This is a genomic window from Paenibacillus rhizosphaerae (genome assembly GCF_014192015.1).
Taxonomy (GTDB): Bacteria; Bacillota; Bacilli; order Paenibacillales; family Paenibacillaceae; genus Paenibacillus_AQ; species Paenibacillus_AQ rhizosphaerae.
This window is the reverse complement of the sequence record NZ_JACHXJ010000005.1, coordinates 461371-519041: the sequence shown is the minus strand read 5'-3', so window position 1 is coordinate 519041 and position 57671 is coordinate 461371. Positions and strand designations below refer to the sequence as shown.

Annotated in this window: 51 protein-coding genes (2 of these 51 only partly in view); 5 read left to right on the top strand and 46 right to left on the bottom strand. The window is 50.5% G+C overall.

Translation table 11 applies throughout. The features are described 5' to 3' along the window. From FHS19_RS27730 to uvrB, 6 genes are all read right to left on the bottom strand, one after another. Positions 1 to 1094: the start of a U32 family peptidase gene (locus FHS19_RS27730; RefSeq protein WP_183585182.1), read on the bottom strand. It extends 1420 nt beyond the left edge of the window; 1094 of the gene's 2514 nt are visible here — the first part of the coding sequence; its start codon is at positions 1092 to 1094; its stop codon lies beyond the left edge, outside the window. 513 nt (positions 1095 to 1607) lie between these two features. Further along, positions 1608 to 3566, bottom strand: a complete 1959-nt coding sequence (locus tag FHS19_RS27725; RefSeq protein WP_246426845.1) for a copper amine oxidase N-terminal domain-containing protein — start codon at positions 3564 to 3566, stop codon at positions 1608 to 1610. After that, positions 3566 to 4720 carry a S1C family serine protease gene (locus FHS19_RS27720; protein ID WP_183585180.1) on the bottom strand — a complete coding sequence of 385 codons (1155 nt, stop codon included), beginning with the start codon at positions 4718 to 4720 and terminating at the stop codon, positions 3566 to 3568. The genes FHS19_RS27725 and FHS19_RS27720 overlap by 1 nt, the downstream gene beginning before the upstream one ends. Positions 4721 to 4958: 238 nt before the next feature. Continuing rightward, positions 4959 to 5168 (bottom strand): hypothetical protein, encoded by a 210-nt coding sequence (locus tag FHS19_RS27715; RefSeq protein WP_076174517.1) that lies wholly within the window; start codon positions 5166 to 5168, stop codon positions 4959 to 4961. A gap of 532 nt (positions 5169 to 5700) precedes the next feature. Continuing rightward, positions 5701 to 8562 carry an excinuclease ABC subunit UvrA gene (gene uvrA, locus FHS19_RS27710; protein WP_183585177.1) on the bottom strand — a complete coding sequence of 954 codons (2862 nt, stop codon included), beginning with the start codon at positions 8560 to 8562 and terminating at the stop codon, positions 5701 to 5703. Positions 8563 to 8662: 100 nt separating this feature from the next. Continuing rightward, positions 8663 to 10654 (bottom strand): excinuclease ABC subunit UvrB, encoded by a 1992-nt coding sequence (uvrB, locus tag FHS19_RS27705; RefSeq protein WP_183585175.1) that lies wholly within the window; start codon positions 10652 to 10654, stop codon positions 8663 to 8665. A gap of 173 nt (positions 10655 to 10827) precedes the next feature. On the opposite strand from uvrB, the gene FHS19_RS27700 reads away from it, so the two are divergent. Both FHS19_RS27700 and FHS19_RS27695 read left to right on the top strand, forming a co-directional pair. After that, the gene (locus FHS19_RS27700) at positions 10828 to 11625 is read left to right on the top strand and encodes a flagellar motor protein (RefSeq protein WP_183585173.1); all 798 of its coding nucleotides are present in this window, start codon (positions 10828 to 10830) and stop codon (positions 11623 to 11625) included. Beyond that, positions 11609 to 12406, top strand: coding sequence for an OmpA/MotB family protein (locus tag FHS19_RS27695; RefSeq protein ID WP_183585171.1), 798 nt, complete (start codon positions 11609 to 11611; stop codon positions 12404 to 12406). Before FHS19_RS27700 ends, FHS19_RS27695 begins: the two co-directional genes overlap by 17 nt. A gap of 104 nt (positions 12407 to 12510) precedes the next feature. Here the strand turns inward: FHS19_RS27695 and FHS19_RS27690 are convergent, their stop codons facing one another. The 5 genes from FHS19_RS27690 to ftsE form a co-directional block, all read right to left on the bottom strand. After that, positions 12511 to 13809: a serine protease gene (locus FHS19_RS27690; protein WP_183585169.1), complete on the bottom strand. Its 1299-nt coding sequence runs from the start codon at positions 13807 to 13809 to the stop codon at positions 12511 to 12513. Positions 13810 to 13899: 90 nt separating this feature from the next. Next, complete coding sequence (locus FHS19_RS27685; RefSeq protein ID WP_183585301.1) at positions 13900 to 15324, bottom strand: S41 family peptidase; 1425 nt, start codon at positions 15322 to 15324, stop codon at positions 13900 to 13902. A 136-nt stretch (positions 15325 to 15460) separates the two neighbouring features. Next, a complete protein-coding gene (locus tag FHS19_RS27680; RefSeq protein ID WP_183585299.1) occupies positions 15461 to 16753 on the bottom strand; it encodes a murein hydrolase activator EnvC family protein in 1293 nt (430 codons plus the stop codon). Between the two features lie 77 nt (positions 16754 to 16830). Further along, positions 16831 to 17742 (bottom strand): permease-like cell division protein FtsX, encoded by a 912-nt coding sequence (ftsX, locus tag FHS19_RS27675; RefSeq protein ID WP_183585167.1) that lies wholly within the window; start codon positions 17740 to 17742, stop codon positions 16831 to 16833. Continuing rightward, positions 17732 to 18418 carry a cell division ATP-binding protein FtsE gene (gene ftsE, locus FHS19_RS27670; protein ID WP_183585297.1) on the bottom strand — a complete coding sequence of 229 codons (687 nt, stop codon included), beginning with the start codon at positions 18416 to 18418 and terminating at the stop codon, positions 17732 to 17734. The genes ftsX and ftsE overlap by 11 nt, the downstream gene beginning before the upstream one ends. Before the next feature lie 213 nt (positions 18419 to 18631). Here ftsE and FHS19_RS27665 point away from each other — a divergent pair, with 213 nt between their 5' ends. Beyond that, positions 18632 to 20071: a VanW family protein gene (locus tag FHS19_RS27665; RefSeq protein WP_183585165.1), complete on the top strand. Its 1440-nt coding sequence runs from the start codon at positions 18632 to 18634 to the stop codon at positions 20069 to 20071. Positions 20072 to 20164: 93 nt separating this feature from the next. Here the strand turns inward: FHS19_RS27665 and FHS19_RS27660 are convergent, their stop codons facing one another. Continuing rightward, positions 20165 to 20320, bottom strand: coding sequence for a hypothetical protein (locus FHS19_RS27660; protein WP_163882621.1), 156 nt, complete (start codon positions 20318 to 20320; stop codon positions 20165 to 20167). Between the two features lie 171 nt (positions 20321 to 20491). Here FHS19_RS27660 and FHS19_RS27655 point away from each other — a divergent pair, with 171 nt between their 5' ends. Next, positions 20492 to 20737, top strand: coding sequence for a hypothetical protein (locus FHS19_RS27655; RefSeq protein ID WP_246426844.1), 246 nt, complete (start codon positions 20492 to 20494; stop codon positions 20735 to 20737). An 18-nt stretch (positions 20738 to 20755) separates the two neighbouring features. Further along, the gene (dnaN, locus tag FHS19_RS27650; RefSeq protein ID WP_183585161.1) at positions 20756 to 21874 is read left to right on the top strand and encodes a DNA polymerase III subunit beta; all 1119 of its coding nucleotides are present in this window, start codon (positions 20756 to 20758) and stop codon (positions 21872 to 21874) included. 89 nt (positions 21875 to 21963) lie between these two features. Here dnaN and FHS19_RS27645 read toward each other — a convergent pair whose 3' ends face one another. The 34 genes from FHS19_RS27645 to FHS19_RS27480 form a co-directional block, all read right to left on the bottom strand. Next, positions 21964 to 23496, bottom strand: coding sequence for an MDR family MFS transporter (locus FHS19_RS27645; RefSeq protein ID WP_183585159.1), 1533 nt, complete (start codon positions 23494 to 23496; stop codon positions 21964 to 21966). A gap of 36 nt (positions 23497 to 23532) precedes the next feature. Next, complete coding sequence (locus FHS19_RS27640; protein WP_183585157.1) at positions 23533 to 24270, bottom strand: cytoplasmic protein; 738 nt, start codon at positions 24268 to 24270, stop codon at positions 23533 to 23535. Positions 24271 to 24405: 135 nt separating this feature from the next. Then, complete coding sequence (locus FHS19_RS27635) at positions 24406 to 25131, bottom strand: polymer-forming cytoskeletal protein (RefSeq protein WP_183585155.1); 726 nt, start codon at positions 25129 to 25131, stop codon at positions 24406 to 24408. 4 nt (positions 25132 to 25135) lie between these two features. Further along, a complete protein-coding gene (locus tag FHS19_RS27630; RefSeq protein WP_183585153.1) occupies positions 25136 to 25771 on the bottom strand; it encodes a YhbD family protein in 636 nt (211 codons plus the stop codon). A gap of 252 nt (positions 25772 to 26023) precedes the next feature. Next, positions 26024 to 27427, bottom strand: a complete 1404-nt coding sequence (argH, locus tag FHS19_RS27625) for an argininosuccinate lyase (protein WP_089549762.1) — start codon at positions 27425 to 27427, stop codon at positions 26024 to 26026. Positions 27428 to 27536: 109 nt separating this feature from the next. Then, positions 27537 to 28769: an argininosuccinate synthase gene (locus FHS19_RS27620; RefSeq protein WP_076174549.1), complete on the bottom strand. Its 1233-nt coding sequence runs from the start codon at positions 28767 to 28769 to the stop codon at positions 27537 to 27539. Between the two features lie 34 nt (positions 28770 to 28803). Then, a complete protein-coding gene (gene argF / locus FHS19_RS27615) occupies positions 28804 to 29760 on the bottom strand; it encodes an ornithine carbamoyltransferase (RefSeq protein ID WP_089550484.1) in 957 nt (318 codons plus the stop codon). A gap of 46 nt (positions 29761 to 29806) precedes the next feature. Then, positions 29807 to 31003: an acetylornithine transaminase gene (gene argD, locus FHS19_RS27610; RefSeq protein ID WP_183585151.1), complete on the bottom strand. Its 1197-nt coding sequence runs from the start codon at positions 31001 to 31003 to the stop codon at positions 29807 to 29809. Between the two features lie 71 nt (positions 31004 to 31074). Further along, complete coding sequence (gene argB / locus FHS19_RS27605) at positions 31075 to 31908, bottom strand: acetylglutamate kinase (protein WP_183585149.1); 834 nt, start codon at positions 31906 to 31908, stop codon at positions 31075 to 31077. Between the two features lie 33 nt (positions 31909 to 31941). After that, positions 31942 to 33171, bottom strand: a complete 1230-nt coding sequence (gene argJ / locus FHS19_RS27600; protein ID WP_183585147.1) for a bifunctional glutamate N-acetyltransferase/amino-acid acetyltransferase ArgJ — start codon at positions 33169 to 33171, stop codon at positions 31942 to 31944. 17 nt (positions 33172 to 33188) lie between these two features. Continuing rightward, the gene (gene argC / locus FHS19_RS27595) at positions 33189 to 34253 is read right to left on the bottom strand and encodes an N-acetyl-gamma-glutamyl-phosphate reductase (RefSeq protein ID WP_183585145.1); all 1065 of its coding nucleotides are present in this window, start codon (positions 34251 to 34253) and stop codon (positions 33189 to 33191) included. A 429-nt stretch (positions 34254 to 34682) separates the two neighbouring features. Beyond that, the gene (locus tag FHS19_RS27590; RefSeq protein WP_183585143.1) at positions 34683 to 35570 is read right to left on the bottom strand and encodes a YitT family protein; all 888 of its coding nucleotides are present in this window, start codon (positions 35568 to 35570) and stop codon (positions 34683 to 34685) included. Between the two features lie 125 nt (positions 35571 to 35695). Continuing rightward, positions 35696 to 36809, bottom strand: a protein-coding gene (gene prfB / locus FHS19_RS27585) for a peptide chain release factor 2 (protein WP_183585141.1) whose coding sequence is annotated in 2 segments (ribosomal slippage) — positions 35696 to 36736 and positions 36738 to 36809 — 1113 coding nt in all. Because the reading frame shifts where the segments join, the coding sequence is not laid out codon by codon here. A gap of 185 nt (positions 36810 to 36994) precedes the next feature. Continuing rightward, complete coding sequence (gene secA, locus FHS19_RS27580) at positions 36995 to 39502, bottom strand: preprotein translocase subunit SecA (protein ID WP_183585139.1); 2508 nt, start codon at positions 39500 to 39502, stop codon at positions 36995 to 36997. A gap of 446 nt (positions 39503 to 39948) precedes the next feature. Continuing rightward, positions 39949 to 40527: a ribosome hibernation-promoting factor, HPF/YfiA family gene (gene hpf, locus FHS19_RS27575; protein ID WP_105444830.1), complete on the bottom strand. Its 579-nt coding sequence runs from the start codon at positions 40525 to 40527 to the stop codon at positions 39949 to 39951. Positions 40528 to 40811: 284 nt separating this feature from the next. Further along, positions 40812 to 41009: a cold shock domain-containing protein gene (locus FHS19_RS27570; RefSeq protein ID WP_105444831.1), complete on the bottom strand. Its 198-nt coding sequence runs from the start codon at positions 41007 to 41009 to the stop codon at positions 40812 to 40814. Positions 41010 to 41231: 222 nt separating this feature from the next. Further along, the gene (locus tag FHS19_RS27565) at positions 41232 to 41429 is read right to left on the bottom strand and encodes a cold shock domain-containing protein (RefSeq protein ID WP_105444832.1); all 198 of its coding nucleotides are present in this window, start codon (positions 41427 to 41429) and stop codon (positions 41232 to 41234) included. Between the two features lie 523 nt (positions 41430 to 41952). Then, positions 41953 to 42225, bottom strand: a complete 273-nt coding sequence (locus tag FHS19_RS27560) for a hypothetical protein (RefSeq protein WP_246426843.1) — start codon at positions 42223 to 42225, stop codon at positions 41953 to 41955. Between the two features lie 55 nt (positions 42226 to 42280). Beyond that, positions 42281 to 42676: a flagellar export chaperone FliS gene (gene fliS, locus FHS19_RS27555; RefSeq protein ID WP_183585129.1), complete on the bottom strand. Its 396-nt coding sequence runs from the start codon at positions 42674 to 42676 to the stop codon at positions 42281 to 42283. A 21-nt stretch (positions 42677 to 42697) separates the two neighbouring features. Further along, positions 42698 to 44194 (bottom strand): flagellar filament capping protein FliD, encoded by a 1497-nt coding sequence (gene fliD, locus FHS19_RS27550; RefSeq protein ID WP_183585127.1) that lies wholly within the window; start codon positions 44192 to 44194, stop codon positions 42698 to 42700. An 18-nt stretch (positions 44195 to 44212) separates the two neighbouring features. After that, positions 44213 to 44599, bottom strand: coding sequence for a flagellar protein FlaG (locus tag FHS19_RS27545; RefSeq protein WP_183585125.1), 387 nt, complete (start codon positions 44597 to 44599; stop codon positions 44213 to 44215). A gap of 130 nt (positions 44600 to 44729) precedes the next feature. Further along, positions 44730 to 45113 carry a glycerol-3-phosphate cytidylyltransferase gene (gene tagD / locus FHS19_RS27540; RefSeq protein WP_183585123.1) on the bottom strand — a complete coding sequence of 128 codons (384 nt, stop codon included), beginning with the start codon at positions 45111 to 45113 and terminating at the stop codon, positions 44730 to 44732. Positions 45114 to 45150: 37 nt separating this feature from the next. After that, positions 45151 to 49044 carry a CDP-glycerol glycerophosphotransferase family protein gene (locus FHS19_RS35555; RefSeq protein WP_183585121.1) on the bottom strand — a complete coding sequence of 1298 codons (3894 nt, stop codon included), beginning with the start codon at positions 49042 to 49044 and terminating at the stop codon, positions 45151 to 45153. A gap of 72 nt (positions 49045 to 49116) precedes the next feature. Beyond that, on the bottom strand, positions 49117 to 50997 hold the full coding sequence (locus FHS19_RS27530; RefSeq protein WP_183585119.1) for a glycosyltransferase: 1881 nt from the start codon (positions 50995 to 50997) through the stop codon (positions 49117 to 49119). 137 nt (positions 50998 to 51134) lie between these two features. Continuing rightward, positions 51135 to 51950 carry a flagellin Hag gene (hag, locus tag FHS19_RS27525; RefSeq protein WP_183585117.1) on the bottom strand — a complete coding sequence of 272 codons (816 nt, stop codon included), beginning with the start codon at positions 51948 to 51950 and terminating at the stop codon, positions 51135 to 51137. A gap of 131 nt (positions 51951 to 52081) precedes the next feature. Beyond that, positions 52082 to 52321 carry a carbon storage regulator CsrA gene (gene csrA, locus FHS19_RS27520; RefSeq protein WP_183585107.1) on the bottom strand — a complete coding sequence of 80 codons (240 nt, stop codon included), beginning with the start codon at positions 52319 to 52321 and terminating at the stop codon, positions 52082 to 52084. A 1-nt stretch (position 52322) separates the two neighbouring features. Further along, positions 52323 to 52772, bottom strand: coding sequence for a flagellar assembly protein FliW (locus FHS19_RS27515; RefSeq protein WP_183585105.1), 450 nt, complete (start codon positions 52770 to 52772; stop codon positions 52323 to 52325). A 77-nt stretch (positions 52773 to 52849) separates the two neighbouring features. Further along, positions 52850 to 53410, bottom strand: a complete 561-nt coding sequence (locus tag FHS19_RS27510; protein ID WP_183585103.1) for a DUF6470 family protein — start codon at positions 53408 to 53410, stop codon at positions 52850 to 52852. A gap of 18 nt (positions 53411 to 53428) precedes the next feature. After that, on the bottom strand, positions 53429 to 54352 hold the full coding sequence (flgL, locus tag FHS19_RS27505) for a flagellar hook-associated protein FlgL (protein ID WP_183585101.1): 924 nt from the start codon (positions 54350 to 54352) through the stop codon (positions 53429 to 53431). Positions 54353 to 54373: 21 nt separating this feature from the next. After that, positions 54374 to 55933, bottom strand: coding sequence for a flagellar hook-associated protein FlgK (gene flgK, locus FHS19_RS27500; RefSeq protein WP_183585099.1), 1560 nt, complete (start codon positions 55931 to 55933; stop codon positions 54374 to 54376). A gap of 160 nt (positions 55934 to 56093) precedes the next feature. Further along, positions 56094 to 56594: a flagellar protein FlgN gene (locus tag FHS19_RS27495; RefSeq protein WP_183585097.1), complete on the bottom strand. Its 501-nt coding sequence runs from the start codon at positions 56592 to 56594 to the stop codon at positions 56094 to 56096. A gap of 10 nt (positions 56595 to 56604) precedes the next feature. Beyond that, on the bottom strand, positions 56605 to 56889 hold the full coding sequence (gene flgM / locus FHS19_RS27490) for a flagellar biosynthesis anti-sigma factor FlgM (RefSeq protein WP_076174595.1): 285 nt from the start codon (positions 56887 to 56889) through the stop codon (positions 56605 to 56607). A gap of 178 nt (positions 56890 to 57067) precedes the next feature. After that, positions 57068 to 57478 (bottom strand): TIGR03826 family flagellar region protein, encoded by a 411-nt coding sequence (locus FHS19_RS27485; protein WP_183585095.1) that lies wholly within the window; start codon positions 57476 to 57478, stop codon positions 57068 to 57070. A gap of 128 nt (positions 57479 to 57606) precedes the next feature. Next, positions 57607 to 57671: the 3' end of a ComF family protein gene (locus tag FHS19_RS27480; RefSeq protein ID WP_183585093.1), read on the bottom strand. The gene runs 832 nt beyond the window's last position; the window shows 65 of its 897 coding nt (coding positions 833-897); its start codon lies beyond the right edge, outside the window; it ends in the stop codon at positions 57607 to 57609.

The following is a 57671-nucleotide window of genomic DNA, read 5'->3' as shown; positions in this document are numbered from 1 at the left end:
TAAATCCGTCCGCCCTCTTCCTGCTTCGTCGGGTCGCCGGCGTCGAACACGATGCCGTCACCGCGCTTCAGCGGCGCTTCGATCTTGCAGACGACGCCGTCGCGCAGGATCTTTTCGACCCGTCCGACGTACACGCCGCGGCTTTTCGGGAACGTGCCGTCCACCAGCTTTTTGTTGTTCGTGCCTTCGAGGAATCCGTGCGTAAAGCCGCGCGAAAAGCTCTGCTGCAGCTCGCGCATTTCCTCTTCGCTCGGCGGCGTGTTGTCGCCGTCAAAGTAACGGTCGATCGCCTTGCGGTACTTGCTGACCACGTTGGCCACATACTCGGGGCTCTTCAGGCGCCCTTCGATTTTAAAGGACGTGACGCCCGCCTCGATCAGCTCCGGCATCAAATCGATGGCCGCCAAATCTTTTGGCGACAGCAGATAAGTCACATCGCCCATCGGCTTCTGCTCCCCGTCCACGATCAGGTCATACGGCAGGCGGCAGGCCTGCGCGCATTCGCCGCGGTTGGCCGAGCGGCCGCCCCACATTTCCGACGTCAGGCACTGACCGGAATAGGAGACGCACAGGGCGCCATGAACGAACACTTCCATCGGAAGCTTCGCCTGTTCCCCGATTTTTTGAATCTGCTTCAGGTTGTTTTCGCGCCCCAGCACGACACGCTCCATGCCCCACGGCTTGGTGAATTCCACCGCTTCCGGCGAGGTGATCGTCATCTGGGTCGAGCCGTGAATCGGGAAGTTCGGGGAAATTTCCCGGATCAGCTTCACCAGCCCCAAATCCTGCACGATCACCGCGTCAACCCCTGCGTCGATGCAGGCGTCGATCAGTTCCTTGGCATCCTCCAGCTCGTTTTCAAACACTAAAATGTTAAACGTCAAAAAGCCCTTCACGCCATAGCTGTGAAGAAACGACATGATCTCCGGCAGCTCCGCCATCCGGAAGTTGTTCGCCCGGGCCCGGGCGTTAAACTTTTCCACGCCGAAAAAGATCGCATCCGCTCCGTTGGCCACCGCCGCACGCATGCAGTCCCAGTCGCCGGCCGGCGCCAGAAGCTCCACGTCTTCCCTTCTTAATGCCAGTTTGTTCATCTATATCCTCCCAAACCGGTCCTGCCGGTTCTCATTCTAGAATTCTCGTACCTTTGCAGACCTAACGAAAAGAATCAGCAGCATAACTGCTGCTTTAACTTATCTAGTGTACCAGACATCTTCCGATCCTTCTACCATCCCCACGAATTATCTCGATTCCCATAGGAAGGCAGTAATTTTCGCATTTGCTTTACTATCAGGTTATCCGCGTTTGGTAGGGTGCAAACCAGGTTAACGGACCAGCGAGCATTATATAGTGTGAAAAACTCAATATGCAGCAAAACCGAGCAGCTCCAAGACGTCATAGCCGCCGGTTACAGCAATAATCAACATCCTCTAGCGCATCCCAAATCCCGCCCAGAACAGCACAAGACATCAAGCCTTTATTACTCCCCGGATCCGCCGGCACAACAAAAACCGGAACAGCCTTCGGCTATCCCGGTTCCTGGTCAAAATTATTATTTTCTGCTGCACTGATTCGACAGCACCTATCTGACGTCCACCCGTTCAGCTTTATTCGGCAGCCGCAGTGGTCTTGACTTCATTTTTTTTCGTAAACGTAAAAGAATTCAGCGTCTCATCCAGCGTCTTCTTCTGAATATCCGTTGCGTTGGCGTCGTTCAGGGATGCGGACAGCGTAAACACCGTTCCGTTATGCTGAACGACGATTTGGCGCGCGCTGTACGGAATGCCGTCCTTCACCTGATGGATGGAAAAGACGACAGCCGGCTCGCCGGCAAAGGTCGTGTTCTCTACCTTTTCCAGCTTCAAATCCTTCTGATCCTTCACGGCTTCATTGTAGAACGCCTTCAGCTGGCTTACGGCTTCTTCAAAGGAACTATCCTTCTCGGCCGTGATCATCATGTGTCCGCCCACGAATTGGTATTCCACCGGCGACAGCTCAAACTGGTCACGGTTCGCACTCCAGTACTGCGGAATACGAATTTGGTACTGATAGGTTTTGGACGTCTTGGTCGTTCTCTTGGATTTATCGATCAGGAACGTATTCTCTTCCATACTGCCAAAGGATTCCGGCACGACGGTAAAATCAATGTTGATCCCGTTCATCAAATCCTTGAACTTGGCCACATCCGCCGGCTGGTCTTCCGGTGCTGCATATTCCACATAATAGCGGTAACCGTCCTTCAAAATCATCACTTCATATTCGCGGATCCAGCCGTCGCCGTAGTTATACCTGGCTTCGTTCACCAGCGCCTGTTCCCCGGATACCTCCAGCGGGTAGGTATTGACGACCTCGTATGAAGTTTTGACAAAGGACTCTTCCAGCCATTTCTTCATCTGTCCGCCCCACTGGTCGAGTGAGTCGCCTTTAGGGCCAGTGGACACGTTCAGCTTCAAATAGCTGCCGTCCTTGCTTTCATAATACATGTCCGCATTGTCCATACTCCAGTCGGCCGGGATGTCTAAAGCAATGCCGTAATCCTCGTTATACACGCCGCGCATGCCATTCTTGACGGTGGACAGATCCTTTACGGTTTTATCCGCCGGATTAAAGCTCGTATCAAAAGAGTTCAGCAGCCCGGCATATTTATTCAAGTCCTTGAAATTGGACGCCTGCAGGTCAGCAAAATACAGCTCGTACAGGCGATGATGGCTCGAATACATCCGGCACTCCCAGAAGGTTCCGTCCCCGTCCTTGGTCACAATACGGGCATACGGCACCTTTGCTTTGGGGAAGGTCCCCCGGTCCACTACCATCTCGCCGCCTTGTTTGGCGTCCTCCACCAGCCGATCCAGCAAATCATCGGTGCTTAGATCCGCATCCTCATCGGAAGCGTGGACTTCAATGTAGTACTTTTCCTCTGCATCGTTAAAAGACACAATACTCTCGGTCTCATCGCCGCTGCCGACGATCAGGCCGCTCGGATAATTCATCGTCCAGCCGTAGTAGCTGTTGCCGATCTTCGTCTTGCCTACATCCGAATCGATCCCCGGATCTTGCGGACTGGCATCATCCTCCGAAGGTTTCAGGCTGATCACCCATTCCCCCGCCGATCCTGTGTTCATTTTCGCTCCGATGCCTTGCGCCACCGCACGAAGCGGAACCATCAGGGTGCCGTTCACCATGGACGGGGCAGCCTCCAGCTTTACTTTGTGTCCGTCCACCCAGGCCAGCTGGCTGTCGATCGTTAGGCTGATCTGATGAGGGCCGTATCCGATTTTAACCACATTATTTTTTTCCAGCTTCACTTCGCTGCCGAACGCTTTGTTGAACACGCCCAGCGGTACCATCACGGTTCCATTTTTCTTGAACGGCTTCAATATTTGTACCGTCTGTCCGTTAATCACCGCCGCGGTGCTTCCCGTCTTGAGCTGCAATGTCAGCTTGTCCGATCTGCTGTCCGCCCACGCGGGCAGTGCGGCTGCCAGCATGATGACGCCGGCCAGTGCCGCCGATCCGATCTTACGCAACGCGCTTCCCTTCATCCGTGACTGTCCCTTCTTCCCCATTAAAATTCCTCTCCCGGTCCGCTCTCGTCTTCGTAGGCGTCACCCTCAGTGCCCGCCTGCGACAGAACCAGCTTCCGCTCCACGATATCCCCGCCGCTCTGCATAAGCAGCTTAACCGTTTGCCCCGGCAAAAAGGACTTAAACATTTCGTTGATGTCCACGACCGAGGTCACCCGCTTGCCGTTAATGCTGTAGAGTACGTCGTCCTCCTGAATGCCGGCCTTTTTAGCCTGATCCGAGAAGACCTTCGTTACGGTTAACGGATCGTCCGTCGGCAGTCCGACTATGGCAGACCAACTCTCTTCCATGTTGAATCCAAGGCTTGGGCGCTTCACTTCCCCATACTTGAACAGCTGTCCCATCACATACTGCACCGTATCCGAAGGAATGGAAAAGCCCATATTTTCCACGCCTATGGCTGCGAACTTCAAGCTGTTGATCCCGATCACCTCGCCCCGCATATTAACGAGCGGCCCCCCGCTGTTGCCCGGGTTAATCGCTGTATCGCTTTGGATCAGCCGGTAAAAAGCGTTCACGCCCCGGTTCAGGCCGCTGACGACGCCCACCGTCGCCGAATTCCGCAGGGAAAAAGAGATCGGCGTGCCGATCGCAATGACCTTCTCCCCTACCTGTGCGGTTTGTGCGGACTTGGCAAAGACCGCAGGCACTAAAGATTTGGCATTGATTTTGATCAAGGCAATATCACTTGTTTCGTCTATGTATGAATCCACAATGCTATAAGATTTACCGTCGGATGTGACGACCAGCGTACCTTCCAGTCCGTTCACCACATGCGCGTTAGTCACGATCCATCCGTTGGACCTCACGATGACCCCTGTACCGTGCGCCAAATTGTAGCGGTTGGTCGCGCCTCCCGTCAGCGTCGTATCCGTCGAGCGACCGATGATCCCTACAACCGAAGGCGATATGTCTTTCACGATTTGCGGTACCGGATCCGCCGCCACCTGGACGTTGGCTGTCTTTGCTGTAGATGCGCCGGATGCCGCTGTTTTAGCCTTCTGCGCAGCTTGTCCCGCCTTGGATGCCGCTGTGGCCGTCTTGCCTGTGCTCTGTGCCTCGGCCGCCGCGCTTCCGCTGACGAGCACAATCGTGCTGAGCAGCGTAATGACCCACTTTTTCCCCGTCGGTTTCATTCCCTCACCTGACCTTATCTTTATCTTGATCTGCAGATCACCGGAGCCTATCCTTTCCCCTGAATCATAGCCTCAATGTATCACACAAACCGGGCGTGTACAATTGCTGGAAGCCCTATATTTAATAGGAAAATGACACAGCATACATCCCAAATGGCTAAAACAAAAAAAGACCCCTTGTCCGCCGGTTAGCGAAAGGTGTCTTCATTCGTCGCAACTTCGTTTAAGTTGTATCCGATTAGCTCATCCAGTTCTGGATCATGGCAAAGTCGGACGCTAAAAAGACCAGCAAGCAAATCACGCTGAATCCGATTGCAAATTTGTTCTTAACCGGTTGCTTCACCAGACGGATAATCCCGATCAGGATCAAAATCGTAAACAGGATCATGAATACGTCAAAGGTATTGAATTTGGATGCAGCCGATGCAGCAGCTTCTGCAAGCAACATGGTTGGACCTCCTCTTGTGGCTTCGCTCATTTTACATATCTCTTTACATGTTATCGTTCTGGGCGATGAGATGCAAGACTTCGGATGTAAAAAATTGAAATTGTCATAAAATCGCCTTTTTCTGGTAATTGAGGCTGGTCGCCTCCGATGGATAACCCGTGTATAGAAACCATATCCTTTATATTATTACCCGGGTTGCCTTCATTTTATGAAAAATGGCGCTTATTTCCGGACGGCTGGCCACCCATTCTTTGGTTCAACTTACACAGAATCTCCGGAGCTTATGCTTTCTTCATATAAGAAAAACGTCTATCGACGTACCTTCAAAGAAGACAGACCGCGTCTAGCGGAAGTTTTTATTGCGAGATCAGGAAGCGGAGGCTCCGAAACGTATACTTTCTGATCTCTTCAAAAAAAATCATGCCTCCCCCGCCATTCGCGGATTTGGAGACATGATCTGGTCTATATCCTTATTTCGCGTAATCGTTCCACATCGGGCACTGGTTACGGCATTGGAGCTAACTGGTCACCATTAGCTTGTTACCTTCAAAGCTTCGCTGCGCGCCGTGTCGCGCTCCAGGACCGGCTTCAGGTACTTGCCTGTGTACGACTGCTCGACCTTCACGATTTGCTCAGGCGTGCCGGAGGCAATAATCGTTCCGCCGCCGCTGCCGCCTTCAGGCCCCAGGTCGATAATGTGGTCGGCCGTCTTGATGACGTCCAGATTGTGCTCAATGACGAGCACGGATTCCCCGGAATCGACCAGACGGTGAAGCACGGTCAGCAGACGGTCGATATCGTCGACATGCAGACCCGTCGTCGGCTCATCCAGAATATAGAGCGTCTTGCCGGTGCTGCGCCGGTACAGCTCGGAGGCCAGCTTCACGCGCTGCGCCTCGCCGCCAGACAGCGTCGTGGCCGGTTGTCCCAAAGTGACATAGCCCAAGCCCACGTCGAGCAGCGTTTGCAGCTTCCGGTGGATTTTCGGAATGTTTTTGAAAAATTCTGTTGCGTCTTCCACCGTCATTTCAAGCACGTCGGCGATGCTCTTTTCCTTATACTTAACCTCCAGCGTTTCCCGGTTATAGCGTTTGCCTTTGCAGATTTCGCACGGCACGTAGACGTCCGGTAGGAAGTGCATCTCGATCTTGATGATACCATCCCCGCGGCAGGCTTCGCATCGTCCGCCCTTCACGTTAAAGCTGAAGCGTCCTTTTTTATATCCACGGATTTTGGCCTCGTTCGTCTGTGCATAAATGTCACGGATATCATCAAACACGCCAGTGTAGGTTGCCGGATTGGAACGCGGCGTACGGCCGATCGGCGACTGGTCGATGTCGATGACCTTCTCCAGATGCTCGAGCCCGCGGATTTCCTTGTGCTGGCCGGGTCTGACCTTGACCGCCTTGTTGAGCTCCCTGGCAAGCGTTTTGTACAGGATCTCATTGACGAGCGTCGATTTGCCCGAACCGGATACCCCCGTTACTGCCGTGAAGACACCCACCGGAATTTTGGCGTTGATATTCTTCAGGTTGTTCTCTCTCGCTCCGCGGATCTCCAGCCAGCGGCTATCCGGCTTGCGGCGTTCCGTATTGACCGGAATGAACTTGCGTCCGCTCAGGTATTGGCCGGTCAGGGAGTTCGGGTCCTTCATAATTTCCTGCGGCGTCCCTTGCGCGATGACGCGGCCGCCGTGAATACCGGCACCCGGGCCGATATCAATAATATAGTCGGCGGCCATCATCGTATCCTCGTCATGCTCCACGACGATGAGCGTATTGCCGATGTCCCGCATATGCTCCAGCGTGGAGATCAATCGGTCGTTGTCCCGCTGGTGCAGACCGATGCTCGGCTCGTCAAGAATATAGAGCACGCCCATCAAGCTGGAGCCGATTTGCGTGGCCAGGCGAATCCGCTGGGCCTCTCCTCCGGAGAGCGTCCCCGCGGCCCGGCTCAGCGTCAGGTAATCGAGTCCGACATTCACGAGGAACCCGAGGCGCGCGTTGATTTCCTTCAGGATCAAATTCGCAATCGAGCGTTCCTTCTCGGACAGCTCGAGCTGGTCAAACAGCTTCATCGCTTCGCCGATGGACAAGCTCGTCACATGCGCCATATTGTAGTCGTTGACAGTTACCGCAAGCACTTCTTTCTTCAAACGGTGACCTTTGCAGACTTCGCACGGCTTTGCGCTCATGAAGTTTTCAATAAATTCGCGGATGCCTTCGGAAGCCGTTTCACGGTAGCGGCGTTCCAGGTTCGGAATGACGCCCTCAAACACCACAAACGCTTCTTTCCGCTGTCCGAAGTCATTTTCGTAACGGAAGCGGATCTTCTGGTTCCCTGTTCCGTACAACAGCTTGTTCATGTCTTCTTCCTTCAGCTGGCTGACCGGAACATTCTGGGGAATGTTGTAATGCTCACATACCGACTTCAGAAATTGCGGATAATAGTTGGACGTACTGCCTGTCCACGCCAGAAAAGCTCCGTCCTCGATCGATTTCTCCCGATCCGGAATCAGCAGCTCAGGGTCGACGATCATCTTCACGCCAAGACCGTCGCATTCCGGGCAGGCCCCGAACGGGCTGTTAAACGAGAACATCCGCGGGGACAGCTCCTCGATGCTGAATCCGCAGATCGGGCAGGCGAAATTGGAGCTGAAACGCAGCTCTTCCTGGCCCATAATATCGACCAGCAGCTGGCCTCCGGACAGCTTCAGCGCTGTCTCGATGGAGTCCGCCAGACGCGCCTCCACACCTTCCTTAACGACGATCCGGTCGACAACGACCTCGATCGAATGCTTCTTGTTTTTCTCCAGTTCGATATTTTCGGAGAGATCACGCAGCTCGCCGTCTACCCGAACACGCACGAAGCCCTGCTTGGCCACGTCGGTAAACAAAGACTTGTGCTCACCCTTCCGGCCGGAAATCATCGGTGCCAGCAGCTGCAGGCGCGTCTTCTCCGGGTACTGCATAATCCGGTCGACCATCTGCTCGACGGTCTGGGACGTGATTTCAATGCCGTGCTCCGGACAGTGGGGATGGCCCACGCGGGCAAACAGAAGCCGCAGGTAATCGTAAATCTCGGTAACCGTTCCGACGGTAGAGCGCGGATTGCGGCTCGTCGTCTTCTGGTCAATCGAAATGGCCGGAGACAGTCCGTCGATCGAGTCGACGTCCGGCTTCTCCATCTGCCCCAAAAACTGGCGCGCGTATGCGGACAGCGATTCCACATACCGGCGCTGCCCTTCGGCATAAATGGTGTCAAACGCCAGGGAAGACTTGCCCGAACCGCTCAGTCCGGTTAAAACAACAAATTTATCACGGGGAATCGTGATATCTATATTCTTCAGATTGTGGGCCCTGGCACCCTTAATGACGATATTTTCGCTGGCCAATGGTCGCTCAACTCCTTTGAAAGGATCTATATATGGGATTTATCCACAAAGAGAACGACCAGTCCAAACGGCCGTTCCCTTATCCTATCCATGTTCTTGTTTATTCCGCCTGAAGTTCCAGCAGGGCGTCACGCAGCTCGGCGGCGCGCTCGAACTGCAGGTTCTTCGCAGCTTCCTTCATTTCCGCCTCCAGACGCTGGATTACCGACTGGCGCTCCTTCTTCGACATCTTGCCGCCGGTTCCGGTCAGATACTCCGCCTTCGACTCGGCCACTTTTGTCGCCTCAATGACGTCCCGCACCTTCTTGCGGATCGTCTGCGGCGTGATTCCGTGCTGCTCATTGTAATCGATCTGCAAGGTGCGGCGGCGCTGGGTTTCCTTGATCGCTTTGTCCATCGACTCCGTAATTTTGTCGCCATACATCAGAACAAAGCCCTCAGAGTTCCGGGCCGCGCGGCCGATGGTCTGAATGAGAGACCTCTCCGAGCGCAGGAAACCTTCCTTGTCGGCATCCAGGATCGCAACCAAAGATACCTCAGGCAGGTCAAGTCCCTCTCTCAGCAGGTTGATACCAATCAGTACATGGAACGTACCCAGACGCAGGTCACGCAAAATCGCCATCCGCTCCAGCGTCTTGATATCGGAGTGCAGGTACCTTACTTTGATCCCAATCTCTTTCAGGTAGTCGGTCAAATCCTCGGCCATCTTCTTAGTTAACGTTGTCACGAGCACCCGCTCGTCGCGGTCGATCCGCTCCCGGATCTCTCCGATCAAATCGTCAATCTGCCCTTCAGTCGGGCGGACTTCGATTACCGGATCCAACAAACCTGTCGGACGGATGATCTGTTCAACCATTTCATTGCAGTGCTCGATCTCGTACGGTCCCGGCGTCGCCGATACGTAGATGATCTGGTTCACTTTGTCCTCGAACTCTTCGAACGTCAGCGGCCGGTTGTCCAGCGCCGACGGCAGACGGAATCCGTGTTCCACGAGCACCGTTTTGCGCGCCCGGTCCCCGTTGTACATCGCCCGGATCTGCGGCAGCGTTACGTGGGACTCGTCGACCACGATCAGCATGTCATCCGGAAAATAGTCCAGCAGCGTATATGGGGTAGCTCCCCGTTCCCGGAACGTTAACGGTCCGGAATAGTTCTCGATCCCCGAGCAGAAGCCGACTTCCTTCATCATCTCGATGTCGTAGCGCGTACGCTGCTCCAGGCGCTGAGCTTCAAGCAGCTTGCCTTGGGAGCGCAGCTCCTCGAGCCGCTCCTCCAGCTCCCGCTCAATATTAACCAGCGCCACTCGCATCGTCTCTTCCTTCGTTACGAAGTGAGACGCCGGGAAAATCGCGATATGATCGCGTTCACCGATGAGCTCGCCCGTCAGGACATCGATCTCCGTAATCCGTTCGATCTCGTCCCCGAACAGCTCCACGCGGATCGCCTGTTCCCCTTTGGAAGCCGGGAAAATCTCAATGACGTCGCCGCGAACACGGAACGTCCCGCGCACGAAGTTAATGTCGTTACGCTGATACTGGATGTCCACCAGGCGCGACAATATCTGATTGCGCGGCTTCTCCATGCCTACGCGCAGCGACAGCAGCATGCTGGAGTATTCCATCGGCGAACCCAAGCCGTAAATGCACGAGACGCTCGCCACGATGATGACGTCGCGGCGCTCGAACAGCGAGCTGGTCGCGGAGTGGCGCAGCTTATCGATCTCCTCGTTGATGCTCGAGTCTTTCTCAATATACGTATCCGAAGAAGGGATGTACGCTTCCGGTTGATAGTAATCATAATAACTCACAAAGTAATCGACGGAGTTGTTCGGGAAAAACTCCTTGAATTCGCTCGCCAGCTGGGCGGCCAGCGTCTTGTTATGCGCGATGACCAGCGTCGGCCGCTGCACCTTGGCGATGGTCTGCGCAATGGTAAAGGTCTTGCCGGTACCGGTCGCACCCAGCAACGTCTGATGCTTCTTCCCCTGCTTCAGGCCTTCCACCAGCTCGGTAATGGCCTTCGGCTGGTCGCCCTGCGGTGTGTATTCCGACTCAAGCTCAAACGTCTTGGTACTGACGACAATATCGCTCATTGCCCAACATCACCCTTATCATCTAAAATAGATATTCTAAACTATATGTCGAGATTTCCCGATATAAGCTATAGGAAATCATTGTTGAAATAAGAATATTTGTTCCCGTCTATTATACTCTGATCAAGTGCCGTATGCAAACCCTAACTCATGAACAGGAGTGATAGCACAACATGGAAATCACAACAATACTGGGCATCCTGGCGGGACTTGCCGCGCTGGTAGGTGGCTTTTTATGGGAAGGAGGTCAGATTAATGGATTAATGCAGGCAGCGGCCGCCCTGATCGTATTCGGGGGTACCATTGCCGCTGTTGTTGTCAGTTACCCGCTTCACCGGCTCAAGGCGATTCCCAAAGCGCTGCGCTTTGCCTTCAGCAAACCGGCCGAGGATACGAACCAGCTGATCGAAGACTTGGTCGGCATGGCCACGGCGGCCAGACGCAATGGGGTGCTCTCCCTTGAAAGAATGGCGATGGACCATCACAACTCGTTCCTTCGTGAAGGCATTCAGCTGGTCGTCGACGGAACGGAAGAATCCCAGATCAAACAGATCATGGAGCTCGAAATGGACGCCGTGGAGCAAAAGCATGAAAACTACGCCAAAATATTCGAGTCCGCTGGCGGTTACGCTCCGACCATGGGTATCATCGGCACCGTTATGGGGCTGATCCACGTCCTGGGCAGCTTGTCCGAGCCGACCGAGCTCGGGCCGTCGATCGCGGTTGCTTTTACCGCTACGTTATACGGCGTGGCGAGCGCCAATATTATCTTTTTACCCATTGCGTCGAAAATTAAGTCCCGCAGCGCCGATGAAATTCAGCAAATGGAACTTCTGATGCAGGGCATTCTGGCGATTCAGAACGGCGAGCACCCCAACATGGTGCGCAAAAAGCTCGTTTCCTTCACACCGGTGGACAGCTATCATGCCCCTGCCGTGAAGGAGGAATTCATCGATGAGACAGCGGAATAGACGTCAGGGCCGGAGGAAAAGCGAAGGAGACGGCGGCCGGGACCGGTGGCTGATCACTTATGCGGACCTGATCACGCTGCTCCTGATCTTTTTCGTCATGATGTTCGCGATGAGCCGGCTGGACGTTGAGAAGTACGAAGCGATCACACAATCCCTGCAGCATACGTTCAAAAGCGGCGATTCGATCCTCGAGAAGGGATCCGGCATCACCGGCCAAGCGGACAAACATACGCACCGAAATCCCGACACGGCCAAAAAGCCGCAGGACAGCGGCTCTCAGGAACTGACCGAACGGGAGCTTGCGTTCCGCGAGCAGGAGCAGGAGCTTCAGAACCTGATGCAGGTCATTTCGCAGTATGTAAAGGATAACCGGCTGGAGGACCAGATTTTTGTGGCGGATGAGCCTCAAGGCATCTCGATAACGCTTAGCGACCAATTTTTATTTGATGTCGGCAGAGCGGACCTAAAGCCCGGCTCGGCACCGGTGTTGGACAAGCTCGCTAGCTTGTTCAAGAACCTGAACACGGTCATCAGCATCGAGGGACACACGGACAATCTGCCGATCGTGCATGCTTCAAATTACAAGGATAATTGGGAGCTTTCCGGAGCCCGGGCGCTGTCGGTCCTTCGTTTTTTCCTCGATCAGAAGCATTTGAACCCGGACGAGTTCCAATACGCCGGATACGGCGATACGCGTCCGGTCGGGGATAACGGCACCGAAGCCGGAAGGCAGAAGAACCGCCGGGTGGAGATCATCGTCCTTCGCCAGCTCCAGGAATAATCCGTAACCTCCTGCTTGCCCGGTAAACCACATGGTTAGCCTCTTCATAGGACAAAAAAGCGTGGAAGCTCTGAAGCTCCCACGCTTTTTGTGTTCTTGCCTTACTACATGTCGGCTTCCCGCGCATCATGCGATGCAGGAGTGGACGACTTGCTGCGGGCATGGATTTTCATGCCGATCAACTGAAACAGATTGACCGGCTTCAGTACCAGAACCACGCCGGCATCCGGGTCCGGAGCCAGGATGACGCCCAGCTGGTGATGATCCCCGTCGTAGATTGCCCGCTGCAGGAACTTGACCTCGCCCTGCAGGTTTTGCACTTCCAGCTTGCAGAAGGCCGGGTTTTTGCGAATCGCCAGATGCAGCTGCTCTTTGGACCGGATCGCCATGCCGTTGACCTTCATCATCGATTCGCCGGCCGCAATACCCAGCTCTTCGGCAGGGCTCCCCGGAATGACGGCCAGCACCTTCAGCCCCTGCGCAGGATGGACAAACACCGGGCTCCGGTGCTGCTCCTCATACCGGCTGTACCAGGCCAGTCCTTCATGAAGCACAAAGGCGATCAAGGCCGCCACAAGGGCGAGCGGGCTCCACCAGGCCGACAGGATGCTGAAAGCCAGCAGTACGACGCCATAGATAAGAAGGCGTTTGAACGTCCGCTCCGCCTTCACCTGCGGAAGCAGGCTCTGCGTCATTTCGCTGAAGCCAATCACCACGGGCAGCGCCATCATGCTGAAGCCGCTGCTCCATCCGTCTCCGCCAAATAAAGGCGTCCAAGGCAGAGCCGCATCCGAGGCCCCCGGAATCAGCAGAAAGAGAGGAATCGGCCAGAACACTTGCATCTGGTAGCCTCCGACGAGCTTGCCCCGCTTCCCTTCAATAAAGAGCGGGTTGGCAAAGGACGCTCCCTGCATGCGGATCAGCAGCGCTTCGGCCAAGTGCAGCACGGCCACCAAAGCAAGCAGGGCGGGAATATCCAGACCCGCTACCGTATCCTTCACCGTTTTCAGGAACCCGTCCGGACTCCAGGAAAACAGCCCCATAATAAACTGAATTACGCCCAAGATCCCGATGGCGTAAGCAAAGCACAAATACCTGACCCGGAACAGCAGCAGCACGATAGCCACCACCCAAATGCAGATGACCGCTTCCGTCGTCAGCGATATTCCCAAAAACGCCGCAGCCACCGAGACACCGATCCCGGCCAGCAGTCCGCCCCAAAAGGTCCGCCATGTCTGCAGCCCCCAGCTGTGCAGCCGGACGGAGAACAGCTTTCTCTCCAGCAGCACCTGCCTGCGGTACACCAGCGCCATCAAAATGATCGAAATATAATAAAACGGCTGCGTCAGCAGCTGTAGCAACGCATTCCCGAACTTCCACAACAGTTCCCAAGCGACATCCAATCCGTCACCACGCTCCTTCCCTATGACATTTACGCATATCCTGGACAGACATCAGACGCAAGAAAAAAAGAAGGCTAAAGATCAGCCTTCTTAACGATTCGACGCGGCAGCGGCAATTTCCTTCCGCACCTCGTCGATCCCGTCGTTCAATTGATTATCGTATTTCGGATCGCGGATGTGCTCGATCAGCGCGTTCTCGAGTGCTTCCGCCGTTTTCGCGTCAATGACGCCGTTTGCGCTCAGCTTCGCGCTGCCCTGGAACGATTTGACGGCGGCGACAGTTTTCTCATCGAAGAATCCGTCTTTGCGTCCAGGCTTGAAGCCAAGGCCGTCCAGCATGACCTGCGCACTCTTCACGTCGGTGTTATTCATGTTGTACTCCAGCGATTTGTCCTTGTTGATCGGAGCCACCGAGAAGTAATCCGGCTGAGCCACCGCCATGTCCGGCTTGATCCCCTTCTTGTGGATCCAGCTGCCGTTTGGCGTCAGCCATTTCGCGATCGTAATCTTGAGCAGGCTGCCGTCGCCCATTTGCTTATCGAAGCTCGTCTGTACGGTCCCCTTACCAAAGGAGTTTTCACCGATCAGCTTCGCTCCGGCCGATTGCTGCAAAGCACCTGCCAGAATTTCGGATGCGCTGGCGCTTCCTTTGTTCATCAGGAGGGCGATCGGATAGTCTTTGCCCGTTCCCTTGGACTCGCTCTTCTCGCGCTTTTTGTTCTTGTCTTCAACCTGAACGATCAGCTTGCCCTTCGGCACGAATTGCTCGGCGATATCGATCACGACGGACAGCACGCCGCCGGGATTGTTCCGGACATCGATGACGAGGCCCTTCATGCCTTGGCTTTCGAGCTTCGCCAGCTCTTCCTTGAAGCGATCGCCCGTGTTCAGGGAGAACTGGGTAATTTCAATAACCCCTACCTTACCCGGTTCCATGTGGGCATTGACGGTCTCCAGATCGACATCGTCGCGCACGATGGTGTACTGAAGCGGCGTCGACACGCCGCTTCGGCGGACCGTCAGCTTCGCCTCGCTGCCTTTCGGACCGCGGATTTTCGAGACCGCATCGTTCAGTTCAAGCCCGCTCAGCGATTCTCCGTTCACCGTCAAGATGATATCCTTAGCCCGGAGCCCTGCTTTTTCCGCAGGCGATCCCTTGATTGGAGACACGATGACGACATTGCCGTCTTCGGAGGACACTTCGGCACCGATGCCGCTGAATGAGCCCTCGATGCTCTCCTCAAATTCCTGTGCCGTTTGCTTACCCATATAAGTCGAGTACGGATCTTCCAGCGATTCCATCATGCCGTTGATGGCGCCGTCCACCAGCTTGCTCCGGTCCACATCCTCATAATAATTGCCTTGGATGAGATCCAGAGCCGTACCGATTTTCTTCGCTTCATCCTGCTTCAAGCCGCCGCTGACCACGCTCGCCAGCACGCCCTGGCCCGTCGAGGCCTGATTCGCAAAGCTTGCACTCGTTAAAGCGAGGGTCATTACGCTTCCCAACAGCATACCTACGACGACCAACAATGCGACCGTACGTTTCTTCAAAGTAAGTTTCACCGCCTTTTATTTTCCGGCCGAACCTCTTATGACCAGACTTAACCATCCTAGTATATGTTCGGCTTGTACGGAATATTTATACGGTCTACAGATACGGCATTGGGTCCACAGGCGTTCCATTCTGACGGACTTCAAAATGAAGGTGAGGCCCCGTGACTTGTCCCGTGGCGCCGGATTCTGCAATCACCTGACCGCGGCTGACATGCTCGCCTACCTTTACTTTAATACCGCCTTCACGTATATGTCCATAGAGGGTCCACATTCCATCCCCATGATCGATGATGACACAGTACCCGTACCCGCTCCACCATTCGGCCAGCGTAACGGTTCCCGTTTCGGCGGCGTGGATCGGCGTTCCCTGCGGAACAGCCAGGTCCACCCCTTTATGCATCTTGCCCACTTCACCCGTAACCGGATGGACTCTTCGGCCGAAAGACGATGAAATGCGGGCTCCGCTCACCGGCATATACAGCGGTCCGCCGCTGCCTGAGAAACCGCCCGAGCTTTCAACCGTCGTTGTCGCGCTCCTCTTCTTGGCCGCTGCCGCTGCTGCAGCCGCTCTCTTCGCAGCAGCCGCTTTGGCTGCCGCCGCCTTTCTCGCCGCTTCTTCAGCCTTCAGCTTGTTCTTCTCCTGCTGCAGGGAAGCACGCTTGCTGACGAGCGTGACGAGCAGTTGATCCTGCTCTTCACTGGTGTCGTCGGATTCTTCAATCTTCTGGTCGTACTGGGCGATCAGAATCTGCTTCTGCCGTTCGTTTTCGGCAAGGATCGCCTTCTGGTCTTCCATCTGGGCATACAGATCCTTGGCCTTGGCGTAATCCGACTCCAGTTCCTTTTTCTTAGCCAGCACCAGCGCTTTGTCCTTCTTGTGCTGTTCCAGCAAATCCTTGTCCTGGTCTACGAATTCCTTCAGCGCATCGGCCCGTTCCAGGAAATCGGAGAAGCTCGTCGATGAGAGCAGCACTTCCAAGTAGGATACGTTGCCGTCGGTATACATGAGGCGTACCCGCGACTCCAGCATTTTTTCCCGCGACTGGATCCGCTCTTCGGCGGCATCCAACTCGGTCGCCGTCTGATGAAGCTTGTCCTGCGTATCGTCAATTTGAACCGTCAATTTCGTCATCGTGTTGCTCACCGTATTAATCTGGTTCATGACGTATTGCAGGTTTTGGGTCGTTTTATTTTTGTAATGCTGCGCTTCCTGCTTCTGGGCTTCCGCCTTGCTCTTCTGCTGCTTGGCGGTCTTCGCCTGCTGCTGCAGCACTCTCAGTTCATGGTCGATCTCATCGACCGTCTTTTTCTTTGCCAGACCTACTGAAGGTTGAAATACAGCCGCTGCGATCATAACTACGGCCAAACATGTGGCGATCTTTTTCAACTTGCGTTCCCCGTCCTTTTCCAAAAGTTTCTCCTGTATAACCAAGACTCTCCGTCAGCTGCTTATCGTCCTTGTTCTTATACCTTCAAAAATTTGCGAATAGATAGGGTCGTTCCCCACATGCCGATCAGCACGCCGAGGACAATCAGTAATCCTCCCCACTGCCACAGCTGGCTCAGCGGGAGAAGGGACATCTGAAGCGTAAAATCCGAGCCGATGGAGGCGGCCAGCCGGTCATAACCGACAAACAGCAGCGCCACCGTGATGACGGACCCGATCAGTCCGATCAGGGTGCCCTCCACGAAGAACGGCCAGCGGATAAAATAATTCGTCGCCCCGACCAGCTTCATGATGCTGATTTCCCGGCGGCGGGCGAGAATCGTGACGCGGATGGTGTTGGAGATCAGGAACATCGACATGACGGCGAGGCCGGCCACGAAAATAAACCCGATGTTACGCACCAGGCGCGTCACTTTAAACAGCGTTTCGATTGTGCCTTTGCCGTACTTCACTTTCATGATCGGCTGCTCCGTATGGCTCGTGTTCAGCGCCTCGATCTTCTGGGCGACGAACGGAACCGTCGTCGGCTCGATCACCTCGACCATAATCTTATCCGGCAGCGGGTTGTTATCCTTACCGAATCCTTCAAGCAGCTCCTTGCCCTCGTCTCCCATACTGTTGCGGAAATCGGTGAGCCCCTGCTCTTTGGAAACAAACTGTACCTTGCTGACCTCCGGCATCGCGGAGATTTCGTTCTGGACCTTCTCACGCAGCTTCTGGTCGACGTTCAGATTAAGATAAGCGCTTATCTGCACCTGTTTATCAGCTTTGTCGGCCAAAGCATTGACATTGAGCACCAAGATGATAAATACCCCGAGCACGAACAGGGACACCACGATGGAGGTAACGGAAGCCACGGACATCCACCCGTTGCGGAAGATGCTGTTAAACCCGACCCGCAAATGCCGCAGAAAGGTGTTAAAAGTCATACCCGTATTCTCCTCTCTGCTGGTCGCGTACAATGCTGCCGTGCTCGATCGCGATGACGCGCTTGCGCATCGTATTCACGATCTCCTTGTTGTGGGTGGCCATGACAATGGTCGTTCCGCGGAAATTGATCTCATCTAGCAGCTGCATGATGCCCCACGAAGTTTCGGGGTCGAGGTTGCCGGTAGGCTCGTCCGCGATAATGACCGCCGGGTTGTTCACAATGGCTCGGGCGATCGCGATCCGCTGCTGCTCCCCCCCGGACATCTGTGCCGGAAGGCGGGCGGCTTTGGACTTCAGTCCGACCAGCTCCAGCACCTCCATCACGCGCTTTTTCATCTGCCGCTTCGGCGCTTCGATGACTTCCATGGCAAAAGCCACGTTTTCGTAGGCCGACAGTGTCGGAAGAAGACGGAAATCCTGAAAAATAACGCCGATATTCCGGCGCACATACGGAATTTTCCGCTGCTTCAGCTTGCCGATATTAAAACCGTTCACAGAGATTTGCCCTTTGGTCGGCACTTCTTCTCTATAAATAAGCTTCATGAATGTCGATTTGCCTGCGCCGGACGGTCCGACGACGTATACGAATTCGTTGCGGTCAATCTTGACCGATACGCCTTGCAATGCATGGGTTCCATTCTGGTAGGTCTTCCACACGTCCTGCATTTCAATCACTTCGTTCATCACTTCCTAATTACATAATCAGCCATTATAAATTCGACACATTCCAGCTAATTCCTTTAAAAAAGCGTAGGAATCATCACGATGTGTTTCATTGTAACAAAATTGTTACCTTTTGAGTACCCGAAATTTTTCCACTTTGCCTACATATATATGGAAAGACAGCATCAATCACGATGAAGAGGAAGCGAAAGAGGTGGGAACCCTATGAAAAAAATTCATTTAAGCCTGATCATTATCGCCAGCATCCTGCTGATCGGTTCCGTCACCGCCGGGTGGGTACATCTTTATATCGGACAAAACACCCTTCCGGATAAGATCCAGGTTGCCGGCTACCCGCTCGGAGGAAAAGATTCGGATGAGGCGCTTAAGCTGCTGGACGCCCGTCTCAGACAGATGGAGAGCATTCCCTTGACGCTGTCCGTGGCCGCCAAAGGCATTCCGGATGCCCAGCTGACGCTGAAGGAAGCCGGCGTTTCGTTTGAAGCGGACGCCTTTAAAGAGGCGGTAGCGCAGTTGCATGAAGGAAGCTGGCTGGACCAGCTTAAATACCGCTGGCATTTTCAAACGGACTGGAACATCGTGCCGCACTGGGACATTTCCGCGCTGAAGGAGAAATTCACGCCGGAGTGGGAGCAGGAGCACTTCGGGCTTCCGGTGGAAGCCACGCGGCGGATCTCAGGTAAAGACGAGGTCGTGTACACGCCGGAGGTTTCGGTCTCGCGGATTGACTGGAACACGCTCAAGGAGCAGATGACAGCCCTGATTCCGAAGGATTTCGCCCTGATTGCCGGTGGTGAAAAGCCCAAGCTCAGCCTGGACCTTCCCCTGTACCGGATGGTGCCGAACGTCACGATCAGCAGCCTCAAGGAAGAAGGAATCGAGCGAAAAATCATCGAGTTCTCCACCGGGCTCGGCTCGAGCGGGCCGGGAAGGGTATACAATGTCGATTCCGCCGCCAAGGCGGTGAACGGCATGGTGCTGAAGCCGGGTGACGTGTTTGACTACAGCAAGGTCATTGCCAAGGCGGAGGAAAAATACGGGTTCCAGGAAGCGCCGGTCATCCTGAACGGGAAGCTGGTGCCCGGAGTAGGCGGAGGCATCTGCCAGGTATCCAGCACGGTGTACAATGCGGCCGTCCGGACCGGGCTCGATATCGTCGAGCGGCGCAACCATTCCCTGCCGGTCAGCTACTTGCCGAAAGGTCAGGACGCCACGTTTGCCGAAGGCTCGATCAACTTCCGCTTCCGGAACAATACTGGGAAGTCGCTGCTGATTCAGGCCGAAGTCAAGGATCGGAATCTGATCGTCAAATTTTTTGGCACTTTTCCGAAAAATGTCACCTATGACCTCATGTCCCGCACGGTCGAAACTCTCCCGGTTACCGAAAAGTTCGTGCAGAATCCGACCCTACCGGTCGGCGGCCAGGAGATCCTGCAGAGCGGCAAACCGGGGTACATCGTCGAGACCTATCAAATCAAGAAGGTGGACGGCAAGGAGGTATCGCGCAAACGTATTTCCCGTGATACGTACCGTCCGCAAAACCGGCTGATCGCGGTCCATACGGAAGATCCGGGAGAGGGCAGACCCGCTCCAGGTTCCGAAGAGCAAATCGTGGAGGATGGCGTAAGCGGGCCGAACTTCTGAGCGCAGATGATGGGCAACTATAAAAGAAAAAGGGTGCCTCCGCTGGTTTAATGAAACCGCTGGAGACACCCTTTTTATAATCCTGTGTGAGCTCTATTGAATAATCCCGATCCGGCGCGCCTGCTCCTCCGTCAAAATGTACTCTTCGCTCGGCCACACTTCCTCCTCGGCCTCGACGCCGAACATCTTCATGACCTCGCCCCAAATGCCCTTCTCTACCGCTTCCGCCTGCGTAATAATGATTTTCATGACGCTCTCTCCTTTTCGCTTCTTTTACCCTTTTATACCCCGTTTGAGGCGGGTTGATTCGTCTAGCGCTAAAAGGAGTGCTTATTGCCTAACACTTTCGAACTGTGATAGATTAGAATTAGAAAATATTTGAAATAGGTAACCTTATTCAAATTTGAAGGAGGCATGATCATGGAGCCCCGCAATAAAGTAAAAATCGGCATTCCCGATAAGGAAGGTCAGTTGAGCTTCATGTTTACCCGTGGCGGTGCGCGCCAGGGAGCAGGCAGAAAAGGGATCGGGACGACCCGCAAAGTATCGTTAACTTTATCCGAGGCAACATGGAGCCGTCTGGATGCCTATTGTGACGATCATCAGCTTACTCGGTCCGAGGTTCTGCGTGGAATGATCGAGCATTACTTTTCCGACCAAAATTAAAAGAAAAAGGTGACGCCCGTGTTCGTCCGTATCCCCGGTGACCTTCTGGCTCAAACCGTTCATCAGGTTGCCGTCGCAGCTTCGGTATCCTCAGCACAACCGCAAAACTCTATGATTCATTTACATACGAGTCTGGAAGGATTAACTCTTGCATCAGGAACAAGCTCAGGATTGGTCATTCAAACTAGGCTTCCACTCGATGAGCGACATCGTCAAACGGAATCCATCGCCGTGCCTTCGCGTCTATTTGCGGATATGATCCGCAAGCTGCCTGCCGGAATGGTAACCCTGGAAACACAGCCGCCTTTCCTATTAAAGATTAGTTCCGGGAGTACTTTATTCCGACTCTACGGAATGGATCCAAAGGATGGCTGTTCCGTTCCAGACCTCGGAAACCACCTTTTGGATGTGGAGATATCGGGCTCTCAATTTAAAAAAGCGGTTCAGCAGGTTGTTTTTGCATCCGCCAAATCAAATGAAGCCAGTCCTGTATTAACCGGCGCCCTGTTTCACATCAGAAATGGCTCAATGAGGTTGATAGCTACAGACGGTGTGCGCTTGGCTTCATGCACAACCCTTCTTGATCGCAATCCGAGCTATGAAGCGGAGGCCATCATACCTTCCGCATATCTAAAGCATATCTCCAAACTGCTGTCCGGAGAGAAACTGCGGATCTCCTTCAGTAATCACCGGATGATGATGCAGAATCAGAATCTCACGGCGTACATTCCTCTGATTACCGGATCCTTCCCGTCAATGGAAACGATGATCAACGCCGCATATGTAACGGAAGTCCGGGTGTCCTCAGCTGCCTTTCTCAGTGCGATCGAGCGGGTTAATTTGGTTGCGGGCGATCAAGCAGTTCTGCTGAACGGAACATCCCATTCCTTGGAATTAAGCTCCAATACGCCGGAAGTCGGCGATGTTCTGGAGACTACCCCAGCACTGGACTTTCAGGGGGAGCCATTTCGTATTGCTTTTAACGGGAAGTATATGCAGGACATCATACGTGTAATCGACAACGAATGGATCAGTATTCAATATGCAAGTCCTTTAAAGCCCCTGATTGTTACTGCTGCTTCTTCAAATGAGTCCCTGGTTTATCTAATCACTCCACGAAGGACTAGAGCTACATAGATACATAGATATAATGCAAGCACCTGCCAAAAAAAGGAAGAAACCAAGACTCGCCTCAGCTTCTTCAAAAGTTCCAAATCACGCTTTTATTAATGATGCGCCCCGTCTTTGCGCGCTCCCGGTCCCATCTGGGACATTTGCAGCCGTGATCCGCCCATCAAGGAGACCGAAACCAGCGCCAGTGCCGCCGGTATTACGGCCCACAGGAACGCATGGTCCACGGAGACGGACAGCGCGCTGCTGATCTTCTCCATGACCGGTGCCGGAATGAGCGCTCTGCGCTCCGGCGAAAGCATCTGCTGTGGATCCATCGTAGGCGGCATATTCTGGCCGGAAGCTCCGCCCAGCGTACTGCTCAGCCGATCATGGAAATCATTTCGCTGGATGATACCGAAGATCGTAATTCCCACTGTCATCCCCAGCGAGCGCAGGAAGGAAATCGTCGAGTTGGCCGAGCCCCGCTGTCTGGCGTCCACGCCCTGGATGGCCGACATCCCGAGGACGGAGAACGAAAATCCCATCCCGAAGCCGGCGACCAGCATATAGACGGACAGCATCGTCCGCGTCGTCTCCGGCGTAATCGTGCCGAGCAGCAGCATGCCGCCGCCGAAAATGACTGCCGATAGAATCATGACGCTGCGGAACGACATTTTGGTGGACAGCATGCCCCCTACTTGCGAGGCCACCACAGAACTCAGCGTCATCGGAAGTAGTATCAACCCGGAGTTAGTTGCATTTCCACCCATAACTCCTTGCACAAAAATCGGAATGTACACGGCTGCGGTAATGAAAGCCGCCCCATAGAATAAGGCCGCTGCGCTGCTGAAGGCGAACAGCCTTTTGCGGAACATGTCATAGGACACGATCGGTTCGGCCACCTTGGCCTCCACGGCCAGGAAGACGATCATCAGTACGGCAAACGCGGCGAACAGTCCGATAATGACCGGTGAATCCCAGGCGTATTTGCTGCCACCCAGCTCCAGCGCGAACATCAGGCTGACCACGGATCCCACCAGCGTAGCTGCTCCCCAAATATCGATCTTTTGCTTGGAATGCTCATGAGACTCATGATAGAACAGCACCACCAGCAGAAAAGCCACAATGCCTAAAGGCAGGTTAATATAGAAAATCCAGCGCCACTCCAAATAATCGGTGATATACGCTCCGAGAAGCGGTCCGAACAAGCTCGACACTCCGAATACGGCTCCGAACATGCCCGCCATCTTGCCTCTGGACTCCACCGGGAAAATATCAAACACGATCGTAAACGCAATCGGCACCAACGCCCCGCCGCCGATTCCCTGAATCGCCCGGTAAATGCTCAGCTCGGTAATGCTGTGCGCCGTCCCGCATAAGGCCGAACCCAGCAGGAACATGATGATCCCGAATACGAAAAATCTTTTCCTTCCATACATATCGGACAATTTGCCGAAAATCGGCATGCCGGCCATCTCTGCCACCATATAGGCGGAAGTAACCCAGACGAATTGGTCCAGACCGCCCAGCTCGCCGACAATCGTCCCCATTGCGGTGGAGACGATCGTGTTGTCCATCGCCGCGATCAGCACGCCGAGCAGCAGACCGGCGACAATCAGACCGAGCCTGTTCTTTTTCTCTGCCATGTCACGCACTACCCCTTTATATGTTTGTAAAATGCGCTATCCCAGCCGGACAAACCGGCCTACGCTTGCCGCCGTGTCCTGCTTGAATTCGTCTGTATACTCCACCAGTCCGATCTCGCATCCGCTGCCGATGTTCACCCTTCTGCCCCGGACGACGGCAGCCTTGGTGTTCTCCAGATAAACAACGTCCCCTTCAATACTCTCTGCGCTGAGCTCCCCGCCGTCGTAATGCGAAGTCATCTTGCCGATCAGGGGAATCTCCAACCCTTTCTTGACGGTGATCTTGGCACCCACGAGCTCCCCGATCCGGCTCGGTCCATACATCTTGATCTCGACGTGCTCGCCGTTCAGCATGCCCGGAATTTCCACCACGCCCCGCACCAGCAGCTCTTCCGTCTGGCCGGACGCCGCCCGGAGACCGCCGTTGATCTTGGCGAAATCCGAAGACACATTGCCGCCTACGGCCAGCTCGCCGTTAATGCTGATGCTTTTCAACTGCAGATCCCCGGACACGCTGACCTCGCCCTGAGACTTCAGCAATCCGCCCTGAAGGTTCTCCCGGACGTTCAGCGTTCCGTTGACGGATGCGGTTTCCGCAATCAGGGAGCCGTTCACCTGGGCCGTGCCCAGGCATTTAAACAGCCCGCAGTCCGCCGTACTGCTGATTTCCGCGTCACCCATAATTTTGACCTGGTTAAACGTTCCGCCTCCCGAGCTCCCGCTGCCCGTGATTTTGATATCGCCAAGCCCGTGGCGGTTTCCATTTGACGTCATAACCTTTTCCTCCCTTATTGAATACCCGGTCATCCGGGCATTCCCTGAATGTTATCTCATGCACCCATATTGGAACGTTGCTCTATTGCTGCCTAGCCGGTTTCAGCGCAGATACAGATCTGCTTCAACGCTGCTTCAGATCCGCTTCGCCGATCCGACCTGAGCGTCTCCGTCCCGCTTGAAGTCGGCCTTGTATTCGACCCTGCCGATTTTGCAGCCGGGGCCGATCCGTACTTCGCTGCCGCGGACGACATCCGCTTCCGTATATTCCAGATCTACGAAGTCCCCTTCAATGAGATCGGCCTTCAGGCGGTTGTTGAAGACCGGGGCCAACTGCAGCAAAATAGGCGCTTTCTTTAACCGGCGCACGGTAATATGATCCCCGCCGATTTCCCTGGCTTTGCTGGCCAGGCTCATCTTCAAGTCAATCACGCCGGCGTTCACCAGCCCATCCACGTTAAAGCCGCCGTGAACCGAAAGCACCTCGCACTGCACGTCCCCTCTCGACTTCAGGCTGCCCGACACTTCCACTTTCTCGCTGTTGAGCCCCTTTTCCAGGGTGACCTGGCCGTTGATCGCAGCCGATTCGCTGCAGTGGGTCATCTCTTTGACCGATCCCATGCCGTCCATGATCAGACGTTCGGCTGATAAATTACCGCTGATCGTCATCGTCCCGTTAATCTTGACCGTTTCCCCCAGCACCGAACCTGAAATGTTCAGGGTGCCGTTGGAATCCAGCGTAATGCAGTCAATATCGCCCTTTACCCGGCTGATCCCGTCAATCCTAACCGTTTTATACACACCCGACGCTACCGTCCCGATGCCCGACATCGACATGTCATGTCTTTGTTCCCGCTCCATCGCCTCAAACCTCCGATTGGTTGATTTTTAATTTCAATTCCTCGATACAGCCCCTTAAAGGCAGGCGGAACACCCACTTGGCATCCCGGTCCACATATAAATGCTCGGTAGTCTCGATTAGCAGCAGCAGCGGCACGCCCATTTTGCGGACGAGCGCCAGCTCGCACGGTTTGCTGGCCACTTTAGCGTAATGATCCCGCATGAGGGAAAGCAGCATTTTGCCTTCATCCCGGGTCACCTCCCCGCTCTTCAGCAGCTTCTCCAGAACATAGACCGAGAGAATATCGGCGAACGTCAGCACGTCGTGTTTCCCCACCTCTTGTTGGAACAGGTCCAGTGTCATATTTGTAACAATGTTACGTTGTAAAAGCTCATCTGGGGTGATCGATACTTCGCCGGAGCTCGGCGAAAACACATCGGCCAGCTCGTCGAGGGACAAACCGTCCTTCATATTGATAATGCGGTCTATGCGCTGCAGTATTTTTTGCTTCGGAAAAAAGGTCTCCTGTCCCGTGAAGGAAGACTTGCGGATAAACCATTCCTCGGGAATGAGGTTTTTCCGCTTCCAGCGGTACAGCTGTCCATAGGAAATTCCGGTCAGTTCCAGCAGATCCTTTTTGGAAATCTCTTCTTCGTTCATTGCACATCCTCCTCGCAGAAATAATGTAACATAACATTGTTACGTTGTAAATACGGAAAATGGAAAATTGGGGGGGACCCCACGAAAAAAGACGCCTCCACAAGGGAAGCGCCTTTTTCTTATCCGATATTTCTTATCTGCTTTTTATTATTGCGCTGCTAAAAGTTAGTCCGTCTGCCTGAAGCAGATTGAAGCCCGGATCAGACTCAACCAACTCGTTACGGCTATCGGCTATCGGCTATCGTCTATCGTCTATACGTGCTCGGCAAGCCACTGCTCTGTCATGCTGAGCAGCACCTCACCGCGCTTAATCGCTTCAGCCACCTGATCCGTCGCCGTGCCCCCGTACACATTGCGGGCGTTCACGACGGTTTCCGGCCGCAGCACCTCATAAATCGTGTCATCGAACAGTGGCGAGAACTGCTGGAACTCCTCCATCGTCAGGTCAAGCAGGTACTTGCCCTGCTGGATGCAGTACAGCACCGTTTTGCCGATGACTTCATGCGCCTGGCGGAAAGGCAGCCCTTTGCCGACGAGGAAGTCGGCGATGTCCGTCGCGTTCGAGAAGTCCTGGTTGACCGCTTCGCGCATGCGGCTCTTGTTCACCTTCATCGTGGCGATCATCGGCGCAAACAGCTGCAGGGCTCCCTCCAGCGTGGCCACCGTGTCGAACATGCCTTCCTTGTCTTCCTGCATATCCTTGTTGTACGCCAAAGGCAGCGACTTGAGCACGGTCAGAAGGCCCATCAGGTTGCCGTACACGCGGCCGGTTTTGCCGCGGACCAGCTCCGGCACGTCCGGGTTTTTCTTCTGCGGCATGATGCTGCTGCCGGTACAGAAGGCGTCGTCCAGCTCGATAAAGTTAAATTCCGTGCTGCTCCACAGCACCAGCTCTTCGGACAGGCGGGAGAGATGCATCATGATGATGGACGCGTGGGACAGGAACTCCACGATAAAATCGCGGTCGCTGACCGCATCCAGACTGTTCTCGTAGACCCGGTCAAACTGCAGCTGCTCCGCCACGAAATGGCGGTCGATCGGGAACGTCGTCCCGGCCAGAGCACCTGCGCCGAGCGGCAGGACGTTGATGCGCTTGTAACTGTCCATAAGGCGCTCGATATCGCGCTGGAACATGGACACATACGCCATCAAATGATGGGCGAACAGAATCGGCTGCGCCCGCTGCAGATGCGTATATCCCGGGATGATCGTATCCAGGTTGTCCCTTGCTTGTCCGATCAGCGATTTTTGCAGCTCATGCAGCATGCCGGCCAGCTCGACGACCCGCTTGCGCAAATACAGGTGCATGTCGGTCGCCACCTGATCGTTCCGGCTGCGTCCCGTATGCAGCTTGCCGCCGACCGGGCCGATCTCGGCGATCAGGTTTTTCTCCACGTTCATATGGATGTCCTCGTCCGCCACCGAAAACTCGATTTCGCCGCGGCGGATTTTGTCCAGCACGGTTTGCAGCCCCGCCTTGATCGTCTCCACGTCTTCCTGCGGAACGATTCCGCATTTGCCCAGCATCGTCACATGAGCCAGGCTGCCTTGAATATCCTCCTCGGCGAGCGCCTGGTCAAAACCGATCGAAGCCGTATATTCGTCTACCAGATGGTTGGTCTGCTTCGTAAAGCGCCCTCCCCACAGTTTGCCCACTATCGTTCTCTCCCCTCTTGCTTGACAGCAGAGGGCCGCTCCTTCCCGTGACCGACAAGGAACGGCCTCCCTACGACATGCTTGTGCTGTTGATTATATCATGGAAAAATTATTTGTTCTGTGCCACGCCTGTGCCGACTTTAAGACGCAGGGCGTTCAGATGGATAAAGCCGGTAGCATCCCCTTGATCGTACGCTTGGGTCGGATCGGCTTCCATCGTGGCGATGTCCGGGTTGTACAGGCTGACCGGGCTCTTCACGCCGGCGGCGATGATATTGCCCTTGTACAGCTTCACGCGCACCGTACCGGTCACGTTCTTCTGGCTTTCGGTCACGAGCGCCTGCAGTGCCAGACGTTCCGGAGCGAACCAGAAGCCGTTGTACACCAGCGTGCTGTAACGGGTGATCAGGCTGTCGCGCAGGTTCATCACTTCGCGGTCCATCGTGATCGACTCCATTTTGCGGTGCGCGGTGAACAGGATCGTGCCCCCTGGCGTTTCATACACGCCGCGGCTCTTCATGCCGACGAAGCGGTTCTCCACCATGTCCACACGGCCGATGCCGTGCTTGCCGCCAAGCTCATTGAGACGCTCCATCACGGCCAGCGGGTTCAGCTTCTCGCCGTTAATGGCGACGCAATTCCCCTGTACGAAATCGAGCTCCACGTATTCCGCCTCATCCGGCGCATCTTCAGGAGAAACGCTGAGCAGGTACATGTCTTTATTTTCCGGAGCGCTGGCATCGAACCAAGGATCCTCGAGTACGCCGCTCTCATAGCTGATATGCAGCAGGTTACGGTCCATCGAATAAGGCTTCGCCGCCGAGGCGGTAACCGGAATGCCGTGCTTCTCGGCAAAAGCGATCATTTCCGCGCGTCCCGGGAACTCATTGCGGAATTCTTCCAGACGCCATGGAGCGATGACCTTGATGTCCGGCGCCAAGGCCGCAGCCGCCAGCTCGAAACGCACCTGGTCGTTCCCTTTGCCTGTTGCGCCGTGCGCGATTGCGGTCGCGCCTTCCGCGCGGGCGATGTCCACCATGCGCTTAGCGATCAGCGGGCGCGCAATGCTCGTGCCGAGCAGGTACTGCCCCTCGTACAGCGCTCCCGATTGGAACATCGGGAAGATGAAATCCTGTGCGAACTCGTCGCGCAGATCGTCAATGTATACTTTCGAGGCGCCGGTAGCCAGTGCCTTTTCTTCCAAACCGTCCAGCTCTTCCTTTTGCCCGATATCGGCCGTAAACGCGATGATTTCGGCATCATACGTTTCCTTGAGCCATTTCAGAATGACCGACGTATCCAGACCTCCGGAATACGCCAGCACGATTTTTTCCTTTGCCATGTCTAAACTCCCTCTCCTGAAAAATCTGATCGATTTAACCCATTAAGGCGGCCATCAGCGCTTTTTGCGCATGCAGACGGTTTTCGGCCTGGTCGAAAATGACCGAGTTTTTGCCGTCGATGACCCCTTCGCTTACTTCTTCCCCACGGTGTGCCGGCAGGCAGTGCATAAACAGGTAGTCTGCCTTCGCCAGCTGCGCCAGCTTCTCGTCGACTTGATAGTTTTTGAACGCCGCCTCGCGGACCTTCTGCTCTTCCTCAAAGCCCATGCTGGCCCATACGTCGGTATAAATGACGTCCGCGTCCTTCACCGCTTCTTCCGGACTGTGCGTAACGACGATCTGCGCGCCGCTTTCCTTGGCAATCTCTTGGCTCGCCTTCACCACGGCCGGATCCGGGGTGTACCCTTCCGGACTTGCGATCGATACGTTTACGCCCAGCTTGGCGCCGCCGATCATCAAGGAATGGGCCATGTTGTTGCCGTCGCCGATGTAGGCGAGCTTCAGGCCTTTCAGCTGGCCTTTGTGCTCATAGATCGTCTGGTAATCCGCCAGCACCTGGCACGGATGCGCCAGATCGCTCAGGCCGTTGATCACGGGAACGGAGGCGTATTTCGCCAGATCCGTCACATTGTGATGCCCGAAGGTACGGATCATGATGCCGTCCAGGTAACGCGACAGCACCTGCGCCGTATCGCTGATAATTTCTCCGCGTCCGAGCTGAATGTCGTTTTTGCTTAAAAAGAGCGCGTGGGCTCCGAGCTGGAACGCCCCCACTTCGAACGATACCCGGGTACGGGTGGATGATTTTTCGAAAATAAGTCCGATCGTTTTGCCCTTCAGCGGCTGGTATTCCTCGCCGTTTTTCTGCTTGCGCTTGAGTTCGATCGCCAGATCGATCAAGTACTGAATTTCTTCCGGTGTATAATCGTCGAGCTCCAGCAGGTCTCTTCCCTTCAGGTCGATATCCTGCAGCAGCCCGGTTTGGCTCAACATCGTTACGTCCTCCTTTATCAGTACATGCTCTAATGCTGCCCGGCTACGCCTTGTTTACTGCGGTATGATCATGGATCAGCTCGGCAATCATGCCGACGGCCTGATCGATTTCTTCTTTGGAAATATACAGGTTCGGAAGCAGGCGGATCACGTTCGGACCGGCGGTCACGAACAGCAGCCCGCGCTTCTGCCCTTCCAGCACGATGTCGTTCACCGGCTCCTTGCATTCGATGCCGATGAGCAGCCCCAAGCCGCGCACTTCATTGACAAAAGGATGCACAGCCACCTTTTCGTTCAGCTGCTGGATCAAATACTCGCCCATGTCCGCGGCACGCTGCGGCAGCTGGTCTTCGAGAATCGTCTCGATCGTGGCGATCATCGCCGCCGTCGCGATCGGCGTGCCGCCGAAGGTAGAACCGTGGCTGCCCGGCGTAAACGCGTCTTTCAGATAGCCTTTGCCGAGCATCGCTCCTGCCGGGAACCCGCTGGCAATGCCTTTGGCGAGTGTGAAAATATCCGGCTCAATGCCGTAATGCTCATACGCAAACAGCTTGCCTGTACGCCCCATGCCGGTCTGCACCTCGTCGACGATGAGCAGAAGCCCATGCTGTTCGCACAGCGCCTTCACTGCCTTCAGGAAGTCCGGCTGCACGACAAGCACGCCGCCTTCCGCCAGCACCATCTCGATCATGATCGCAGCCGTATCCGGGCCGATGGCCGCTTTCAGCGCGTCCAGATCATGCAGCGGTACGCTCTTGAAGCCGGCAGGCAGCGGCAGGAAGCCGTCTTTTACCTTATCCTGGCCGGTTGCCGTCAAGGTAGCCAGCGTGCGTCCGTGGAAGGATTGATGGAAGGTGATGATTTCAAAGCGTCCGGTGCCTTTCACTTTCTGGTGGTAGCGGCGGGCCAGCTTGATGGCCGCTTCGTTCGCTTCGGCGCCGCTGTTGCAGAAGAACACCGCATCCGCGCAGCTGTTCGCCGTCAGCAGAGAAGCTGCTTTTTCCTGATTCGGAATGTGGAACAGGTTCGATACATGCCACAGCTCATCCAGCTGGGCTTTCAGCTTCTCGGTCACTTTCTTCGGCGCATGGCCCAGATTGGTCACCGCTATACCGCACATAAAGTCGAGGTATTTGTTCCCTTTATCGTCCCACAGCCAGCTCCCCTGCCCTTTCACCAGGCTGATCGGATATCTGGCATAGTTCTGAAACAATGAGCTTGCCTGTTCGCTTGCACTCATCCCTAATCACTCCTTCTCCCGGAGCCGCAGGTCCCTCCCTGTGCCCCTGTATTAAATGTCCTGCCTTTATCTCAATCCCGCACGATGCGGGTACCCAACACTTCACCCTGCAGCACCCGGCTCAGTACCCGGGGCTCGCTGCCGTCCACGATGACGACTTCCTGTACGTCTCCTTGAATGCAGCTCACCGCGGCCCGAACCTTCGGAATCATGCCGCCGTATATATCGCCGCTGGCGATCATGTCTTCGATTTGCTGCACCGTTACCGACGGCAGCACCTGCTTCTCGCCGTCCACGGCTTTCAGGATGCCGGGCACATCCGTGACCACGATCATCCGCTCGACTCCCAGATGGGAAGCGACGGCGCCCGCCGCGGTATCGGCGTTAATATTGTAACGCTGCCCGGCCGCGTCTACACCAACCGGCGCGATAACCGGCATGTAGCCCATGGCCGTAATGCCTTTAACGATCGCCGATTCCACGTAGGTCACGTCTCCGACATGGCCAACCTCGGCCGCGTTCGCAACCGGCTCGGCCTGGATCAATCCCCCGTCGACGCCCGACAGGCCAAGAGCCCGGCCGCCCGTGCTCTGAATCCGCCGCACGATCTGCTTGTTGATCGTTCCGGCCAGCACCATCTCCACGACGTCAAGGACGTCCTCGGTCGTCTTGCGCAGGCCGTTCACGAATTCCGTTTCGATGCCCAGCTTGGCGAGATTGTCCGAAATGGCCGGACCGCCCCCATGGACGATAACCGGCTGCACGCCCTGCTGCTGCAGCTGCTTCAGATCCTCAAAGAAGGAATCCGGCAGTGCCGCCAGCGTGCTTCCCCCGCACTTCATGACAAACGTCTGCTGGCCATCCGCCCCAATAGGGGAGCCCTGCTCATTCTCCAGCGTCTTCATATGCATTCACTCTCCCCTGCAGCTGCCTTCGCCTTATGTCCGGTAAGCCGCATTGATCCGTACGTAGTCATAAGTCAAATCGCAGCCCCAGGCGGTGGCTTGCCCGGCTCCGCCGTGCAGATCCACGACGATGCGGACGGTGTCCCCTTTCAAGTAAACCAAGGCCTCATCTTCATCAAAGGCGACCGGACGCGATTGTTCCAATACGCTGATATCGCCGAGCCGGATGTCGACCGTCTCCGGATTTACCGGCTCACCCGCGCGTCCGACGGCAGCGATGATCCGTCCCCAGTTGGCATCGGCGCCGAACACGGCCGATTTCACCAGGCTCGAGCCGATGACCGTCTTGGCAATCGCCCGCGCCGACAGATCGCTGACCGCGCCGGTGACGCTGACTTCGACCAGCTTCGTCGCGCCTTCGCCATCCCGCGCAATCTCTTGGGCCAAGCTCCGGCACACATACGTAAACCCTTCGGCAAACGGCTCCCAGTCGGGATGCGCCGGCGTCAGTACTTCGTTCCCCGCCAGCCCGCTGGCCATGGCGATCAGCATGTCGTTCGTGCTCGTGTCGCCGTCCACCGTAATCATGTTGAACGTCACGTCCGTCGCCTGCCGCATCAGCTGCTGCAGTGCTTCCTGGTCAATAGCCGCGTCCGTCGTCATAAAAGCAAGCATCGTCGCCATGTTCGGATGAATCATCCCCGAACCCTTCGCCGCACCGCCAATGGTTACCTCTTTGCCGTTCACCAACACCGATACGCAGGCTTCTTTTTTCACCAGGTCCGTGGTGAGGATCGCCTGCGAGAAGTCCTCCGCGCCCGTCGCTGCGCTGCTGAGCCGCGGCGGCAGAGACTCGATGCCCGCGTTCACGCGGTCCATCTTGAGCAGCTCGCCGATCACGCCCGTGGACGCGACGGCCACGTCCTGTTCCGCCACACCGAGGTGGCGGGCTGCGGCCGCCCGCATGTCATAGGCATCGGCTTCGCCCTGCTGCCCGGTACAAGCGTTGGCGTTGCCGCTGTTAACAATCACAGCCTGCAGCGTGCCGCTTCGCAGGCTCTCGCGCGTCACCTTCAGCGGTGCCGCTTGAAACACATTGGTGGTGTACACGGCCGCAGCCACGGCCGGCACCTCGCACAGAATCGCGCCCAGGTCATGGCGATCCGTCTTCTTGAGTCCGCAGTGCACGCCTCCCGCCGAAAAACCTTTCGGCGTGACGATCGATCCGTCCTTCACCTGCGTAAACGTCGTTAATTGTCCCATGTCTATGTTCATCCCGCTTACGGATACACCGGAGTATAGCCGAGTCCGAGATTCTCCTCCCATCCCATCATCAGATTCAGGTTCTGTATCGCCTGGCCTGCCGCACCTTTGACGATATTATCAATGACCGAAATAATGGTGACCCGGCCCGTCCGCGGATCCGCCGCAAAACCGATATCGCAATAATTAGAGCCCAGCACTTCCTTCGTCGCCGGCCAAATGCCCGTGTCGCGTACGCGCACGAACGGCCGTCCTTGGTAATACTGCCGGTACAGCTCCACAAAATCCTCGTCGTTATACACGCCGTTCAAGTTCGCATACATCGTGCTCATAATGCCCCGGGTCATCGGCACGAGCTGGGTCGTAAACGTCACGGTTACCTGCTCACCGGCCACTTGGCCAAGCACCTGCTCAATTTCCGGGATATGCTGATGCTTATTCACTTTGTAAGCTTTGAAGTTTTCATTGATTTCCGCAAAATGGGAAGTCAAGCTCGTTCCGCGTCCCGAACCCGATACGCCGGACTTGGCATCGATGATGATGCTGTTCGGGTTAATCCAGCCGGCGCTGATGGCCGGAACCAGACCGAGCAGGGTAGCCGTCGGGTAACAGCCCGGATTGGAAATAAAATCCTTGCCGGCGACTTCTTCCCCAAACAGTTCGCACAATCCGAAAACAGCTTGGTCCAAATAAGCCGCATCCGGCGCGGTGTGCTTATACCATTTTTCGTACGTGGCGCCGTCCTTGATCCGGAAATCCCCGGACAAATCAATGACCTTAAGCCCCTCTTCCAGCAAACCCGGCACCAGCTTGGAGCTCACGCCCGACGGGGTAGCCGTAAAGACGACGTCCGCCTTGGCGGCGATTTCCTTCGGATCGGTACCGTCCAAATTTCGCACGATGATGTCCGTTAAATGCGGAAAGCCTTCCGAAATCGGCGTTCCCGCGCTCGATGATGAAATCACTGACGTAATGACTGCTTTGGGATGCCCCTGCAGCAGCCGGATCAGCTCAACCCCGCCGTAGCCGGTTGAACCGACGATCGCAATCCTTACCTTCTCCCCAGTACCGTGTTCTCCCATTCCCCGCGTTCCCCTCTCTACTGCCGCTTCTGTATAAAACATGAATAATTATGTATTATTATACGACCGCTTTTATATAAATACAACACTTTGGAACGAATTTCCCTTATCCTGTAAGGGCTTTTCCGCTCCCGCCTCCTATGGTCCGAGCCTATGTACCTTTCTATCCCCAAGAAAAAAAAAGACCCTGTTCGAGGTCCAATCAGATTATGTTCTTATGGAATGATCCATGTGTTGATCCCGAACCGCCTCTGTGATGTGTGATGGTCGTTTATTTTTTGATGCCGGTAATGATTCAGACAGACGGGAACATTTGTCCATCCCCCAACCTCTACATAATGAAAAAGAGGCTGCCCAGCCCGCATGGATCAACTGTTCGCCTCTTTTTGTTGTTTACTATTAAACTATGATGAATTGTGAAAATAATGCTCAGCTGCCCTGCAGCTTAAACCCTTCGCCCAGCACCTCATGCGCATTGCTGATGATGACAAAAGCCTCCGGATCCACCGACTGCACCAGTGTCTTCAGCCGCGTCGTTTCACTCTGGCCGATGACGACCATCAGCACGGTCCGGTCCGTTCCGGTATAGCCGCCGGTGGCGTTCAGCTTGGTACAGCCGCGGTCCAGGTCTTTCAGCACCGCCGCCGTTATCGGCTCGATATGGTCCGAGATGATATAAGCCACCTTCGAGTAATTAAAACCCAGCTCAATGGCGTCGATTACCTTACCAGTGACATACAGTCCCACCAGCGCATACAGCGCCTTCTCCAGCGACAGCGTACAGGCAGCCAAAACAATGACCGATCCGTCCAGAATCACGACGCACAGGGAAAAGCTGAGTCCGCTGTATTTCTGGATAATCTGGGCCAGCGTCGTCAGACCGCCGGTAGAGCCCCGTCCCCGGTACACGATCCCGATGCCGAGACCTACGGCGATCCCACCGTAGATCGAGGCGAGCAACGGATTGCTCGTCGGCAGCGGCCAGTCCTTCGTCAGATAGACGAACAAAGGCAGCACCACGCTGCCCAGCAGCGAGCGGATGCCGTAATTTTTTCCGAGCAGCAGGACGCCCAGGATAAAGAGCGGAATGTTGAGGGCCCACTGGGTAAAGGCCGGCTCCATGCCAAACCAGGCTTCGGTCAATACGGAAATCCCGGATACCCCGCCGGAAGCAATCCCGTTCGGCAGGAAAAACAAATTAAACCCTATAGCGATAATAAAGGAACCGACAATGATGAGCAGCGTATCCACCACGTGGCGCTGGGGTCCGTTCATAGGCAGAGTTGCCTTTCTGCGGTTCGATGACTTCTGAGACATTACGTTTTTTCTCTCCTTAACAAAAATAAATCGGCCGTGAAACAGTCACGCCTTCCGGAATGCTAAAATCAGTCCATTACACCAAAAAATTCCTACACCAATAGCGTGTAGGAATTCACTTGGTTTTATTCGGTTTCCACCTTAATTTGGCTGCGCAAATAACCGTCGATGAACGGATCCAGGTCCCCGTCCATGACAGCGCCGACATTGCCGGTCTCCACTGAGGTGCGGTGGTCCTTTACCATACTATAGGGATGAAACACGTAGGAGCGAATCTGGCTGCCCCAAGCAATATCCGACTGTTCCCCTCGGATTTCATCCAGCTGTTTTTGCTGCTCTTCGAGTTTGCGTTCATACAGCTTCGAACGAAGCATCGTCATCGCGCGCTCCCGGTTTTTGATCTGTGACCTTTCGTTCTGGCAGGTGACGACCACGCCCGTCGGGATATGGGTAATCCGGACCGCGGAGTCCGTCGTGTTGATGTGCTGACCGCCGGCGCCGCTGGCCCGGTACGTATCGATCTTCAGATCCTCTGTCCGGATCTCCACGTCGACGTCCTCGGTAATCTCCGGCACGACATCGCAGGAGACAAACGACGTATGGCGGCGTCCCGACGAGTCGAACGGCGAGATGCGCACCAGACGGTGCACGCCTTTTTCGGCTTTCAGATAGCCGTATGCATTAAAGCCTTTGATCAGCAGCGTAACGCTCTTGATCCCGGCCTCATCACCCGGCAGATAGTCCAGCGTTTCGACTTTGAAGCCATGCTTCTCTGCCCAGCGGGTGTACATCCGCAGCAGCATCTGTCCCCAATCCTGGGACTCGGTGCCGCCCGCACCCGGATGCAGCTCGAGAATGGCGTTCATTTTATCGTAAGGCTGGTTCAGCAGCAGCTTGAGCTCGAAATCGTCCAGCTTCTTGGTTAACGACTCCACCGCTTCGGCGATTTCGGCGGCCAGCGATTCGTCGCCTTCCTCGTCGGCCAGCTCCGCCATCATGGAGGCGTCGTCGTATTCCTGCTGCAGCTTCTCATATTCGTCAACCGATGACTTCACGGCATTCATTTCCGCGATGACCGATTGAGCCTTTTCGTTGTCATCCCAAAAGTCGGGAGCCGACATTTTCTCTTCGAAGTTCGCGATCATTTCCTGCTTCAGATCTAAGTCAAAGAGACCCCCTAAGATTGGTGAGTTTCGTTGCGATTTCCCGCAGGTCGTGCTTAACGCTTGGATCTAACATGGTTTACTCTTCACCTCTTTATCGACATAAACTCCCTTAAGCGGAAAGACCCTGCGGCCGCCCTCCTCTTCAGAGCAGCGCCCGCTTCGGGTCTCCCGGTTTAAGGGAGTTTTGGCTCCGTTTCTTAGGGTTGCCTAAGAAACGGCTGTTGTATGAATCATGGTACCATTGGCTTCTAGATTATCTTATGCTTCTTGACCGTGGCAGTGTTTGTACTTCTTGCCGCTGCCGCAAGGGCACAAATCGTTGCGTCCGATCTGTTCGCCGACTTGCACCGGCTTCTTCTCGGTCGGCTCGCCATTCGTGGAAACCTTGCTCTCTTCCACGACCGCCTGGCGCTCCTGGTTCGCTTCGATATGAGCCTTCATCACGTACATGGCCACTTCCTCCTGGATGCTGGCCGTCATCGTGTTGAACATCTCGAAGCCCTCGAATTGGTACTCGCGGAGCGGATCCGTACCGCCGTATGCACGGAGGTGGATACCTTGACGGAGCTGATCCATCGCATCGATGTGGTCCATCCACTTGCTGTCGACGGAGCGGAGCACGATCACTTTCTCGAACTCACGCACCAGCTCGGAACCGATCCGTTCTTCGCGCTCGTCGTACTTCTTCTTCACCTTATCGAAGATGAACTCTTCAATCTCCTCAACCTCTTTGCCCCACAGATCGTCGCGGGTAATCGAGCCTTCGTCGAGGAGCTTGCTGTTCACGTAATCAGCCACTTCCTGAAGTTCCCAGTTTTCCGGAATATCGTCGGAGCAGTGCACCTCCACCGCACGGTCAATGACCGGCTTGATCATCTCCATCACGATATCCTTGATGTTGTCGGATTCCATAATTTCGCGGCGCTGCTTGTAGATGATCTCCCGCTGCTGGTTCATGACGTCGTCGTATTGGAGGACGACCTTCCGCAGGTCGAAGTTGTTGCCTTCGACGCGTTTTTGCGCGGATTCGACCGCACGGGTAATCATCTTGCTCTCAATCGGCTGGTCTTCCTCGAAACCGAGGCGTTCCATCATGTTCAGCACGTTGTCCGCGCCGAAACGCTTCATGAGCTCATCACCCAGCGACAGGTAGAACTGCGTCGAGCCCGGGTCGCCCTGGCGTCCGGCACGGCCACGAAGCTGGTTATCGATCCGGCGGGATTCGTGGCGCTCCGTACCAATGATATGAAGACCGCCCACATCAGCCACACCTTCACCCAGCAAAATATCGGTACCCCGTCCAGCCATGTTGGTGGCGATCGTTACCGTACCCGGCTGACCGGCGCGGGAGATAATGTCCGCTTCTTCGGCATGGTACTTGGCATTCAATACCTGGTGCTTGATGCCCTTACGCTTCAGCATTTCCGAAATGAGTTCGGAGTTCTCAATGGATACCGTACCAACCAGCACCGGCTGGTTCTTTTGGTGGCGTTCGACGATCTCATCAACAACGGCCTTGAACTTGCCGTTCACGCTCTTGTACACGATGTCCGGCATGTCGTTCCGTTGGTTTGGTTTGTTCGTCGGTACCTGGATAACTTCCAGGCCGTAAATTTTCTTAAATTCTTCTTCCTCCGTCTTCGCCGTACCGGTCATGCCGGCCAGCTTGCGGTACATCCGGAAGTAGTTCTGGAAGGTAATCGTCGCGAGCGTCATGCTCTCGTTCTGCACCTCGATGCCTTCCTTCGCTTCGATCGCCTGGTGCAGACCGTCACTGTAACGGCGTCCGGCCATCAGGCGGCCCGTAAACTCGTCGACGATCACCACTTCATCCTCTGTCACGACGTAGTCAACGTCGCGGCGCATGATGACATTGGCCTTCAGCGCCTGCACGATGTGGTGGTTCAGTGTAATATGGCTGTGGTCATACAGGTTCTCGATGCCAAAAGCGCGTTCCGCTTTGGCTACACCCTTTTCCGTCAAAGCAACGGATTTGACCTTGATATCAACCGTATAGTCCTCTTCCTTCTGCAGCTGCTTCACAAAGCGGTCCGCCACGTAATACAGCTCTGTCGATTTCTGGGCTTGTCCCGAGATGATCAGCGGCGTACGCGCCTCATCGATCAGAATCGAGTCCACTTCGTCAATCGTACAGAAGTACAGCGGGCGCTGCACCATTTGTTCCTTATACAGCACCATGTTGTCACGCAGGTAGTCGAAACCGAACTCGTTGTTCGTACCGTACGTAATATCACAGGCATATGCCATTTGTTTATCCGCATGGTCCATGCCGCTCAGGTTCACCCCGACGGTCATGCCCAGGAATTCGTAAATTTGTCCCATTTCCGCGCTGTCCCGCTGAGCGAGATAGTCATTGACGGTGACCACGTGCACACCTTTGCCGAGCAGGGCGTTCAAGTATACCGGCAGGGTACCTACCAGCGTCTTCCCTTCACCGGTTTTCATTTCGGCGATCTTGCCTTCGTGCAGCGTCATGCCGCCGACCAGCTGAACGTCGTAATGACGCTTACCGAGCACGCGCTTGGATGTTTCGCGTACGGTGGCAAACGCTTCAGGCAGGAGCTCATCGAGGGTTTCACCCTTCTCCAGACGCGCACGGAACTCCGCCGTCTTCCCTTTCAGCTGCTCATCGGAAAGGTTGACGAATTCCGGCTCTAATTTGTTGATCTGATCAACCGTCTTCATCAGACGCTTGACCTCACGATCGTTGACGTCACCGAAGATTTTTTTGACAATACCTAGCATGGTTAACCCCTTTCGCGCAAAACAATTGTTAGAATCAACTTCAGTTATTTCAGGGTTATGTTCAAATGAAATAGATTCTTCATGAACCAATTCACACAGACACCGGCTGAATGATATGGATTCAGAAAGAATCGATTCATACAGGAGTATTGAAGATCTGCTGCTTGTTGAAATTGATCCGGACAGAATCGGCTTCATACAGACAAAATGCAACTGCTTGAAGTTCATTCCAATCGTGTTCAAACCGGTAATTAGAATAAAACGGGTTTGCATAAATTGTAACAGTTTGTAAGAGATGCCGCAACAACTTACAGCCCTTCCAAACGGCCTCTATATATATACGCACGAAGAGCCCCATCCGTTGCAGGACAAGGGCTCTTTTTTTACTCGAAACTCAATCAATATTTACATCATCATGAAAATTGTTACAACGGACCATCCATTTGTTAATACGCGCGACCTTCATTTTGCTCGATCAAACCGTATTTTCCATCATTCCGTTTGTAAACGACATTCACTTCCTGGGTATCGATGTTCGAAAAAACAAAGAAATTATGTCCGACCATGTTCATCTGCAAAATGGCTTCTTCCACGTCCATCGGCTTCAGGGTGAAGCGCTTCGTGCGGACCACTTCCAGATCGTCATGCTCTTCCTCCGTCATCGTCGGCAGCAGGCCGGTACCGGTCGCGGCTTCTTCCGTGAACAGCATCTTCAGGCTTCCTTCCTGGCGGAACTTGCGGTTGAGCTTGGTCTTGTGTTTGCGGATTTGGCGTTCCAGCTTGTCCACGACGGCATCAATGGATGCATACATGTCATCGCTGCGGTCTTCGGCCCGGAGCATCACTCCAGGGAGCGGAATCGTTACCTCCACACTGTGCAAACCTCTAGTAACTCCAAGTGTCACATTTCCATCTGAGGCGGGGGGTGCATCGAAATACTTCTCAAGCCTGCTGAGCTTCTTGTCGACATAGTCCTTCAAAGCGTCAGTAACCTCGATTTGTTGACCTCGAATAGCTAAATTCATAGGGCACTCCTCCTTTGCAGTTCCATTATATCACAATTGTTAACGCTAAGTAAAAAGGCGTTTTCGGGCGGCTGTCCGCCAAATGAAAGCCCTTTACTCACCCCCGCTGTCCGCCTAAAGCAGGGTAAAATTCCTTAACCGCACAGGAGGAAATGAAACAGGTTCGATCGTGGTAAAATCCGCCGGAACACAAAGAAAGACCCTGGAGATCCAGGGTCTTATCGCTACCGTTCTTCAATTACTTAACCATCGAACCGTATATGTAGGTCGGCCTTGCCGGATGATTATAATTTCGTTACGTTAGCTGCTTGCGGTCCACGAGCGCCTTCGACGATGTCGAATTCAACGTCTTGACCTTCTTCCAAAGTCTTGAAGCCATCAGATTGGATTGCGGAGAAGTGTACGAATACGTCGCCACCTTCAGCAGTCTCGATGAAGCCATAACCTTTTTCTGCGTTGAACCATTTAACTTTACCTTGCATGCACAAACATTCCCTTCGTCGTCAAATAAAGTGTGACTTACGCCCACATTCCTGAATATACCACCCAAACTCGTCCATTGTCAATTGGAATGGAAAGGGGTTTAATTGTATAAAATTCCATATTGATTTACATTTATGTGATTTATAAAGAAGGAATTCCACAGTATAACCATCTGTTTTTCTTCGTTCCATAAATTCATATGTAAATCGATTCAATAAAAACTATAACTTAGTTACATTAGCTGCTTGAGGTCCACGAGCACCTTCGACGATATCAAATTCAACGTCTTGTCCCTCATCCAATGTCTTAAAACCGTCTGTTTGAATTGCGGAGAAATGAACAAATACGTCGCCGCCGTCAGCCGTCTCAATAAAACCATATCCTTTTTCTGCGTTAAACCATTTCACTTTACCTTGCATGCGTTAACATTCCCTTCGTCATCAAATAATGTGAGAGTCCAATATATCTCTGAAACTATTACTGAGAAGGGAGAGGTACACGAGCCTCTCTATTCTGCAGCATAACTAGAAAGTTCAGTTTGTTCAGAGACATCCTGAACATCACATAATATATTTATCTTTTAACCCAATAATTCCTTTATTGAAACAAAAGAAGTTTTTTTATCATTTATTATGATTCTGTAATTAGTACAACCTTACCTCTTTTTCTACCTTCTCACTGACACGCAGAACGGGACCAGCGTGCTGACCGGCTTACTCGACAATCGTTTCATTTATTCATTTAATATTTATTATTCTTTCTTATTCGCGTAGTCGAAATAATTGAATCAGGCCTAAAAACCTAAACCCTTATTACTATTCGGCATCCTTAGTGTACTGCCATATATACAATGAAGAGGTTAACCTTATCTGAAAAGCAAAAAGAGACTAGGAAAATTTTCTAGTCTCTGGATCTCAAACAGTATTCAATAAATGAGAAGTGTCACTTCCTCCGGTCCATGATTATACTATCCGGAGAATACACCGCCTCATATGCGTTACGTTGCATTTTGGCTTGCCCACGATTTTGGAGCCAATTAGCTGCTTCACTCTTAAGGAACTCCATTCTACCTAGAATTATTGAGTCTGCCAGTAATATATTTTTAAGTCTAGTAACTTGTGTCTGTGAAAAAGGATTTTCCTTTTTCAAGTAGTTGATTTCATGAATGAGCTGCTGACGCTCCTCGACAAAAAACTCTATTTCTTCTGATGTCATATCCTGAAGGCGTCCTACCACCGATTCAGTTAATGCCTCTAGTAAAGATATCAACTTATCCATTAGTAATCGCTCGATTCAAGCTTCCAGATGTTATTTTTGCCGCTTCTGCGAAAGTTTCCCGAAGATCAGTCAAGTAACCAAGAGCTTCTTCGGCAGGTATCGCATTTTTCTTTACATTTGCTTCGATTAGCAAATGGTTTATATACTCATACAGAGCAGCAAGGCTTTTTGAAACTTCATAAGATGTATCTAAAGTAGCTATGAGTTCATATATGATAGTCTGGCTTTTACCCAAGCTATTATTTACTTTTTGGAAATCCCTCTTATTCAATCCCTCTATTCCTGAACGAGTAAATCGGATTGCCCCATCAAATAACATCAGCAGGAGTTGACTTGGAGATGTTTGAACAGAGGACTGACGATATTTTTCATAAGGAGATGTAATCATTTTTACTCACCCTTCCATAAATTAATTCGATGTTCCAAAGAGACTTGAGGATTGGGATTGATACTTTGTCATTGCTTGTTCCATAGCTGTAAATTGCTTGTAATATCGATTCTCAATGTCCTCTAGTCTGTTTTGAAGGTCGGCAATCTGCTTATTATAATACTTTAGTTGTTTTCCCATGACACTTTCTTCTTTATAGGAGCTGTTAACATCAGAACTAAACTTCGATGTACCCGCCTTTTTAACCAATTTATCCAGAGTACCGCCCATTTTCTCACTTAGGTCACTAAATATCCCCGAATCTGCTGTTCCTTTAGCGCCTTGAAAAATGCTTACTACTTTATCTGGATCACTCGTTAAAGCTGCTTTTAATTTTTCTTCGTCAATGTTTAGCTTTCCATTTTCATAATACTGTCCTGTAGTTATACCAATAGAGCTTAACTGACCTAACTTTTTAGTAATTACCTCACGCATCGAGCTAATCGTTGATGAAAGAATATCATCATTTTTCAAGAGACCACTTTTTGCCTTTGCTTCCCATGCAGTTATTTCATTCTCTTTCATGTTAGCTTTTTGATCACTTGTGAGTGGAGGGAAATCCCGGTATTTCTGCTCACCTGTTTTAGTAGCTAAGGTACTAATAAGATCATTATAGCTTTCTACAAATGCTTTAATGGAATCTATCGCTTTTTTAGGGTCTGATTGGGTAGAGATAACTGACGGATTACCAGCAGTTGTTGTTTCCATTAAAGTAAGAACTACCCCATTAACTGTTAAGGAGTTACCCTCTGGATTATAGGTTCTAGATGAACCATCAGAGGAACTTATTTTCACTTCAGCATTCGTAGCTGTTTTGACATCAGTTGATGGATTAACTTTGATAAGATTTAAGAAGGAATTTGCCGCTGGAGGGACTGTTTCTCCTGTTATATTAATGTTATTGGCTGCACCAAAATCCCTAGCCGTTATTGAAAATTTCCCACTAATCTCATCAAAAGAAGCCGTTACTTTTGCATCGGAAGAATTAATTCTTCCAATTACTGCAGATATGGTATCTGTCTTAAGAAATGTGACCTTCTTTCCATTGATATTTAGTTCATATGTTTCTTCAGGAGTATCAGTGAGCTGTTCTAGAGTAGTATTCAAAGTTGCATCAGGTTTCGTACTACCAGCCTTTGTCAACCCTTGACCAGTCTGTAGATAAGATTTCTTCGCTAGCTGTGTAACTTCTACTGACATTGACGATCCAGTTGCATTTGCACTAGCTTCGGCCTTTACTGCTGTAGTATTACCTGTTACAGTAGAAAGCTGCGTATTCATTGATCCCGATTTATTGAATTCTTTTAGTTTATTTGTATTGAAGTCTATGATTTTACTATTTATTTCACGGTAGCTATCTCTAGTCCATTCTAAAATTTGCTTTTGCTGATTAAGCTTATCAAGAGGTGCCCGCTGGGCAGTCATCAAACTCTTAACCATACTATCAACATCCATACCTGAAAATCCGTTTATACGCATACGTACATTATTCCTCCTTTAAGCCTTCTGATCAACCAGTATTCCTGCTATTTCCATCATTTTTGCAACGAGATCAAGAGTTTTCTCAGGTGGAATTTCCCTTATTAATTCTCCCGTATCTTTGTTAAGTACCTTGACCATGATTTGATTAGTTTTCTCATGTACGCTCATTTCCAAAATTGTTGTCGGTCCTTGAAGGGCCTTTACAGCTCTATCTATGGCCTTAATCAGTTGTTCATCTCCAAGAGGGACCCGTACACCTTGTTTCTCTAGTTTATTTAATTCCACTCTACTCTTTACTGATTGTATTAGATCATTATTTAAATTGGCAGCATCACTAGGTTGACTTAATCCGTTTGTATTGCCGCTCACCGTATTCGTCGAAAGTGAAATTTGTAAATTCATCTTACAACCTCCGATGGCTTTATTTATTATATTTATCGGTCAAAATTAGAGCGGATTGAAGAGGTGAAATAAGACGAATTAAAGTATAAGAGCTTTGTTATATAGTTGAAGAAAAAACTTCTGAGTGAAATCAGAAGTTTCCCATTAATTCTTTTATTTGGCTTGAGGAGATATCAGGTGCACGCGGGAAATAAACTACTTCACAATTTAAATTATCAAACTTACCTTTCCAGTCATCCCCTATCACAAAGACATCAATACCGTATTTAACAATATCCATCGATTTTTGTTCCCAGTTCTCTTCAGGAATAATTCTATCAATATATTTAATGGACTCCAGCAAATTTTTTCTTTGTTCAAATGATAGGAATGACTTTTTTCCTTTTAATTCATTAAAGGAATCAGTGGATAAACCTACAGTTAAATGATCTCCGAGAGACTTTGCTCGCTTCAATAACAATATATGCCCATAATGGAGAAGATCAAATGTTCCGTAAGTTATGACTTTTCTCAAAGTACCACCCTTTCGAGAATAATTCTTCCATACAATATCAACTAGTAAAATTTAAAATGTTACTTTTAAGGGTAAGTTCCTCCTTAAGTTGTTTATCCATACATACAGCAGCTGCTTTTTGGTAAAATAACCCTGATTGATTAGCTTGGCCTAGCTGCTCATAGATTATTGCCAAGCTATACAAAGCATCAAAATAGCTCGAATCAATAGAATATGCTTGAAGTAAATAATATAACGCCGTCTCTAAATCTCCTCGGCTGTAATAAGATGTGGCTGCAATTGTGTTCAGTTCACTACTTTGCTCAACTAACTCCCTGTTTAAACTCAACATATCATCAAATTGCTTCAATTGGGCTTTCTCCATAAAAATAATTAACTGATCCTTAATTTCATCTAACTTTAAGTGCAATTTCATTTCATGAACGAGTTTTCTCTCAGCATCAAGATTCAATTCATTGTCTATCAATCCCCAGACACGCTCAGCTGAACAAGAGTCAGTATGGGTATGAATGATATTTTTAATCCAATTTCGTTCCGCAAGATAATAATCACGATCCGATAATAATTTTGAAAGTTCCACTTGCAACTGATTCTGACTAGTTACTTTTGGTCCAGGTATCCAAGTTTCATAAGGCTCCAGCAAAAATCCTCTTTTTTTCTCGTAAGTTTTCAAATCTACCGGAGCAAATAAAACCGGACGATCTAACAATAAATAATCGAAGTATATTGAGGAGTAATCTGTTATAAGCAGATCAATACTGCTAAGAAGCTCATAAAGATCCAACCCACTCGCACAAATTTCATCTTCTGTTAAAAGTTTAATTCTATTGCTATTAAAATTTTCAATTTGTTCTTTAACTATGGTTTCTTCTACCCAATGTAATTTGACTATTAGGTAGATTTTTTTTTCTTCCAAATAAGATTCGAATTCCTCTTGATTAAACTCTTCAAATCCAAAGAGATTTCCCCAGTTTCGATCACCTTCATTATGAGTAGGATTAAACTGGGAAGATCGGAAGGTTGGCGTAAACATAATTAGATTTTGCCCATCCAAGTTACTCTCGAATAACTTTGCAAACCATGATCTGTAGTTCTTGCTCAACAAATCATTCCTTGGTGCACCTGTGACTTGATATTTAGATATATCCAATCCTATACAGGCATTAAACAATGTATTAAACATTCCTGAATATGAAGTAATATAATCGACTTTCTCCCACCAAGACCTTAATTGTTCCGCTGATCTTAAGTCACCTGGGTCCATATTTGCCATTGCTTTAAGTGGAAACCCGTGCCACAACTCAATATTTATCTGTTTGTGATTGAAAGGATAGTTCGCTTGCGTTGTTACCACTACATCGCTTTCTTTAACAAAAGAATCATAATCCTCGTACCTTTGTTCCTGAAATAATCTAACCTCATACCTTTCTCTAATATAATTGGGCATACCTCGTAACAAGCCTATTGAATTACACCCAGAGTTGGTTGTACTTATCAAAGATATTTTTGCATCGGAGCTTTCTTCAAGAAGTGACTCCATTTTTTTTATAATATTCCGATCACTTTTTTCTACATACCGAGAGTATTGCTTTAAAGCTTTAAACTTACTCCCAATTTGATCCAGAAGCTCAGCAAGTAACAATCCAGCCCGTTTGTTGGGCATAGTTCTATCAACCAGCTGAAGAAACTTTAGCGCTTCATTAGTCCCCCCCTGCTTAATAAGTAGGCGTGTTTTTAAAATATTTATAAATAGTGGGTCCTCTGGTGAAAAGGCTGCCTCAAGCTGTTCAATTAGCTTCGTTGCCGAGTCCAGATTGTCTTTTTCAATCCATTCATTGATCAGGGATTCTATTTCATCCTTTTGTTCTTCTGATAAAACATCACCAAGTGCATATTCGTAAATACTAAATTTATCCCTTAAATACTCACTAACAGGTGACCCCTTACTCGATTTCATCACTTTAATAATTTCATTTTTATCTACTTCCACTTCAATGATGTATTGAACATATAAATCAAATAATTTTTTTATAGCAGTATCCTGTATTAGTCGAGAATATTTATAATAAGTCGGATAATCATTTATTAGTAAATAAGTTAGCGGGTAAATATACTCGTACTCTGTTTGTTCAAATCGATAAATAATTTCATTCTTCAACTCTTCTCTAACATATTTCAAATTAGGAACTGCTTCTAGCAATTCAGATAAATTGTTATTTACAATCAGAGATCTAATATATTGCTTCTCAGTATAACATGTATTCTCCATATGATAAGAGCTTCTTGCCTCGACCTCAAAGGATTCACTATCTATCAAATTTAAATAAACTGCCCTCATTGTTTTAAAAATAGCTGAACAATAATTTTCAGATAATTGGGATATTTGACGTCCTATTTTTTCAATTTCTTCTTCTTGTCTAAGGGACCCGATTTTCCCATCTGCTATTCCGCATAGAAGTGCAGCCCTAGAATTCCAACTATTTTCAGCTAAAAAATTACTGATTGTATGACTATCTATTTTTATACCAAGAGCCTTATCAATCGCTGAAGAAAAAGTATCAGAATCCTTACCTAAGAAGGTGTAAGGTTTATCTATTGCAGAATCAGGTATAAAGGTTGTTACTACAGGTAAACCGCATGCAATGTACTCATAATGCTTAATAGGATCACAATTAATAATGATATCGCTGTACGATTTGAAGGGGATTATACCCACTTGCATATGAGACAAATATTCTTTTAGTTCACTGTGCTTTTTTGCTCCAATAAAATAAAGGTTTGGCAGAGAATTTGATAAAATGTCCTTACCAAACCCAATAATAACAAAAGATTTATCTGGGTTTGCTTTCACTACATCATAAAACAGTTCAGTATCGAACCATTCATATAAAGCACCCATATAGACTATCCTTGGCTCAGGGATATGACGAATATCTTCTGGTATTTCACTTTTTTTAGAAATAAAATCCACTTCATTAACAGCATTCTTAGAAATAAGAACATTTTTTCTTTTTTCGATTGCTGTACGTTGTAGGTATAAGGATGTTGAAGTTGTAGTAATAAAATCAGCAGTGTTCATTAAAGCATGTTCCCATATCACGTCGTTCTTGTGTCCCCAAAATGCATATTCTAAGTCTGTATGATCATCGACGCAATCATATATGTGATAAAACTCGCCGGTTATTTGCTCTAAAACAGTTACCTGATAAGGCATATAAGTGATAATAACAGGCTTTTCATGGAGCGAAGCATGCAAAATATTCTGAACAAGATCAGCATAGTTATTTATTAGGTTTCTATCTTTAATGACGGATATAGGTTGCAGGACATTGACACCATTCTCCATTCTAATGTTATCTAATGAATACTTTGTAAGATCATGAACGGTAAGATTATCTTCACCTTCAGTAACACTGGCGTTAACACTAGGTTCCATAAAGATTACCTCGTGTCCAAATTTCACCAAAGATTTTGAAATATGATGCATTCTTTGCTGAATATCCCCCCAACCGCAGGAGGACATGATAATAAAAGTTTTACTATTACCGTAAGCGGCTGTCTCATAAATCTGATTCAATGCAATTTCCTGGTTTTGATTGTAAATTTGAGATAATTCTTCTCTTAGCTGACTATCGTTGGTATAGCGATAGGTAAGACCATAATACAATGCAGAATCACTAAGATAACCCAAATGTTCTGATGCGACGGCGTAATTAAATAAAGCATCGGCATTTTTTCTATTGATCGCTAAAGCCTTTTCGAGGCATTTGTGAGCTGTATCATATTCACCCAATTTCAAACAAAGTAATCCTCTAAGATTCCAGTAATCAGCATTGTTTAAATACTCTTGCTCATATTCTTTGCACAAATTGTATGCATCTTGTATTTCATTATTATTAATACAATTGGTTATCTTTTCTAATTTATTCACAGTCTTACCTCCGTTGTTTAGGAAAAAATAAATGTTCCATGTAAATTAACGCATCGAGGGAAGTACATGTATTCAACAATTTACAGCCCATAGGGAATTTGGAAAATTACGCATAATAAATTCTTTAATATTTCGAGCATCCTCTATCTCACCAAGTTTAATAAATAAATCGTGACATTTCTCATAGGTACTGTATTCTGGCGAAATTTTCATAAGTTTATTGTAGAAAAGTTGGGCATCTTGAAGATAATTTGAATTCATACAAATGTCCCCTAGCAGTTTAAGCACTCTTGTATCATTCGGATATGCTTCGAATAACTTAACCAATAAATCAATAGCAACCTCACTAAAGCCATAATCTGCGACTATTCTACATACCTGGACTTTCACTTGTAGGGAACCCTTCCAAATACAATTTAGCATACGTTCAAAAACTTCATATTCTTGAAGCTCAAGTAACCGTTTAATAGTCCCTTCTAGGAGTTTCTCTGAAAGTGAACTTAGTTGACCATCACATAGATCATGATTTTCTACAATATTATGAATGATCACACTTTCTTTACTGCTTAAATTCAATAAAGGTTTTGCTTTATGAAAAAGTTCAATATCATTTAACAACAACGCTAATAATAAAACATCCTCACCATTTTGCTCAGGGATTTTTTCCATACCTAGCCATAAAGATTTTGCTTCATTGTATTGCCTATCATACTGAGATCCAACTGCCAACACATTTTCCTCTACCCTAATATTAAATTCTTTTAAATATTTGTTAAGTAATGGATGCCTCAGTGAGTATAATACTTCCAAAAGCAGCTTAAGTTCCTCTATATTAGAAGTCTTATAGATAACTTCGATATTCTGATACACGTCTTCTACTGATATGTTAGCTTTAGTAACAATCTGAAAATATTTATTCACTGCCCCCATAAATGTTTTCTTTATTTTTATCGACTCTATAATGTGTTCATAACTCTTCGAAAGTTGAAGCTTATTCTCATAAATCTCTGCTAACCGATAATGAGCCATATAACTTCCATTACCTTCTGTGACTGTTACCCCTTGATCTCCAAGTTTAAGACATTCCTCGAAGGACTCTATCGCATCTCTAGTGTATCCTGCTTCCATGAATATCGAACCCTGCAAATAGTGTAAGTCAGTGACGTCGGAATAAATAGTAACTGCCTCATTAATAATCTCTAGTGCCTCGTCATATCTTTTCTGTTCGCTCAAACAATAACCTAATGTACTTACCAGTTCTGGAACAATAACTAGTTCTTTACTTAATGGGTACGCTTTTTTAAGATATTCAATTGCCTTTTCGTACTCTCCAATAGACATGTACGTTCTCCCCATGTTAAACAAGTTATAGGCTGTGGGGTTTTCTTCGACCTCTTGAATCATCAAAGGTAAATTCCTTTTATCTTTCTCACGGTTACTCATCATGTCATCAGTATAGCCGGTATGATTTATCACTACAGAGCCAAAGGTACAAGTGTAATTAGCCCCTTCATCCATTGTATTCAAGTGTTCATGGAGACGATTGCGATAGAGTAAGCCTCTATAGTTTGCGAATAATCTCACCGCTGTATGGTTTATCGCTCTTCCATAAGAAAGAATATTGTGAATTTTCAGAAAATAATAATCGAATCCCGTACTTATTTCTGCTTTTAAGTCAGCATCAGAGGGTAAATACTCGTCAGCATCAAGCACCAGAATATAGTCAGACTTAGCATATTTCAAGGACTCATTCCTAGCCGCTGCAAAATCGTCACTCCATTGGAAACAATAAATTTCTTTAGTATATTCTTTTGCTATATCAATAGTTGCGTCTGTCGAACCTGTATCAACAATTACAATCTGATCCACTTTATCTTTGACACTATCTAGACACTTTCTAAGACAGTCTTCTTCATTTTTAACAATCATGCACAAAGAAATGGTTTTATACATTATCAGTTATCCCCTCGTAGGCACACTTTAATTTATTATTAACTACTATATCGGTTGAAAGGTGATTGCTGATTAGCTTTGAATATATACAAAAAAAGGCTGCCGAGAATAATCTCGACAGCCTTTTTTGCTTAAAATTAACGAAGCAGTTGAAGTACAGCTTGTGGCTGTTGGTTAGCTTGTGCCAACATTGCTTGAGCTGCTTGAGCAAGGATGTTGTTCTTCGTTTGATTCATCATTTCTTTTGCCATATCTACGTCGCGAATACGGGATTCAGCTGCAGAAAGGTTCTCAGATGTTGTTCCAAGGTTGTTAATCGTGTGTTCCAGACGGTTTTGGTTTGCACCCAGCTTAGCACGTTCAGCGGAGACAGTCTTGATAGCAGCATCAAGAACTGAAAGCGCTGCGTTAGCACCTGTTTGAGTTCCGATAGCAACAGAGGTGAGACCCAGGCTAGCTGCTCCCATGTTACCAATGGACAAGCTGATAGATTGGCTTGTATTAGCACCAATTTGGAATACAGCGCCGCTAACACCAGAACCGTTAAGCAATTTCTTTGTGTTGAACTCAGTATCTGTGGAGATACGAGTAACCTCTTTGGTCAACTCGTCTACTTCTTTTTGAAGTTCTGCACGGTCATCATTTGTATTGGTATCATTGGCAGATTGTACTGCCAACTCACGAATACGTTGCAAGATGCTGTGTGTTTCGTTCAGTGCACCCTCAGCAGTTTGGATCAAAGAAATACCGTCTTGGGCATTCTTGGAAGCCATGTCCAAACCACGGATTTGTCCGCGCATTTTTTCGGAAATAGCCAAACCTGCAGCATCGTCACCAGCACGATTAATGCGAAGACCAGAAGACAGTTTTTCAATTGCTTTGTTTGTGTTTGCTTCGTTGACACCCAACTGACGGTGAGTGTTCATAGCAGCAATGTTATGATTGATAATCATTGTAATATTTCCTCCTTGAAAAAGTTATGTCCACATCCATGTGGTTGCGAATTTCGTAAAGGTCGGCCGCCCCTTCGAAATAATCGTCTAATATATATATCGACAGAAATTAAGTTCTGTTTATAGCTTTTTTAATAATTTTTTGTTTCTTTTAAATGTTTAAGCAGTCCCTCTAATTCCCCAGGATTAGCCGTAGCGGACTCTAAATTTGCCTCTTTAATGGAAAGATAAATCTCCTTCCGGAATATATCTATATGATCCGGAGCTGTGATCCCAAGCCTTACGTTATCACCTTCAACCGCCAGTATAGTTATTTCAATCTCGTCTTGAATAATTATTGATTCTCCTTTTTTTCTTGAAAGAACCAGCATCCTATTCACCGTCCTTTTTGAACCCCTGGTTTATCAAAAAATCTAGCAAGCCATGTTTAGTCCGGTAATTAGCCCTATTTAAGACAATCTGCCTTCCAATTAAATTTTTAGGGTTAAGAACTACTGGCGCTAGTAAGTTTATAGTGGAGGTATCCCAAGGTTCTCGTACTGTAACTATACAACGGATTAAAACTTCATCCTTAATCCCTAATTCCTCTGTCTCATGATCAGGCAAATCAAATTCGTAGTCCGGGTAGAACAAAAATGGATCGACTAATAAAAAAGATACCATTTTGTTTTTTACTGATTGTAAATAATAGAAGGGTCCCTCCTCACCATCTATCAATGCAAACTGCGTCTCGTTCTCAAATCCCGGAACCCCCCTCGGAAATTTGTATACCCGATTATTTGAAATATTCAATGAACCCCATGATAAAGTTTCTATCACCATAAAATATCACTCCTATCAAATAAAGAAAAGCTATAGATGGCAAGAATACGGCACGCACATCTCTAGCTTAGATTTTACTACATTAACACATCTATCTTAGGTGGGATAAAGGATATACTCGGGTACTGAACCATATGAATATCCAACTTTCCAGGTATATATTCAATTTCCGGTTTCCTTATAGTCACCTGGATCTCTACCCCTCCCTTATGATATTCAATTAATGGAGGTTTTGTATCGATATGGATATCCACGTTATCAATAGAGGCTGGTCCACGAAACTCTGGAAAAGAAGCCGACTGAAAACCTTCCCCAAATACCTCCCCAATAGTGTTGCCCGGTTTATAAAAACAAGCCATCCTGTTCCCTTGTTCCACACGATTGGCTATACCTTGAAGATAAATCTGCTTTAAACCTGAATAAATACGCTGGTTCACCTCAAGTAAACCTCCACCAGTATAGGCAGCAAGAGCTCGGGATTGATCAATTTCCAACTGCAGTGGGTATTGGTGAATTTCCCAATTACCAGGCTTGGTCCTCATCTCCACCTGTGCTTTTGGTTGTTGTATCGAAAAACTTCCAGGATCAGCGTCAATCATAATCCGGCCTGGTATCTGATGAATCTGCAAAATCCGCATTCAATCAGACCTCCTTACCTACCTCAAAAAGTCGACTAAAGAAGGTTGGATAATCTTGGAGCCGGCTGATAAAGAAGCGTTATAAATATTCTCTTGTATTTTGGAGTTCATAATTAACCCTGCATAATCTGCGTCTTCAGTCTTCGACTGAAGTTCAGTTAAGTTTGTATTAAGATCACTTAGTCTGTCCTGCATTAGTTCAATCCGATTTGTTTTAGCACCAAGCTCAGCACGAGCAGTCAGTATAATCTCCATCCGGCTATCAATATTATTCAATTGAGCTGAAACCCCAGTGGTATCTCCTGAGGTCAAAGCGGCCGAAATATTATCCATAATATTAAAAATATTGTCTATATCCGTCCCACTACCAAATATATCAGTTCCGGTCAGATTAATAGGCATCTGCACACTTTCACCAACTGAATAATTTATTAATCCAGTATCCGTTGTAAGTGAACTTAAGCTTGTAGTATCAGATGTTCCGTCTGCATTTTTGGGGAAATCATACGGTTTGCGGTAAAATGCCTCACCGTTAAAAATGTATTTCCCGTTAAGTTGACTATTTGCTATATCAATTAATTGCTCTTTTAATTGTGAGACCTCTTGTTTGATACTATCGAAAGCGGATTGCGGATTCGTATCGTTAGATGCTTCCACAGCCAATTCCCGCAATCGTTGAATAACTTCCCCAGTTTGACCAAGCACCGTATCGTTAAAATCCAGCCAGGACAGCGCGCTGTCCACGTTGGATGTGTATTGGTCATTGGAAGCCAGCTCCGAACGGTAGCGAAGCGAGTAGGTAATGCCCACAGGATCATCCGAAGGACGATTCAGCTTGCGGCCGGTGGCCAGCTGGTTCTGCGTGTTGTTCATCTCTCGCGCGTTGCGGTTCAAGTTCAGGAGCAGCTGGGAGTTCATCATATTGGAAGTCACTCTAAGCATTGGTTAACCCACCTTTTACCGTTATCTTCCTACAGTTCCTGTAGAGTTGATCAGTTTATCCAGCAGCTGGTCAAATGTGGTCATAAACCGCGCGGACGCGCCGTACGCATGCTGGAACTTGATCAGGTTGGCCATCTCCTCGTCGAGGGATACGCCGCTGACCGACTGCCGCTGACTCTCGACCTGCTGTACCAAAATGTCCGAGTTTTGCGTCTGCCGGCTCGCTTCCTGGGCCTGTACCCCCAGTTGTCCCACCATCGAGCTGTAGTAGCCGTCGATCGTCGTGGAGCGGGTACCGTTCGGCGAAGTAAAGTTGGTCTGCTTCATGTTGGACATGAGCAAAGCCAGCGTGTTGTTCCCTTGAATGACCTTCTCGTCCGTTCCCGTACCTTCGGTTCGCATCGAGGTGGCAATCAGGGTTGGATCTTCTGCAATCTTCGTGTTCAGCCGGATAGTTCCCGCCGTAATCGGACCGCCGTCGCTCGATTCAAAGAAGGGCAGACCGCCCGTCGTGGTCCCATCCATCGTATAACCCAATTGGTGCAGCCCGTTCAGGCCTTTGACCGTCACCACGGTATCCTGATCGACAACCCGCCCGGTAATGCCCGGAAGGGTGACGCCGGCTGGCAGTACGCTGCCTTTAGGAATCGTGATCTGGATATCGCCGTTCGCCAAGGTATTGGCCAAATCGTTCAGCTGCTTCTGGTAATCCTTCACGTAGCCTTCGCGGGACGCAATGATGCCGTGCACCTCTCCGCCCTGCAAATTCCCTGACGCATAGGCTGCTTCAAGAAAAGCGCCGCGATCATCCGGACCAGCACCATCCACATCCGCACTTACAGCAAACCCTTCGACGAGGGCTTGTCCACCCATCGAAATGTTATAGCCCTGGTCGGTGTCCTGGACCGTGATGTTAATGATTTTGGACAGCTTGTCCGTCAGCAGGTCGCGTTGGTCTCTAAGGTCATTGGCGTTGTCCCCAAGCCCCTCAATCCGTGTGATCGACTGATTCAGGTCCGCGATGGAGTTCAGGTAGTTTTGAACCTCGCTGGCTTTCACGCCGACGTTGGCGGTCAAGTCCTGGCTCATTTTATCCAATTGGCCGCTCATATAGTTCATTGCATCCGTCAAAGCCGTCGCATTTTCCTTGACGACTTTGCGTGCCGAGGCACTTTCCGGATCCTTGCTCAGGTTGGACCAGGAGTTCCAGAAGTTGCCGAGCACCTTGCTGATGCCCGTTTCCGACGGTTCATTAAAAATGCCCTGCAGCTTGTCCAGCGTGTCCGATTTGATTGTCCAGCTGCCGTTGGCGTTGCTCTCACTGCGGAACTGCGTATCGAGAAAGCTCTCGCGGATCCGTTCAACTGACTGATATTCAACCCCAGTGCCCAGCTGCCCGGGTGCAATGGAGCGGTTCATGCCGTAGGCCTCAATCGGGCGGGACGCCTGCATTTTCACCGTTTGCCGGCTGAAGCCTTCCGTATTGGCGTTGGCGATGTTATGACCGGTCGTACCCAGTGCAGCCGTCTGCGTAAACAGACTGCGCTTGGCCGTCTCGATGGAATGGAATGTGGATGTCATGCAACAAAATCCTCCTTCACGTTCGGGGGAGAGCCGGGCTCACCCATGTCTCAATAGCCCCACGTCGTTGTGGGTCTTTGCTTCATCGTTGGTTCATGTGAAAATTTACGGGGAGCCCCGACACTCGTAATGCTCATAAGAAAAGTAGACTTTAAAGGGCCTATGCCCTTGAATCGAAAAGGCCGCTTCGGGCCACGTTCCCGCTCCGATCCGCCGGATGGTGGTAGGTGACATCCTGATTTGGTCGGCCGACCAGAATATCCAGGGACAAATCTATAAACGAAAGCGACTGCTCGATCAGCTTCTGGTTCAGCTCGTTCGCCCTTTTCAGCTTTTGCAGGGTCTCCGACAGCTTCTCCTGAATGGCAAGCAGCCGCTTCTTCTCTTCCACGTCAAAAACAAGCCGCGACAGTTCCGTCAGATTCAGGTTCAATTCCGATTTGATGCCGCGTTCGCGTAAATACTGCTGGGCGGAGACCGCGCGCTTCTGTTCGAGAATTTCGATCTGCTTCACCAGCTTGGCTTCCTGGTTCATGATCTTGATGAGAGATTCAACTTCGTTGGCAATGATGGCTTTCTTCTTCTCCGCGGTCAAGTCCAGCATATGGAGATGAACCGTGTCCAGCTGCTCCAGCAGGTCGTTTAAAGTATGAACAGACATATGGGGTCACCTAATTCCTTGGAAACTCTTTAAAATAGGGCATCAGCTTATCGGCCAGTTTACCAGCATCCACTTGATAGGTGCCGGAAGCGATTCTCTGCTTCAGATCCTCGAGCTTCTTCGCTCTCTCCGGGTCATTAGCACGGCTCTGGGCCTCAAGCATTTCAATCGCCTCCGAGGAAATGGAAACCTGGTCTTTCTTGCGTGCAGGCTTTTGCGCTTCCTGCCGCTGCGTCTCCATATTCCGTTGATAAGGGTTAACTCCACCAATTCTGCCGGTATCATTAATTTTCATATCTTCCACCTTCTTTCACAATATGCGGGCTGCTCCGCCGGGTACTCCCCCGGCTTCCCAAGCCGACACGTCAGCCCGTTCGCATGCAAAATGCAAACAACCGATAATCTTTACTAAGTTTATCGGTCATCACTGAATCATTATTAATAGCTGCTGCCGTTTTTAGTGCGGCAGTCGGTTATTTGTGGAATTTATCCACGACGCGGTAGGCACCTTCACCCGGTTTTCTAGGACCAGAATCCTGATCTTGGCCTGCTTGAGTAGCCTGGCTGAGCTCCCGGGTCAGACGGGTGCGGCAAGAGTCGCACATATGCCCCTCACGAATCAGCGTTCCGCATACCTCGCACGGATACATCAAGTTCGGTGCGTTCACGACCGAGATGCGGCCCTCACGGACAAAACTCGTAATCTGCTTGACGGAAACACCCGTCGCTTCCGACAGCTCCTGTATATTGGCACCCTTCTGCTCCCGCAGGTAATCCACGCAAATCTCGTATTCGCGTTCGATTTCCTTGATGCAGTTCGGGCAAATGTCTCTGAAATTGGCAGCGAACAATCTGCCGCAGCGAGGGCAATTCGCAAGATCCATCGTACTTCTCCCCCTATCGAATACCAAATCAAGCCATGATGATATGGTTCTAGATTACCTTATCCGGACTCCCCTCGTCCATCTTAATTTACGAGATTCGGTAAATCCTGACATGATTCTTATCGGTATTACGAACGGGCCCATGTCAGGCTGTACACCTCGGTGGCAAGCCCTAATCCCCGGTGCAATGTAT

Excerpts from the sequence above, each read along its gene's own strand:
- FHS19_RS27725 (WP_246426845.1), bottom strand. The coding sequence starts at position 3,566 with ATGGGGAAGAAGGGACAGTCACGGATGAAGGGAAGCGCGTTGCGTAAG.
- FHS19_RS27720 (WP_183585180.1), bottom strand. The coding sequence starts at position 4,720 with ATGAAACCGACGGGGAAAAAGTGGGTCATTACGCTGCTCAGCACGATT.
- FHS19_RS27715 (WP_076174517.1), bottom strand. The coding sequence starts at position 5,168 with ATGTTGCTTGCAGAAGCTGCTGCATCGGCTGCATCCAAATTCAATACC.
- uvrB (WP_183585175.1), bottom strand. The coding sequence starts at position 10,654 with ATGAGCGATATTGTCGTCAGTACCAAGACGTTTGAGCTTGAGTCGGAA.
- FHS19_RS27700 (WP_183585173.1), top strand. The coding sequence starts at position 10,828 with ATGGAAATCACAACAATACTGGGCATCCTGGCGGGACTTGCCGCGCTG.
- FHS19_RS27695 (WP_183585171.1), top strand. The coding sequence starts at position 11,609 with ATGAGACAGCGGAATAGACGTCAGGGCCGGAGGAAAAGCGAAGGAGAC.
- FHS19_RS27685 (WP_183585301.1), bottom strand. The coding sequence starts at position 15,324 with ATGCTGTTGGGAAGCGTAATGACCCTCGCTTTAACGAGTGCAAGCTTT.
- ftsX (WP_183585167.1), bottom strand. The coding sequence starts at position 17,742 with ATGACTTTTAACACCTTTCTGCGGCATTTGCGGGTCGGGTTTAACAGC.
- FHS19_RS27665 (WP_183585165.1), top strand. The coding sequence starts at position 18,632 with ATGAAAAAAATTCATTTAAGCCTGATCATTATCGCCAGCATCCTGCTG.
- FHS19_RS27660 (WP_163882621.1), bottom strand. The coding sequence starts at position 20,320 with ATGAAAATCATTATTACGCAGGCGGAAGCGGTAGAGAAGGGCATTTGG.
- FHS19_RS27655 (WP_246426844.1), top strand. The coding sequence starts at position 20,492 with ATGGAGCCCCGCAATAAAGTAAAAATCGGCATTCCCGATAAGGAAGGT.
- FHS19_RS27645 (WP_183585159.1), bottom strand. The coding sequence starts at position 23,496 with ATGGCAGAGAAAAAGAACAGGCTCGGTCTGATTGTCGCCGGTCTGCTG.
- FHS19_RS27640 (WP_183585157.1), bottom strand. The coding sequence starts at position 24,270 with ATGACGTCAAATGGAAACCGCCACGGGCTTGGCGATATCAAAATCACG.
- FHS19_RS27635 (WP_183585155.1), bottom strand. The coding sequence starts at position 25,131 with ATGGAGCGGGAACAAAGACATGACATGTCGATGTCGGGCATCGGGACG.
- FHS19_RS27630 (WP_183585153.1), bottom strand. The coding sequence starts at position 25,771 with ATGAACGAAGAAGAGATTTCCAAAAAGGATCTGCTGGAACTGACCGGA.
- FHS19_RS27620 (WP_076174549.1), bottom strand. The coding sequence starts at position 28,769 with ATGGCAAAGGAAAAAATCGTGCTGGCGTATTCCGGAGGTCTGGATACG.
- argD (WP_183585151.1), bottom strand. The coding sequence starts at position 31,003 with ATGAGTGCAAGCGAACAGGCAAGCTCATTGTTTCAGAACTATGCCAGA.
- argB (WP_183585149.1), bottom strand. The coding sequence starts at position 31,908 with ATGAAGACGCTGGAGAATGAGCAGGGCTCCCCTATTGGGGCGGATGGC.
- argJ (WP_183585147.1), bottom strand. The coding sequence starts at position 33,171 with ATGGGACAATTAACGACGTTTACGCAGGTGAAGGACGGATCGATCGTC.
- argC (WP_183585145.1), bottom strand. The coding sequence starts at position 34,253 with ATGGGAGAACACGGTACTGGGGAGAAGGTAAGGATTGCGATCGTCGGT.
- FHS19_RS27590 (WP_183585143.1), bottom strand. The coding sequence starts at position 35,570 with ATGTCTCAGAAGTCATCGAACCGCAGAAAGGCAACTCTGCCTATGAAC.
- secA (WP_183585139.1), bottom strand. The coding sequence starts at position 39,502 with ATGCTAGGTATTGTCAAAAAAATCTTCGGTGACGTCAACGATCGTGAG.
- hpf (WP_105444830.1), bottom strand. The coding sequence starts at position 40,527 with ATGAATTTAGCTATTCGAGGTCAACAAATCGAGGTTACTGACGCTTTG.
- FHS19_RS27570 (WP_105444831.1), bottom strand. The coding sequence starts at position 41,009 with ATGCAAGGTAAAGTTAAATGGTTCAACGCAGAAAAAGGTTATGGCTTC.
- FHS19_RS27565 (WP_105444832.1), bottom strand. The coding sequence starts at position 41,429 with ATGCAAGGTAAAGTGAAATGGTTTAACGCAGAAAAAGGATATGGTTTT.
- FHS19_RS27560 (WP_246426843.1), bottom strand. The coding sequence starts at position 42,225 with ATGACATCAGAAGAAATAGAGTTTTTTGTCGAGGAGCGTCAGCAGCTC.
- fliS (WP_183585129.1), bottom strand. The coding sequence starts at position 42,676 with ATGATTACATCTCCTTATGAAAAATATCGTCAGTCCTCTGTTCAAACA.
- fliD (WP_183585127.1), bottom strand. The coding sequence starts at position 44,194 with ATGCGTATAAACGGATTTTCAGGTATGGATGTTGATAGTATGGTTAAG.
- FHS19_RS27545 (WP_183585125.1), bottom strand. The coding sequence starts at position 44,599 with ATGAATTTACAAATTTCACTTTCGACGAATACGGTGAGCGGCAATACA.
- FHS19_RS27530 (WP_183585119.1), bottom strand. The coding sequence starts at position 50,997 with ATGTATAAAACCATTTCTTTGTGCATGATTGTTAAAAATGAAGAAGAC.
- hag (WP_183585117.1), bottom strand. The coding sequence starts at position 51,950 with ATGATTATCAATCATAACATTGCTGCTATGAACACTCACCGTCAGTTG.
- csrA (WP_183585107.1), bottom strand. The coding sequence starts at position 52,321 with ATGCTGGTTCTTTCAAGAAAAAAAGGAGAATCAATAATTATTCAAGAC.
- FHS19_RS27515 (WP_183585105.1), bottom strand. The coding sequence starts at position 52,772 with ATGGTGATAGAAACTTTATCATGGGGTTCATTGAATATTTCAAATAAT.
- FHS19_RS27510 (WP_183585103.1), bottom strand. The coding sequence starts at position 53,410 with ATGCGGATTTTGCAGATTCATCAGATACCAGGCCGGATTATGATTGAC.
- flgL (WP_183585101.1), bottom strand. The coding sequence starts at position 54,352 with ATGCTTAGAGTGACTTCCAATATGATGAACTCCCAGCTGCTCCTGAAC.
- flgK (WP_183585099.1), bottom strand. The coding sequence starts at position 55,933 with ATGACATCCACATTCCATTCCATCGAGACGGCCAAGCGCAGTCTGTTT.
- FHS19_RS27495 (WP_183585097.1), bottom strand. The coding sequence starts at position 56,594 with ATGTCTGTTCATACTTTAAACGACCTGCTGGAGCAGCTGGACACGGTT.
- flgM (WP_076174595.1), bottom strand. The coding sequence starts at position 56,889 with ATGAAAATTAATGATACCGGCAGAATTGGTGGAGTTAACCCTTATCAA.
- FHS19_RS27485 (WP_183585095.1), bottom strand. The coding sequence starts at position 57,478 with ATGGATCTTGCGAATTGCCCTCGCTGCGGCAGATTGTTCGCTGCCAAT.